This window comes from Lentzea xerophila, from assembly GCF_051094245.1.
Taxonomy (GTDB): Bacteria; Actinomycetota; Actinomycetes; order Mycobacteriales; family Pseudonocardiaceae; genus Lentzea; species Lentzea xerophila.
Window position 1 is genome coordinate 2,112,360 of sequence record NZ_CP194934.1, and the last position, 54,716, is coordinate 2,167,075.

The 54,716-nt window shown below is 68.9% G+C and carries 60 protein-coding genes (1 of these 60 only partly in view); 34 read left to right on the forward strand and 26 right to left on the reverse strand.

Features of this window, described 5'->3' with window-relative positions; genetic code table 11:
- Window positions 1-403, forward strand: the final stretch of a protein-coding gene (gene treZ, locus ACRSBM_RS10425; protein WP_434442435.1) for a malto-oligosyltrehalose trehalohydrolase. It extends 1,280 nt beyond the left edge of the window; 403 of the gene's 1,683 nt are visible here — the last part of the coding sequence; the start codon falls outside the window, past its left edge; the stop codon is at window positions 401-403.
- Here the strand turns inward: treZ and ACRSBM_RS10430 are convergent.
- Window positions 322-666 carry an ANTAR domain-containing protein gene (locus tag ACRSBM_RS10430; protein WP_434442438.1) on the reverse strand — a complete coding sequence of 115 codons (345 nt, stop codon included), beginning with the start codon at window positions 664-666 and terminating at the stop codon, window positions 322-324. The genes treZ and ACRSBM_RS10430 overlap by 82 nt on opposite strands.
- Window positions 667-885: 219 nt before the next feature.
- Between ACRSBM_RS10430 and ACRSBM_RS10435 the strand changes: the two genes are divergently transcribed.
- The 4 genes from ACRSBM_RS10435 to ACRSBM_RS10450 all read left to right on the forward strand — a co-directional run bounded on the left by ACRSBM_RS10435 (window position 886) and on the right by ACRSBM_RS10450 (window position 2,985).
- A complete protein-coding gene (locus ACRSBM_RS10435) occupies window positions 886-1,065 on the forward strand; it encodes a CsbD family protein (protein WP_434442441.1) in 180 nt (59 codons plus the stop codon).
- Complete coding sequence (locus tag ACRSBM_RS10440) at window positions 1,043-1,666, forward strand: UdgX family uracil-DNA binding protein (protein WP_434442444.1); 624 nt, start codon at window positions 1,043-1,045, stop codon at window positions 1,664-1,666. The genes ACRSBM_RS10435 and ACRSBM_RS10440 overlap by 23 nt, the downstream gene beginning before the upstream one ends.
- Window positions 1,667-2,065: 399 nt before the next feature.
- Window positions 2,066-2,323 (forward strand): helix-turn-helix domain-containing protein, encoded by a 258-nt coding sequence (locus tag ACRSBM_RS10445; RefSeq protein ID WP_089955152.1) that lies wholly within the window; start codon window positions 2,066-2,068, stop codon window positions 2,321-2,323.
- 134 nt (window positions 2,324-2,457) lie between these two features.
- On the forward strand, window positions 2,458-2,985 hold the full coding sequence (locus ACRSBM_RS10450) for a hypothetical protein (RefSeq protein WP_434442447.1): 528 nt from the start codon (window positions 2,458-2,460) through the stop codon (window positions 2,983-2,985).
- On the opposite strand, the gene ACRSBM_RS10455 is transcribed toward ACRSBM_RS10450, so the two are convergent.
- The 5 genes from ACRSBM_RS10455 to gabT form a co-directional block, all read right to left on the reverse strand.
- Entirely contained in the window at window positions 2,966-4,294 is a 1,329-nt protein-coding gene (locus tag ACRSBM_RS10455) for an amino acid permease (RefSeq protein ID WP_434442450.1), read from the reverse strand. The two genes, ACRSBM_RS10450 and ACRSBM_RS10455, sit on opposite strands and share 20 nt — an antisense overlap.
- Window positions 4,295-4,926: 632 nt before the next feature.
- A complete protein-coding gene (locus ACRSBM_RS10460) occupies window positions 4,927-5,427 on the reverse strand; it encodes a CAP family protein (protein WP_434442453.1) in 501 nt (166 codons plus the stop codon).
- Window positions 5,428-5,892: 465 nt separating this feature from the next.
- Window positions 5,893-6,855 (reverse strand): LacI family DNA-binding transcriptional regulator, encoded by a 963-nt coding sequence (locus ACRSBM_RS10465; RefSeq protein ID WP_434442455.1) that lies wholly within the window; start codon window positions 6,853-6,855, stop codon window positions 5,893-5,895.
- A 55-nt stretch (window positions 6,856-6,910) separates the two neighbouring features.
- On the reverse strand, window positions 6,911-8,323 hold the full coding sequence (locus ACRSBM_RS10470) for an aldehyde dehydrogenase family protein (RefSeq protein ID WP_434442458.1): 1,413 nt from the start codon (window positions 8,321-8,323) through the stop codon (window positions 6,911-6,913).
- Window positions 8,218-9,501, reverse strand: coding sequence for a 4-aminobutyrate--2-oxoglutarate transaminase (gabT, locus tag ACRSBM_RS10475; protein ID WP_434442460.1), 1,284 nt, complete (start codon window positions 9,499-9,501; stop codon window positions 8,218-8,220). The genes ACRSBM_RS10470 and gabT overlap by 106 nt, the downstream gene beginning before the upstream one ends.
- Window positions 9,502-9,583: 82 nt before the next feature.
- Between gabT and ACRSBM_RS10480 the strand changes: the two genes are divergently transcribed.
- Complete coding sequence (locus ACRSBM_RS10480; protein ID WP_434442462.1) at window positions 9,584-10,855, forward strand: PucR family transcriptional regulator; 1,272 nt, start codon at window positions 9,584-9,586, stop codon at window positions 10,853-10,855.
- Here the strand turns inward: ACRSBM_RS10480 and ACRSBM_RS10485 are convergent.
- Together ACRSBM_RS10485 and ACRSBM_RS10490 are read right to left on the reverse strand one after the other, a co-directional pair.
- On the reverse strand, window positions 10,829-11,674 hold the full coding sequence (locus ACRSBM_RS10485; protein WP_434442463.1) for an intradiol ring-cleavage dioxygenase: 846 nt from the start codon (window positions 11,672-11,674) through the stop codon (window positions 10,829-10,831). The genes ACRSBM_RS10480 and ACRSBM_RS10485 overlap by 27 nt on opposite strands.
- 103 nt (window positions 11,675-11,777) lie before the next feature.
- Window positions 11,778-12,104 carry a helix-turn-helix transcriptional regulator gene (locus ACRSBM_RS10490; RefSeq protein WP_434442464.1) on the reverse strand — a complete coding sequence of 109 codons (327 nt, stop codon included), beginning with the start codon at window positions 12,102-12,104 and terminating at the stop codon, window positions 11,778-11,780.
- A gap of 254 nt (window positions 12,105-12,358) precedes the next feature.
- Between ACRSBM_RS10490 and ACRSBM_RS10495 the strand changes: the two genes are divergently transcribed.
- The 4 genes from ACRSBM_RS10495 (at window position 12,359) to ACRSBM_RS10510 (ending at window position 16,096) form a co-directional block, all read left to right on the forward strand.
- Window positions 12,359-12,766 carry a nuclear transport factor 2 family protein gene (locus tag ACRSBM_RS10495; protein ID WP_434442466.1) on the forward strand — a complete coding sequence of 136 codons (408 nt, stop codon included), beginning with the start codon at window positions 12,359-12,361 and terminating at the stop codon, window positions 12,764-12,766.
- Entirely contained in the window at window positions 12,766-13,383 is a 618-nt protein-coding gene (locus ACRSBM_RS10500) for a ScbR family autoregulator-binding transcription factor (protein WP_434442467.1), read from the forward strand. Before ACRSBM_RS10495 ends, ACRSBM_RS10500 begins: the two co-directional genes overlap by 1 nt.
- A gap of 97 nt (window positions 13,384-13,480) precedes the next feature.
- Entirely contained in the window at window positions 13,481-14,719 is a 1,239-nt protein-coding gene (locus tag ACRSBM_RS10505) for an ATP-grasp domain-containing protein (RefSeq protein ID WP_434442469.1), read from the forward strand.
- A 69-nt stretch (window positions 14,720-14,788) separates the two neighbouring features.
- Entirely contained in the window at window positions 14,789-16,096 is a 1,308-nt protein-coding gene (locus tag ACRSBM_RS10510) for a serine/threonine-protein kinase (protein WP_434442470.1), read from the forward strand.
- Window positions 16,097-16,188: 92 nt separating this feature from the next.
- Here the strand turns inward: ACRSBM_RS10510 and ACRSBM_RS10515 are convergent, their stop codons facing one another.
- The 3 genes from ACRSBM_RS10515 to ACRSBM_RS10525 form a co-directional block, all read right to left on the reverse strand.
- Complete coding sequence (locus ACRSBM_RS10515) at window positions 16,189-16,854, reverse strand: HAD family hydrolase (protein WP_434442472.1); 666 nt, start codon at window positions 16,852-16,854, stop codon at window positions 16,189-16,191.
- 22 nt (window positions 16,855-16,876) lie between these two features.
- Window positions 16,877-18,166, reverse strand: a complete 1,290-nt coding sequence (locus ACRSBM_RS10520) for a wax ester/triacylglycerol synthase domain-containing protein (protein WP_434442474.1) — start codon at window positions 18,164-18,166, stop codon at window positions 16,877-16,879.
- Window positions 18,167-18,227: 61 nt separating this feature from the next.
- A complete protein-coding gene (locus ACRSBM_RS10525) occupies window positions 18,228-19,124 on the reverse strand; it encodes an anti-sigma factor RsbA family regulatory protein (RefSeq protein WP_434442476.1) in 897 nt (298 codons plus the stop codon).
- A 228-nt stretch (window positions 19,125-19,352) separates the two neighbouring features.
- Between ACRSBM_RS10525 and ACRSBM_RS10530 the strand changes: the two genes are divergently transcribed.
- The gene (locus ACRSBM_RS10530) at window positions 19,353-20,090 is read left to right on the forward strand and encodes an alpha/beta fold hydrolase (protein ID WP_434442477.1); all 738 of its coding nucleotides are present in this window, start codon (window positions 19,353-19,355) and stop codon (window positions 20,088-20,090) included.
- 31 nt (window positions 20,091-20,121) lie between these two features.
- Here the strand turns inward: ACRSBM_RS10530 and ACRSBM_RS10535 are convergent, their stop codons facing one another.
- A complete protein-coding gene (locus tag ACRSBM_RS10535) occupies window positions 20,122-20,661 on the reverse strand; it encodes an MOSC domain-containing protein (RefSeq protein ID WP_434442478.1) in 540 nt (179 codons plus the stop codon).
- Between the two features lie 264 nt (window positions 20,662-20,925).
- Here ACRSBM_RS10535 and ACRSBM_RS10540 point away from each other — a divergent pair, with 264 nt between their 5' ends.
- From ACRSBM_RS10540 to ACRSBM_RS10580, 9 genes are all read left to right on the forward strand, one after another.
- On the forward strand, window positions 20,926-21,921 hold the full coding sequence (locus ACRSBM_RS10540; protein ID WP_434442480.1) for a LacI family DNA-binding transcriptional regulator: 996 nt from the start codon (window positions 20,926-20,928) through the stop codon (window positions 21,919-21,921).
- A gap of 108 nt (window positions 21,922-22,029) precedes the next feature.
- Window positions 22,030-23,673 carry an ABC transporter substrate-binding protein gene (locus ACRSBM_RS10545; protein ID WP_434442483.1) on the forward strand — a complete coding sequence of 548 codons (1,644 nt, stop codon included), beginning with the start codon at window positions 22,030-22,032 and terminating at the stop codon, window positions 23,671-23,673.
- On the forward strand, window positions 23,674-24,579 hold the full coding sequence (locus tag ACRSBM_RS10550) for an ABC transporter ATP-binding protein (RefSeq protein WP_434442485.1): 906 nt from the start codon (window positions 23,674-23,676) through the stop codon (window positions 24,577-24,579).
- A complete protein-coding gene (locus ACRSBM_RS10555; RefSeq protein ID WP_434442487.1) occupies window positions 24,576-25,556 on the forward strand; it encodes an ABC transporter permease in 981 nt (326 codons plus the stop codon). Before ACRSBM_RS10550 ends, ACRSBM_RS10555 begins: the two co-directional genes overlap by 4 nt.
- Before the next feature lie 7 nt (window positions 25,557-25,563).
- Window positions 25,564-26,382: an ABC transporter permease gene (locus ACRSBM_RS10560; RefSeq protein WP_434442489.1), complete on the forward strand. Its 819-nt coding sequence runs from the start codon at window positions 25,564-25,566 to the stop codon at window positions 26,380-26,382.
- Window positions 26,379-27,335, forward strand: coding sequence for an ABC transporter ATP-binding protein (locus ACRSBM_RS10565; protein ID WP_434442491.1), 957 nt, complete (start codon window positions 26,379-26,381; stop codon window positions 27,333-27,335). The genes ACRSBM_RS10560 and ACRSBM_RS10565 overlap by 4 nt, the downstream gene beginning before the upstream one ends.
- Window positions 27,328-28,662, forward strand: a complete 1,335-nt coding sequence (locus ACRSBM_RS10570; RefSeq protein ID WP_434442493.1) for a GH1 family beta-glucosidase — start codon at window positions 27,328-27,330, stop codon at window positions 28,660-28,662. Before ACRSBM_RS10565 ends, ACRSBM_RS10570 begins: the two co-directional genes overlap by 8 nt.
- 213 nt (window positions 28,663-28,875) lie before the next feature.
- A complete protein-coding gene (locus ACRSBM_RS10575; protein WP_434442494.1) occupies window positions 28,876-30,126 on the forward strand; it encodes a lysine N(6)-hydroxylase/L-ornithine N(5)-oxygenase family protein in 1,251 nt (416 codons plus the stop codon).
- Between the two features lie 20 nt (window positions 30,127-30,146).
- On the forward strand, window positions 30,147-30,344 hold the full coding sequence (locus tag ACRSBM_RS10580; RefSeq protein ID WP_434442495.1) for an MbtH family protein: 198 nt from the start codon (window positions 30,147-30,149) through the stop codon (window positions 30,342-30,344).
- Window positions 30,345-30,360: 16 nt separating this feature from the next.
- On the opposite strand, the gene ACRSBM_RS10585 is transcribed toward ACRSBM_RS10580, so the two are convergent.
- Window positions 30,361-31,179 (reverse strand): hypothetical protein, encoded by an 819-nt coding sequence (locus ACRSBM_RS10585; protein WP_434442497.1) that lies wholly within the window; start codon window positions 31,177-31,179, stop codon window positions 30,361-30,363.
- 65 nt (window positions 31,180-31,244) lie between these two features.
- On the opposite strand from ACRSBM_RS10585, the gene ACRSBM_RS10590 reads away from it, so the two are divergent.
- From ACRSBM_RS10590 to ACRSBM_RS10600, 3 genes are read left to right on the forward strand one after another with little or no spacing between them, the layout of a single operon-like run.
- Window positions 31,245-31,613: a GntR family transcriptional regulator gene (locus ACRSBM_RS10590; protein ID WP_434442498.1), complete on the forward strand. Its 369-nt coding sequence runs from the start codon at window positions 31,245-31,247 to the stop codon at window positions 31,611-31,613.
- The gene (locus ACRSBM_RS10595; RefSeq protein ID WP_434442499.1) at window positions 31,613-32,488 is read left to right on the forward strand and encodes an ATP-binding cassette domain-containing protein; all 876 of its coding nucleotides are present in this window, start codon (window positions 31,613-31,615) and stop codon (window positions 32,486-32,488) included. Before ACRSBM_RS10590 ends, ACRSBM_RS10595 begins: the two co-directional genes overlap by 1 nt.
- On the forward strand, window positions 32,485-33,144 hold the full coding sequence (locus ACRSBM_RS10600; protein WP_434442501.1) for a hypothetical protein: 660 nt from the start codon (window positions 32,485-32,487) through the stop codon (window positions 33,142-33,144). The genes ACRSBM_RS10595 and ACRSBM_RS10600 overlap by 4 nt, the downstream gene beginning before the upstream one ends.
- 37 nt (window positions 33,145-33,181) lie before the next feature.
- Here ACRSBM_RS10600 and ACRSBM_RS10605 read toward each other — a convergent pair whose 3' ends face one another.
- The 3 genes from ACRSBM_RS10605 to ACRSBM_RS10615 all read right to left on the reverse strand — a co-directional run bounded on the left by ACRSBM_RS10605 (window position 33,182) and on the right by ACRSBM_RS10615 (window position 36,608).
- The gene (locus ACRSBM_RS10605; RefSeq protein WP_434442502.1) at window positions 33,182-33,673 is read right to left on the reverse strand and encodes a hypothetical protein; all 492 of its coding nucleotides are present in this window, start codon (window positions 33,671-33,673) and stop codon (window positions 33,182-33,184) included.
- The gene (locus ACRSBM_RS10610) at window positions 33,646-34,482 is read right to left on the reverse strand and encodes a DUF1996 domain-containing protein (RefSeq protein ID WP_434442504.1); all 837 of its coding nucleotides are present in this window, start codon (window positions 34,480-34,482) and stop codon (window positions 33,646-33,648) included. The genes ACRSBM_RS10605 and ACRSBM_RS10610 overlap by 28 nt, the downstream gene beginning before the upstream one ends.
- A gap of 200 nt (window positions 34,483-34,682) precedes the next feature.
- Window positions 34,683-36,608 (reverse strand): endo-beta-N-acetylglucosaminidase, encoded by a 1,926-nt coding sequence (locus ACRSBM_RS10615; RefSeq protein WP_434442506.1) that lies wholly within the window; start codon window positions 36,606-36,608, stop codon window positions 34,683-34,685.
- A gap of 241 nt (window positions 36,609-36,849) precedes the next feature.
- On the opposite strand from ACRSBM_RS10615, the gene ACRSBM_RS10620 reads away from it, so the two are divergent.
- The gene (locus tag ACRSBM_RS10620; protein ID WP_434442508.1) at window positions 36,850-37,689 is read left to right on the forward strand and encodes a dienelactone hydrolase family protein; all 840 of its coding nucleotides are present in this window, start codon (window positions 36,850-36,852) and stop codon (window positions 37,687-37,689) included.
- A gap of 52 nt (window positions 37,690-37,741) precedes the next feature.
- Here ACRSBM_RS10620 and ACRSBM_RS10625 read toward each other — a convergent pair whose 3' ends face one another.
- The 3 genes from ACRSBM_RS10625 to ACRSBM_RS10635 form a co-directional block, all read right to left on the reverse strand.
- Window positions 37,742-40,237, reverse strand: coding sequence for an ABC transporter permease (locus tag ACRSBM_RS10625; protein ID WP_434442509.1), 2,496 nt, complete (start codon window positions 40,235-40,237; stop codon window positions 37,742-37,744).
- A 16-nt stretch (window positions 40,238-40,253) separates the two neighbouring features.
- Window positions 40,254-41,045, reverse strand: a complete 792-nt coding sequence (locus ACRSBM_RS10630) for an ABC transporter ATP-binding protein (protein ID WP_434442512.1) — start codon at window positions 41,043-41,045, stop codon at window positions 40,254-40,256.
- A gap of 247 nt (window positions 41,046-41,292) precedes the next feature.
- On the reverse strand, window positions 41,293-42,279 hold the full coding sequence (locus tag ACRSBM_RS10635; protein WP_434442514.1) for an LLM class flavin-dependent oxidoreductase: 987 nt from the start codon (window positions 42,277-42,279) through the stop codon (window positions 41,293-41,295).
- A 30-nt stretch (window positions 42,280-42,309) separates the two neighbouring features.
- Here ACRSBM_RS10635 and ACRSBM_RS10640 point away from each other — a divergent pair, with 30 nt between their 5' ends.
- From ACRSBM_RS10640 to ACRSBM_RS10660, 5 genes are all read left to right on the forward strand, one after another.
- The gene (locus tag ACRSBM_RS10640; protein ID WP_434442516.1) at window positions 42,310-42,579 is read left to right on the forward strand and encodes a GNAT family N-acetyltransferase; all 270 of its coding nucleotides are present in this window, start codon (window positions 42,310-42,312) and stop codon (window positions 42,577-42,579) included.
- A gap of 47 nt (window positions 42,580-42,626) precedes the next feature.
- Window positions 42,627-43,616 carry an MBL fold metallo-hydrolase gene (locus ACRSBM_RS10645; RefSeq protein WP_434442517.1) on the forward strand — a complete coding sequence of 330 codons (990 nt, stop codon included), beginning with the start codon at window positions 42,627-42,629 and terminating at the stop codon, window positions 43,614-43,616.
- Entirely contained in the window at window positions 43,613-44,338 is a 726-nt protein-coding gene (locus ACRSBM_RS10650) for a lysophospholipid acyltransferase family protein (RefSeq protein WP_434442519.1), read from the forward strand. Before ACRSBM_RS10645 ends, ACRSBM_RS10650 begins: the two co-directional genes overlap by 4 nt.
- On the forward strand, window positions 44,335-44,484 hold the full coding sequence (locus ACRSBM_RS10655; protein WP_434442521.1) for a hypothetical protein: 150 nt from the start codon (window positions 44,335-44,337) through the stop codon (window positions 44,482-44,484). Before ACRSBM_RS10650 ends, ACRSBM_RS10655 begins: the two co-directional genes overlap by 4 nt.
- Before the next feature lie 61 nt (window positions 44,485-44,545).
- Window positions 44,546-44,986, forward strand: a complete 441-nt coding sequence (locus ACRSBM_RS10660; RefSeq protein ID WP_434442523.1) for a ClpX C4-type zinc finger protein — start codon at window positions 44,546-44,548, stop codon at window positions 44,984-44,986.
- Window positions 44,987-45,028: 42 nt separating this feature from the next.
- Here the strand turns inward: ACRSBM_RS10660 and ACRSBM_RS10665 are convergent, their stop codons facing one another.
- From ACRSBM_RS10665 to ACRSBM_RS10675, 3 genes are read right to left on the reverse strand one after another with little or no spacing between them, the layout of a single operon-like run.
- Window positions 45,029-45,469 (reverse strand): response regulator, encoded by a 441-nt coding sequence (locus ACRSBM_RS10665; protein WP_434442525.1) that lies wholly within the window; start codon window positions 45,467-45,469, stop codon window positions 45,029-45,031.
- Window positions 45,462-46,982, reverse strand: a complete 1,521-nt coding sequence (locus tag ACRSBM_RS10670; RefSeq protein ID WP_434442527.1) for a sensor histidine kinase — start codon at window positions 46,980-46,982, stop codon at window positions 45,462-45,464. The genes ACRSBM_RS10665 and ACRSBM_RS10670 overlap by 8 nt, the downstream gene beginning before the upstream one ends.
- Complete coding sequence (locus ACRSBM_RS10675; protein ID WP_434442530.1) at window positions 46,979-48,124, reverse strand: PP2C family protein-serine/threonine phosphatase; 1,146 nt, start codon at window positions 48,122-48,124, stop codon at window positions 46,979-46,981. The genes ACRSBM_RS10670 and ACRSBM_RS10675 overlap by 4 nt, the downstream gene beginning before the upstream one ends.
- Window positions 48,125-48,189: 65 nt before the next feature.
- On the opposite strand from ACRSBM_RS10675, the gene ACRSBM_RS10680 reads away from it, so the two are divergent.
- Window positions 48,190-48,675 (forward strand): GNAT family N-acetyltransferase, encoded by a 486-nt coding sequence (locus tag ACRSBM_RS10680; protein ID WP_434453048.1) that lies wholly within the window; start codon window positions 48,190-48,192, stop codon window positions 48,673-48,675.
- Here ACRSBM_RS10680 and ACRSBM_RS10685 read toward each other — a convergent pair.
- From ACRSBM_RS10685 to ACRSBM_RS10700, 4 genes are read right to left on the reverse strand one after another with little or no spacing between them, the layout of a single operon-like run.
- Window positions 48,610-49,080 carry a YkvA family protein gene (locus ACRSBM_RS10685; RefSeq protein WP_434442532.1) on the reverse strand — a complete coding sequence of 157 codons (471 nt, stop codon included), beginning with the start codon at window positions 49,078-49,080 and terminating at the stop codon, window positions 48,610-48,612. The two genes, ACRSBM_RS10680 and ACRSBM_RS10685, sit on opposite strands and share 66 nt — an antisense overlap.
- On the reverse strand, window positions 49,081-49,524 hold the full coding sequence (locus tag ACRSBM_RS10690) for a hypothetical protein (protein WP_434442533.1): 444 nt from the start codon (window positions 49,522-49,524) through the stop codon (window positions 49,081-49,083). It abuts the gene before it with no gap.
- A 47-nt stretch (window positions 49,525-49,571) separates the two neighbouring features.
- Window positions 49,572-50,309: an anti-sigma factor family protein gene (locus tag ACRSBM_RS10695; RefSeq protein WP_434442535.1), complete on the reverse strand. Its 738-nt coding sequence runs from the start codon at window positions 50,307-50,309 to the stop codon at window positions 49,572-49,574.
- Complete coding sequence (locus tag ACRSBM_RS10700; protein ID WP_030468711.1) at window positions 50,306-50,875, reverse strand: sigma-70 family RNA polymerase sigma factor; 570 nt, start codon at window positions 50,873-50,875, stop codon at window positions 50,306-50,308. Before ACRSBM_RS10700 ends, ACRSBM_RS10695 begins: the two co-directional genes overlap by 4 nt.
- Before the next feature lie 114 nt (window positions 50,876-50,989).
- Between ACRSBM_RS10700 and ACRSBM_RS10705 the strand changes: the two genes are divergently transcribed.
- From ACRSBM_RS10705 to ACRSBM_RS10720, 4 genes are all read left to right on the forward strand, one after another.
- Window positions 50,990-51,574 carry a hypothetical protein gene (locus ACRSBM_RS10705; protein WP_434442537.1) on the forward strand — a complete coding sequence of 195 codons (585 nt, stop codon included), beginning with the start codon at window positions 50,990-50,992 and terminating at the stop codon, window positions 51,572-51,574.
- Window positions 51,575-51,642: 68 nt separating this feature from the next.
- A complete protein-coding gene (locus ACRSBM_RS10710; protein ID WP_434442539.1) occupies window positions 51,643-52,353 on the forward strand; it encodes a DUF4142 domain-containing protein in 711 nt (236 codons plus the stop codon).
- A gap of 161 nt (window positions 52,354-52,514) precedes the next feature.
- Window positions 52,515-53,345: a 4Fe-4S domain-containing protein gene (locus ACRSBM_RS10715; RefSeq protein ID WP_434442541.1), complete on the forward strand. Its 831-nt coding sequence runs from the start codon at window positions 52,515-52,517 to the stop codon at window positions 53,343-53,345.
- Window positions 53,342-54,712, forward strand: a complete 1,371-nt coding sequence (locus tag ACRSBM_RS10720; protein WP_434442542.1) for an NAD(P)/FAD-dependent oxidoreductase — start codon at window positions 53,342-53,344, stop codon at window positions 54,710-54,712. Before ACRSBM_RS10715 ends, ACRSBM_RS10720 begins: the two co-directional genes overlap by 4 nt.
- Window positions 54,713-54,716: the final 4 nt, after the last annotated feature.

Consider the following 54,716-nt stretch of genomic DNA (forward strand, 5'->3'; position numbering starts at 1 on the left):
CCCGCAGCTCGCGGAGGCCGTCCGGACGGGCCGGCGCCGTGAGTTCTCACGGCACGGGTGGGGTGAGTCGGACGTACCGGACCCGATGTCGCCGCGGACCGTGGAGAACTCGCGGCTGCGCTGGGACGAGGTCCGTGAAGGCGACCACGAGGTCGTGCTGGAGACCTATCGCGCGCTGATCGCGTTGCGCCGCTCCCGCCCGGAGCTGGCCGATCCGCGGTTGGACAGGTTCGTCGTGGAACAGGACGGGGAGTGCTTGGTGCTGCACCGCGGGGAGACCCGCGTGGTGGTGAACCTCAGCACGACCCCCGTCCCGCTACCTCAGGGAGAAGTGCTGCTGACCTCCTCGGCGAACCCGTCGTCGCTCTCACCGGAGTCGTTCGCGGTCGTCGCGTCGACGTGATCCCACAGCATCTGGTCGGCCAGGTCGACGGGCCGTCCGAGGTGCGCCTGCACGAACGCGGTGACCAACCGGTCAGCGGCGACGTGCAGCTTGATGTTGTGGTGCTGGGATATGTGCACCAGCAGCTGGAAGGCCTGCTGGGGTGTGCAGGGTTTGCGTGCGGCGATCAGGCCTGTGGCCTGCCCGATGACAGTCCGAGACACCAGAGCTTTGCGCAGCCCCGACACCTCGGCCTCGAGGGCGGTGATTCTCGCGGACGACACCGCCGGCTCCTTTCGCCTCGTCATGGTCACAGCGGCATGCCGGTGCGACGACGGTGCTCTGGGAGGTCACTTGCGAAGGGCGGGCACACCCAGAGCAAGCCGTCACATCGGCTTGCGGCTGGGTTCTCAACCGCGAGTGATCACCTTATCAACTGTTTCGGTCGGTGCTCGCCGGGTAACCAGTCGACGTAGCCGACCGCTAACGAAGGAGCCTGATCCATGGGTGCCGACGACAAGTTCGCCAACAAGGCTGAAGAGCTCCAGGGCCGCGCCAAGGAAGCTGTCGGGGACGCCACGGACAACGAGCAGTGGCAGGCCGAGGGCCGCGCGGAGCGCGCCAAGGGCTCCCTGAAGCAGGCGGGCGAGAAGGTCAAGGATGCCTTCCGCTCGGACAAGTAAGACCGCCGGCGCCGCCCAGTTCGTCCCTTCGGGGAAGGACTGGGCGGCGCTGCGTTCGGCCGCCGAGGGCTGCCGCGGTTGCGACCTGTTCCGCGACGCGTCACAGACCGTGTTCGGCGAGGGCCCGGTGCCGGCGCGGCTGATGATGGTCGGCGAGTGCCCGGGAGATCGTGAGGACACCGAGGGCCACGTGTTCGTCGGACCCGCGGGCCGGTTGCTGGACAAGGCGTTGGCGGCCGCGGAGATCGACCGCTCGAAGACGTACCTGACGAACGCGGTGAAGCACTTCAGGTTCACTGAGCGCGGGAAGCGCCGGATCCACCAGACACCGCGGCGGGGCGAGGTCGTGGCGTGCTTCCCGTGGTTGCAGGAGGAGATCCGCGTGGTGAAGCCCCGGTTGGTGGTCGTGCTGGGGTCGGTGGCGGCCAAGGCGGTGCTGGGGCCGTCGTTCAAGCTGACCGAGCACCGCGGCGAGGTGCTGGAGCACGAGGGACTGCGGGTCGGGGTGACGGTGCACCCGTCGGCGGTGGTGCGGGCGGAGAACTACCGCGAGGCGTTCGACGAGCTCGTCGCCGACCTGGTGGCCGTGCGGAAGTCCTGAGGTGGTTCGGTGGTCCCGGTGCACGTGCGGAGGCTGCGGGGGCGGGGCGCCGGCCTGGTGACTGAGCGGAAGCGGGTCGCCGATCTAGTGCGTGTGCGGAGGTCCTGAAGCAGGGCGCACGTGCGAGGTCCTGAGACGGGACAACCCCCGGACGACTCCTGCGCTAGCAGGCCGAGCGGGACCAGCGCTCGAAGTCCGGGGGCCGGGTGGCTGCCTGGGTTTACGACTAGGCGTCACCAAAGGCGGTCCTAGCGGACAGCCACCTCACGAGTCCTGTAGCTATACAACTTTGGACCACCTCCTCTCTTGTGTACGACGAACCTATGTCGCGATCGGCAGACGTCGCAACGGAGTTTTCGAGGCCTCCCGGCTTGCCTGATTCGCGTAGAATCCGCAGGCATGGTGCGCATCCCACTGACGTCGCTGGAACGGGAGCGCGGCAGGCGGCTCGGTCAGTTGCTGCGGGACGCCCGCGGCGACGAGAGCATGGTCGAGATCGCGGCCCGCGCCGGGCTGTCCGCCGAGACCGTGCGCAAGATCGAGACGGGGCGCGCTCCGACGCCGTCGTTCTTCACCATCGCCGCGCTCGCGGGCGCGCTCGGCATCTCGCTCGACACGATCAACGAGGTGCTGGCACCGCAGAGCCGTTCTGCTTGATTTCCCACCATTGTGGTGTTTTGCCCGAACGATCGGGCCGGTTCTACCCGGTGGTCGTGCGGGTAAACCTTTGACTTCATTTCCCGCACATGTTCCGGTGGAGCGACGAGACTCTTCTGGCAACAGGGGAAATGATGAAGTTCATTTCAGCGGTACTCGCCACGTTCCTGGCGTTCGCGCTCGTCGGTGGGCCCACGGCAGCCGCGGTGCCGGTCGAGCAGGTCAGCAGGGGTGAGCTGCTGCTGCGAGCGGCGTCGTGGCTGACGGCCGACAACGGCGGCCGCGTGCCGTACAGCATGGAGAAGTACTGGACGGACGGCTATCGGCAGGACTGCTCGGGATTTGTCTCGATGGCCGCGAAACTGGGCGCCGTCGATCCTCGGGGCGGGCCGAACACCGAAGCACTCGTCACCGGCAGCTACACGACCCCGGTGGAGATCGCCGACCTGCTGCCGGGTGATCTGTTCATCGACTCGGTCGACCAGCCGGGCCCGGACTTCCGGCACGTCGTGATCTTCGAGAGGTGGACGAAGGCCGACCGCTCGGAGTACCTGGCCTACGAGCAGCGCGGCAGCTTCGGCACCGACCACCGCGCGCTCACGTACGGACTTGAGCCGAACAGCGAGTACAAGCCCTTCCGGCTCAGGAACGTCGTCGGCTGAGGCTTCGCCGGCGCAGGGCGGACCTGCCTGCCGCCACCGCCGCGATCGCGGCGACGAGCACTCCCGTGGACAGGATCTGGCCGCGGGCCTGCTCGTCGCTGAGCATCAGACCGATGACCGCGACGATTCCCGCCAGCGCCAGCCACGACAGGTAGGGGTAGCCCCACATGGGGACCGCCGGGTCGGCGATGGTGCGGCGCAGGCGGATCTGGGAGACGGCGATGAACCCCCAGACGACCAGGAGCGCGGAGCCGACGGCGTTGAGCAGCAGGAGGAACACCGTGTCCGGCCACAGGTAGTTGAGCAGCACGGAGAAGAACCCGAACGCCGTGGAGGCGAGCACCGCGTTGCGGGGGACGCCGTTCTTCTTGCTCAGCAACGCTTTCGGTGCCTCGCCGCGCTCGGCGAGTGAGCTGAGCATGCGCGCGGCGCCGTACAGGGTGGCGTTGATCGCGCTCAGCAGTGCCACGAAGATGACGACGTTCATGATCTGCCCGGCCGCCGGGATGCCGAGCTCGTCGAGCACCGCGACGTACGGGCTGGCGCCTACCTCGGAGTCGTTCCACGGCAACAGGGTCACGACCACGGCCATCGAGCCGAGGTAGAAGACGAGCAGCCGGGTCATGGAGGTGCGGACGGCCTTCTTGATGGCGTGCCGGGGGTTCTCCGCGTCGGCCGCGGCGATCGTGACGACCTCCAGCCCGCCGAACGCGAACACCACCGCCATGAACCCGGCGACGACGCCACCCCAGCCGTGGGGGAGGAAGTCGGTCAGGTTGCTCGTGCCGGGGGAGCCGACGGTGGGCAGCAGGCCCGCGACGGCCGCCACGCCGAGCGCGAGGAAGACCACGATCGCGGCGACCTTGAGGCCCGCGAACCAGAACTCGAACTCGCCGAAGTTGCGGACGTTCGCCAGGTTCACCGCGGTGAGCGCGGACATGAAGACGAGCACCCAGGCCCACTGCGGCACCGCGGGGACCCACGTCGACGCGATCTTGGCCGCACCGGTCGCCTCGACCGCGAGCACCACGCCGACCGCCGCCCAGTAGGTCCAGCCGACCGTGAAACCGGCCCACGGGCCGATGGCCTTTTCCGCGTGCACGGAGAACGCGCCGCCGCTCGGGTGTTCCGCCGCCATTTCCCCGAGCATGCGCATGACGAGCAGCGCCAGAATTCCGGCGAGGGCGAACGAGATGAGCACGGCCGGGCCGGCCAGCGCGATGCCCGCGCCTGTGCCGACGAACAGACCGGCGCCGATGACACCGCCCAGCGCGATCATGGTGACATGGCGTTCCTGCAGGTGGGTCACGCTCTCCAGCCCCGTTCGAGTGTGCCGATGGCGGCCCGATAGTGAGTTCATGGCGGCGGAGAGTCAAATCGTGTGATCGGAGTTACACCGTACTGATCCAAGTGAGGGTGAGATCGATGAACTCGCCTAAGGGAGCTTCACCTCAGGGAGTGTTGCCGTCTGGCGTTCTGCCGCGGTTCGACACGTTCTCCGGTGCGCTCGAGCGTTACTCGGAGTGGGGATGGCTTGTCCTGCGCTCGGAGAACCGGTTGCTGCTGACCACCGATCACCAGGTTTCCGCCGTGGAGATGGCGGCGGGAATTGGTGAGGAGGTGCGGCGCTACCTGTCCGTGCGGATGCTTGCCGGACCTGTGGTGGTGTTGCCCGGGGGTGCTGGGCGGTGGCTCATCCTCACCGAGTCCGCGGATGAGGCTTCTCAGGTGAACCTGATCCGGTTGCGGGCTCGGGGAGCGCTTACGCATCGGTTGGGGACGTTGGTGCCGTTGCCTCCCTCCCGGATCGATCGTGGCGTTGTCGGGTGGCGGGGAGAGCGGCCGGAGGGACGGCCGTGCCTGCCTCCGTTCTCTGCCGTGGTGGCGGCTTTGCGAGCGGTTACGGAGACTGCTGGGCTGCGGTGACGGCCGGGCGTGCGATCAGCCGGCGAGTGGCGGGCGGACGTTCGTGGTGAAGTGGTTCAGCGTGTTGCCTCGTTCGGCGAAGTTGACCACCACGTAGGTGCCGTTGCTGCCCTGCTTGAGGCCCACGCCCACGCGCGTGGAGAACTTCCAGACCATTGCGGTGAAGTGCAGGACGCTGAGGTCGACGGTGGTCGGCGTCATCTCTTTGGCGTAGTCGTAGCCGTGCGACTCGTCGTACCACATTTCCAGCGCTTTGGTGACCACCGTGTCCATTGCTCGGGTGCGGCTGCCGGTCTGGTAGAGGTTCTCGCCGTAGACGTTGTCGGGGCGGTGTTCGAAATCGTCTTTCTCGTGGAGATGATCCGCCCATTCCTGGGCGGTCCGAGTCACTTCGGAATCGAGGGAGAGCGGGAGTACGCCGTGCTTCGCACGGTAGGCGTTGATGAGTTCGACGGCCTTGGCGACGGGGTCGGCGGCCAGTGCGGGAGTCGCCGGGGCCAGGAGGGCTGCGGCCACGGCGATCACGGTGAGCATCGAGCGCGTGACATTCTTGTCCCCCAGATGGTGTAGCTGGGGCAACACTTGTCGGTGAAGTTGGCGTCTTGATACGCAGTGCGTAGCCGTAGGATCACTGGTGAGTGTGACTGGGATCACGGGCGAAGTGAGTGAGTGGAAGATCGCCGCGACCTCGTTGGGTCACTGGCGACTTAGCCCGGATGCGGTGCAAATTCACTCCACAGGACGCCGGCGAGGCTCTACCTTTGTGATGTCGACCACTACGGGAGGAGCCTGACATGGACCGCCACGACATTCTCGCCGACGAGGATGGTCACGTTCGCGGATACGACTAGAGCGCACTCGACCGGTTGCGCGCGGGAGTGTCCCGAAGTGACTTTCCCGCGGCTGGAGTGGCCGGTGTGTTCGTCGTGACGAGGAATGTTCTCGGGCGTGGAAGCCGGACGCCGGGATTCGTGCCGGGCGTCAGGCCGTCATCGGGCGGTTGCCGGTGCTTGCGCGGACCACCAGGTTCGTCGGAAGTTCCCGTTGCTCGGCGGGCTCGCCGTCGAGCAGACCGGCGAGCAGGTCCACGGCCACCTGGCCGGCCTCTTCGGTGGGCATGTGGACGGTCGTCAGCGCGGGCGAGCACATCGCCGCGTAGAGGATGTCGTCGAAGCCCGTCACGCTGATCTGGTGCGGCACCTTGATGTCGCGCGCCGCGAGGTGGCTCAGCACGCCAAGGGCCATCAGATCGTTGTACGCGATGAACGCCGTCGCGCCGGTCTTCAGGGCTTGTTCGGCGGCCGCCTGGCCGCCGCCGAAGTTCGGGTCGAACGAGCCGAGCAGGCGCGCGCGGCCCGCCAGGCCCGTCAACCTCCGGTGGTGGGACCACGCCGCGGCAGGGCCGCCGAGGTAGACGTAGTCCTGATGGCCCAGCGACTCCAGGTGGGAGACGACCTGGTCCATGCCCGAGGCGCTGTCCATCAGCACCGAGGAGACGCCCGGCACGATCCGGTTGATCAGGACCAGCGGGGTCAGGGCCGACAGGCCGGCGATCTGCTCGTCGGACAGCAGTGACGCGCACAGGACCACGCCGTCGACCTGTCCCGCCATCGTGCGGACCAGCTCGGCCTCCGTGCCGGGATCGTCCCTGCTGTCGCAGAAGAACACCGAGGTGCCCGCCTCACCCGCCCTCGTCTGCACTCCGCGCAGGACGGCGGGGAAGAAGGGGTTCCCGAGGTCAGGCACCACGATGCCGAGGTTGCCGGTGCGGCCGGTGATCAGGCTGCGCGCGGCCCGGTTCGGCTGGTAGCCGAGCCCGGCGACGATGTCCAGGACCCGTTGCCGGGTGGCCTCCTTCACCAGGCCCGGCGCGCTCAGCGCGCGCGAGACCGTCGAGACGGAGACCTGAGCCTGGCGAGCGACATCCCTGATGGTGACGGCCACCGGTGCATCATCGCAGTCAAGGTCAAGAACGCCCCGCCGCGCCGATGGGTTCTGGCTATAGCTCCAGGCCCGTCAGGACGAGCACGCGTGGTTCGGTGAGGTCCTCCATGGCGGCGCGCAGGCCCTCGCGGCCGATGCCGGACTCCTTCACGCCGCCGTACGGCATCTGGTCCGCTCGGTAGCTCGGCACGTCGCCGACGATCACGCCGCCCACCTGGAGTCGTTGCGCGGCACGGAAAGCGAGCCGGACGTCGGTGGTGAACAGGCCCGCCTGCAGGCCGTACCGGGACGCGTTGACGCGGTCGAAGGCCTCCTCGACGCTGCCGACCCTGGTCAGCGTGACGACCGGGCCGAAGACCTCCTCGGCGTTGACCTTCGAGTCCTCCGGCACGTCCGTCAGCACGGTGGGGGAGTAGGTGCGGCCGTTTCGGGTGCCGCCGGTCAGGACCGTGGCCCTGGCCTCCCGGACCCAGGCCTCGACGCGGTCGGCGGCGGCGTCGTTGATCAGCGGGCCGACGTCGCCGGTCACGTCCAGTTCGGTCACGTGCCGCACAACGGCTTCCGACACGGCGTCGTAGACGTCGGTGTGCACGTAGACGCGCTGCACCGAGATGCACGACTGACCGGCCTGGTACATCGCGAACGTGGCGATGCGCTGCGCAGCGAACTCGACGTCCTGCCAGTCCGGGGCGACGATCGCGGCCGCGTTGCCGCCGAGCTCCAGCGTCACGTGCTTGTGCGGCACCCGTTCCTTGATGCCCCAGCCGACCGGGCCGGAACCGGTGAACGACACGACCGGCAGGCGCGGGTCCTCGACCAGCGCGGCGGTGTCCTCATTGGACAGGTGCAGGACGGACCAAGCGCCGTCGGGAAGGTCGGTCTCGGCGAGCAGTTCGCCGAGCAGGAACGCGACCTTCGGCGTGGCGGGCGCGGGCTTCAGCACGATCGGCGCCCCGACTGCCAGTGCGGGTGCCACCTTGTGCGCCACCAGGTTCAGCGGGAAGTTGAACGGCGCGATGCCGAGCACCGGCCCGCGCGGTACCCGGCGGACCAGGGCGAGGCGGCCCTCGGCGGACGGGTCGGTGTCGAGGCGCTGCAACTCGCCGGAGAACCGGCGGGCCTCCTCCGCGGCCCAGCGGAACGTGGAGATCGCGCGGGTCACCTCGACGCGCGCCCACTTCAGCGGCTTGCCCGAGTCGTCGTTGATGGCCTGCGCGAACTCCTCGGCGCGTTCGGCCAGGCGCCGCGACACGTGGTCCAATGCGGACGCACGGCGGTGCGCGGGCAGCGCGGCGAGTTCGGGCGCGACGGCGGCGGCCTCGGCGACGGCGATCTCGACGTCTTCGGGGGTGTGGAAGGCGATCATGCGAGCAGGGCTCCTTCGAGCACGTCGAGTCCTTCGGCGAGCAGGTCGTCCGGGATGACCAGTGGGGGCAGCAGGCGGATCACGTTGCCGTAGGTGCCGCACGTCAGCACGACGACACCCTGGTCGTGGCACGCCTTCGCGACGCGCGCGGCGACGTCGGGGGTGCGTTCGGTGAACTCGACGGCGAGCATCGCGCCACGGCCGCGGACGTCCGCGATGACGTCGGTCTTGCCGGCCACGGCCTTGAGCCGCCCGAGCACGGTCTCCTCGATGCGGCGCGCGGCGGCGTTGAGGTCGCGCTCGCGCATGGTGCGGATGGTGCCCAACGCGGCGGCGCACGCCACCGGGTTGCCGCCGTAGGTGCCGCCGAGGCCGCCGACGTGCACGGCGTCCATGATCTCGGCGCGACCCGTCACGGCGGCCAGCGGCAGGCCGCCCGCGATGCCCTTGGCCGTGGTGATCAGGTCCGGCACCACGGACTCGTGGTCAAGCGCGAACCACGACCCGGTGCGGCAGAAGCCGGTCTGGATCTCGTCGGCGATGAAGAGCACGCCGTGTTCACGGCACCACTCGGCGAGCGCGGGCAGGAAGCCTCGCGCCGGTTCGACGAACCCGCCTTCACCCTGGATCGGCTCGATCACGACGGCGGCCGTGTTGTCCGCGCCGACCTGCTTCTCGATGGCGGCGACGGCCCTGCGCGCGGCTTCCGGACCGGTCAGGCCGTCGTGCAACGGGTAGGACGCCGGCACGCGGTACACCTCAGGCGCGAACGGGCCGAACTTGTGCTTGTACGGCATGTTCTTGGCGGTCAACGCCATCGTGAGGTTCGTGCGGCCGTGGTAGCCGTGGTCGAACACCACGACGGCCTGCCTGCCGGTGACGTGCCGGGCGATCTTGACCGCGTTCTCCACGGCCTCGGCACCGGAGTTGAACAGCACCGACCGCTTCTCGTGCGTGCCGGGCGTCAGCGCGTTGAGCTCCTCGCAGACTTCCAGGTAGCTCTCGTACGGCGTGACCATGAAGCAGGTGTGGCTGAACCTGTCGATCTGCGCGTGCACCGCCTCGGCCACGGCGGGCGCGGGGTTGCCGGCGTTCGTGACGGCGATGCCCGAGCCGAGGTCGATGAGCTGGTTGCCGTCGACGTCGATCAGCAGGCCGTCGTCGGCGCTGTCGACGTAGACGGGCAGCGTGGAGCCGACTCCGGCGGCGACGGCGTCCCTGCGCCGCGCCTGGAGCTCCAGCGACTTGGGACCGGGGATCGCGGTGCGTAGACGGGTCATGGTGTTCAGCATGGCCCTGGTCAGCGAGCTGCGCAGTGGGTGAAATGGCGATCTGCGACGTTGAGGTTGTACAAAGTGGCACATGCCCATCTCGTTGCGGGAGCTGGCCGCGAAGCTGGCGTTGCCGGTGCTGGCGGGAGACGTGTCGAAGCCGGTCGGCTGGGTGCATGGCACGGAGCTCGCGGACCCCACACCGTTCCTGGAGGGCGGTGAGCTCCTGCTGACCACGGGTCTCACCGAGGTGGGGAACGGCTACGTCGAACGGCTCGTGCGAGCCGGGGTGGTCGGGCTCGGTTTCGGCACGGGCCTCGGGCACGACACCGTTCCCGCTGCCCTGGTCGCCGCCGCCGGGCGCACCGGGCTGGGCCTCGTCGAGGTGCCGCGGGAGGTGCCGTTCATCGCGATCAGCAAGGCGGTGTCGAAGGCCCTCGCCGCGGACGAGTACGCCGCGCTGACCAGGACCAGCGAGGCGCAGCGCGCACTCACGAGAGCCGCGGTGCGGACCGGGGTGACGGGCGTGGTGCGCAGGCTCGGCCAGTGGGTCGACGGCTGGGTCGTGCTGCTCGACGCCGCGGGCCACGCCGTGCACGCGCACCACTCGCGCCTCGTCCCGGACCTCACCGCCGAGGTGGCGAGGCTGAAGACCGCGGGCGGACTCGCCAGCGCCGCGTTCTCCACGGCCGGCTGCCACGTGTTCCTGCAGGCGCTGGGCAGCCGGGCCAGGGGAGTGCTCGCGGTCGGCACCGGCGGTCCGCTCGACGCCGCCGACCTGAGCATCGTCAATACGGCCGCCTCGCTGCTGACCCTGGCGCTCGCCCGGAACGACGCCGTCGACGCGGCCCGGCGCGAGCTGCGGTCGGGCCAGTTCCGCCTGCTGCTGGCGGGACTCCCGGTCGACGGTCTGCCCGAACGGTTCCGGGTCCACCTCGCGGACCTTCCGCCCGACGACGGCTTCTGGGCCGAGCACGACGGTGACATCGTGGTGCTGGCGCGGGAATACGAGGGCTTCGCATCGTCCGAAGTGGACATTCGGGAGGTCGCGCGGGGCTACCGGGAAGCCAGGCAGGCGCGCAAAGCGGGGATCCGGAGGTTCGAGGACCTCGCCGGACACCTCGAGGTGCCGGACGGGTTCGCGGAGGCGTTGCTCCGACCGCTCGACACTGAGACCCGGGAGACGCTCCGGGCCTGGCTGGCGCACCACGGCGCGTGGGATCCGGCGGCGACGGAGCTGGGTGTGCACCGGCACACGCTGCGCAACCGGGTGCGCAGGGCCGAGCAGGCCCTCGGCCGGTCGCTGGACTCGCCCGGCCTGCGCGCGGAGCTGTGGCTAGCCCTCCACCGCGAAGGTCAGTGAGGCGGTGTAACCGGAGCCGGCGTCGCCCGACATCGTCGCCATCTGCTGGTCGACGCCGTCGCGGAAGACCGTGTCCTGCTGCAACGACGTCCGCGACATGTTCCGCACGCTCTGCGTGTACCCGGTGGTGCCGTAGACCTCCTTGCACGTCATCTCGGGCAACGCGAGCTGCGAGGTCGTGATCTTGTTACCGGCCTTGGTCGCCTCGGCGAGGCTGGGGTAGACCTCGAAGTGGATGTGCGGCCAGCGGCCCGAGTACGCGCCGGGGAAGACGCTGACGAACCTGAGTTTCCCGGACGCGTCGGCCTCCTGGACGCCGCGCAGGAAGTTCTCGTCCTTCACGCGGTCCGAGTACATCGAGTAGTCGCCGTTGATGTCGCAGTGCCACAGGTAGACGGCGGCGCCCTGGTAGGCGTCGCCGCCGGGCCTCTGGACGGTCAGCTCGATGGTCAGCCGCACGCCCTCGGCGGTGCGGGCCGACGATCCGAAGCTGGACCGGATGTCCGAGCGCACGATGCCGCTCTGGGTGAGGGCGTTCGGGCCGTTGGAACCGTCGCCGGGGTACGGGCCGGCGGTCTCCTCGGGGATCGCCTCCAGCGGCGAGCCGTCCGCCGCCGAGGTCGTGGTGGTGGGGTCCGCGGCGGGCGTGCTCGACGGAGCGCAGGCCACGAGTGTGAGGCCTGCGCCGCCGAGCAGCGTCAACGCCCGCCTGCGCCCGATGAGCGTGGCGAGGTCGTACTGGAGGCCGCGGTCGTGGTTGTCCGTCAGGGCACCAGGCTGCGGCCGTTTCCTGTGAGGCGCCTGTGGAGGAGCTGTCACTCCGCTGGCAGCCTCGGCGCGCGAGGGGATTTCAGTGAATTCCTGGTGGCGGCGGTCTGCCGGAAAAGGGTGCCTGCTGATTGTTCACCTTCACCGGAAATCCTCAACCAACTGTGCCGACGGTGTGGGGCCGGTCTTCCGTTCGCGCCCTGCGACTGGCCCGTTCGACGACCGCGGCCCGGTCGACCTCGGCGTGCGGCACATCGAGCGCCGCGCTGATCCAGGCACGCCAGTAGGGGCCGGGAATGCGTTTTCCGCGTTCCCACCTCGACACTTCTTCGCGGGTGATGCTGTCGTTTTGTGAGATCTCGCACAACAGGTCCGCGAGTGCGCGCTGGGTGAGGCCGTGTTCTCGCCTTGCCTGGGGGATCAACGCCGTGATCGGCGGGGTGTCCAGGTGCTCTCCGGCTGGATGGGCTGCCTTGAGCACGATTCTGCTCCGTTTCCATGAGATGACGGGGTGTGGCTTCCAGCCTGCCTCAAACTCCGGATGTTCGTGCCGTGCATTGCGGTGATACCGACGGTCGTTGAACGTTCAGCTACCCACCGAATCGCTTGATCGGATGTTCGGACGAAAATCAGCTGGTCCAATGGGGCGCGCGTGCTCACTTTGCGAGCGTTTCGCTACGGTGATCAGACCGGTCTCGTTGCCGCAGCAATGACCGGGTTGAGAAGGTGAGGGAAATGTTCTCGACGGTCGAAGTGGTGCAGGTGTTCCTGGCGCGCCTGGCGGCGCAGGACGCACCGGGGATAGCTCGGCTGTGCGCGCCGACCGTGGAATGGGAGGCGCCCGACCCGGCCGGCGCCCGGTGGACGCACGGCGCGCGGACCCGCCGCGAGGTCGAGTCCCAGTTCCTGACGTTGTTCGCCACGTTCGACCTGGATCAGCTCTCGGTGCGCCAGGTCGTCGTCGACGGAGGGGACGCGGCGGTGATCGGCTCGTCGCGCTGGCGGGTCCGGGCCACCAGTGAACCGGTGGAGACCCGCTTCAGCGCGGTGCTCTCGGTGCACCTGGGGGAGATCGAGCAGTACTGGCAGCTGACGGACACCCTGGCCGCGGCCGTGGGAACCGGCGTCGCGCGGATCGGGTGATGAACTCCCAACGCGAGAGATCGGTGCACACACGGGCGAAACTGCTGAAGGCCGCCGCCGAGGTGTTCGACCGCGACGGCTTCGCACGATCCAGTCTCACGGCCGTGTGTGCGCGTGCCGACGTGTCGAAAGGCGCGTTGTATTGCCACTTCCGCTCGAAGGAAGCACTTGGCGTCGCCATCATCGAGGAGCAGTCGCTGCTGTGGCACCGGTTGCGCGACGAGGTGCTCGCCGTCGAACCGTCGCCGGTGCAGGCGCTGATCGCGATGTCGTTCGAGTTCGTCAGCCGGCTCGAGAACGACCTCACCGTGCGGGTGAGCGCGAAGTTGTTGCGGGAGGCCGTGTTCTTCGACGTGGCGGCGGCCGCGCAGGTGATCGGCTGGGTGACCGTGGTGCGGGAGCTGCTGTCGCTGGCGCGCGAACGCGGTGAGCTGCGCCCCGAGGTGAACGTGCGGCACGCGGCCGAGCAGATCGTCGCGGAGCTGCTCGGGCTGCAGTTCGTGGCGCAGGCGCTGAGCGGCGGCACCGACCTGCGCGTGCGGCTGGGCCGGGTCTGGCGGGCCACCTCCGGCTGTCTGGTGACCGCTGCCGTCCGGGAGCGGCTGAAGTTCGAGTGACGGTCGTCTCGACCCAATCGAGACAGGAATGCCCGCTCACACCCCGGCTGTTGGCCTCCTGCATCCGGCAGGTGTCTTGACTACCAGGAGGACAGCGGTGTCCGGTCGCAGCATTGTCGTGGTGGATCCGTTCGCGGCGGGCAAGGGCATCGCACCCGCGTTCGCGGCCCGCGGCGTCGAGGCGATCGCGGTGCTGACGTCCCCGATACCGCCGCCCAGCCGGCTCGCGAGAGTGTGGAACCCGGACGACTACCACGAGATGCACACGCTCGGGGACCTGGACGAGCTGGCCGCGAAGCTGGCGGTGCGCGATCCGATCGCCGTCGTCGCGGGCAGCGCGACCGGCGTCGAGGCCGCCGAGACGTTGTCCGAGCTGGTCGTGCCGGGCCGGTCGAACGCACTGACGCTCTCGTCCGCGCGCCGCGACAGGTGGCAGCGGGACGTGGCGTTGCGCATCGCCGAGGTGCCGCACCTGCGTCAGACCAGCTCCGAGTCACCCGACGAGGTGGCGGCGTGGCTGCGGCGCGAGGGCCTCGAGAGCTCGCCGATCGTGTTGCGGCCGCAGGACAGCAGGGATACCGACGACGTGTTCGTCGCGATGCCCGGCGAGGACTGGCGCACCAGCTTCAACCGGATCCTCGTCGTCAACAGGACGACCTTCCGCAACGACAAGGTGCTCGTGCGGGAACTCGCGGCAGGCACGGAGTACGAGGTCGACACCTACTCGGTCGACGGCGAGCACGGACTCGCGGCGGTCTGGCGTTGTGCCAGGACAGGCCGCGGGGACGGGCTCGGCATCGTCCGGTCGAACACGCTCGTCTCCCCGTCCGAACCCGTCGTCGACGTGCTCTTCGACCACGTGCGCCAGGTGCTCGACGCGACCGGCGTGCGCAACGGTCCCGCGCACGCCGAGGTGATGATCACCGCGGCCGGCCCTCGCCTGGTCGAGATCGGCGCGCGGCTGGCCGGCGCCGAGCAGCAGGAACTGACGTTGCTCGGCACGGGGGAGAACCAGATCACCCGGATGGTGCGCCAGCACGCGGACGGCTCGAAGGCGGTCGGCCGGTACGTGCGGCACCAGCACGTGAAGTCGGTGTACCTGGCGTCGCCCGCGGCCGGCGAGCTCGGAAACTCCGTGCGCCTGGACGAGCTGGCCGCACTTCTGCCGAGCTACCACAGCGGCACGCTGCCGTACCGCGAAGGCTCGATCGTGCCGCGTACCGACGACCTGAGGACGTCGTTGGGTTCTGTGGTGCTGGCGACGACCGACGTCGGGCAGCTGGACCGGGACGAGGCACTGATCCGGGAGATCGAAACCGGGCTGATCGTAGTTTGATCTTTCCGATCCCTGGGTAGCCGGGCATCCTGTCGACCGGTTAGGTTGCTGCGCGAGGAGCGGAGGCCCATGAGCGAGCGCTGGGACGGTGACCTGACGGGAGCGGTGGTCGACGACCGCTTCGTACTGGGTTCCCTGCTCGGTTCCGGCGGCATGGCCGAGGTCTACCGGGCGTACGACCGCTCGACGACGTCGTCGGTCGCGGTCAAGATCTTCACCGGTCCCGGCCTGCCCGACGACGAACTGCGGTTGCAACGCGAGGCGACGATGCTGTCGTCACTGGAGTGCGCCGGCATCATCCCGGTGTACGCCTCCGGAACCGTGTCGCGCCGCCCGTACTTCGTGATGCGCGAGATCACCGGCGGCACACTGCGCCAGCGGATGCGCGAGCCGATGCCACCCCGGTTCGTGGCGCGCATCGGCGGCCAGATCGCCGCCGTGCTGGACCACGTGCACGGGCTGGGCGTCGTGCACCGCGACATCAAGCCGTCGAACATCCTCCTCGACGACGAGGAGAAGCAGGCCTACCTCGCGGACTTCGGCCTCGCTCTGGTGGCCGACGTGACGCGGGTGACGACCTCCGGCATCCTGGTCGGCACCGCCGGTTACCTGTCGCCGGAGCAGGTCCGCGGCTCCGACGTCGGATCCGCCGCGGACGTCTACTCGCTCGGCCTGGTGCTGCTGGAGTGCCTGACCGGGCGGACCGAGTACCCCGGCGGCGACGCCGAGGCCGCGCTGGCCCGGCTGACCCGGCCGCCGCGGATTCCCGGCGACCTGCCGCTGGCCTGGGTGTCGCTGTTGTCCGCGATGACGGACATGGACCCTGCGCGCCGGCCTACTGCTGCGCAGTGCTCACGGTCGTTGACCGCGGCTTACGAGGCGAGCCGTGGGTTACCGGCGTTGCTGCCGGATGCGCCTGTTGCTCCTGTTCCGGGTGCGTCTGCCGCTGATGCGTCTGCCGCGGCCGCGGTGCCCCGGCCGCGGCGGGGCAAGCGCGTGGCGATCACGGCGGCCGCGGCGGTGGCGGTCACGGCGGTGGCCGTGGCGGTGGCCAACTTCAGTGGCGGCACCGAGGCCCCGGCGGCGGACCAGCCGGGGACGCCGGACCCGCACACCCACGTGGTCACGGTGACGCCTTCGACGGTGACGGTGGTGCACAAGCCGGACAGCTCTGGTGTGGGCGTGCCGGACGGGTCGGCCGCGCCGGGTGCGCCCCAGCCCGGGGGCGTTGTGCCGGGGCCGGAGACTTCGACCGGTGGGTCGACCTCTACGGTCAACAGCGTCGTGCCCACCCAGGAGACGACCAAGGCCAGCAGGGAGAGGGAACACGGGAAGCCTTCGGACGTGCCCACCCCGTCGAAGGTTCCTCGGCCGTAGGGACGCACCGCACACGCCGTAGGAACGCACCACACACACGGCGCCGACCGGGTACCCCCAATTTCAATTCTACGGAGCAGGTCCGACAACGCTCAGGCGTTCGGCCCCCTGACCTCCCCGAACGGCAGGTCGGACAGCTCCGCCCGCAGCGTGTCGAGGTCCGGGTACACCGCCGAAGCCCCGCGGTCGATGAGCTCGTCCTCGCTGACCCCGCCCGTCAGCAGCCCGATCGACGGCAGCCCCGCGCGGCCGGCGGCCTCGCAGTCCCACACCGAGTCGCCGATGACGACCGCGCGCGAGCTCTTCACCTTGCGCAGCGCCACCTCGATCAGGTCGGGCGCCGGCTTGCTGTCCTCGACGTCGTCGGACGACGTCCACTCGATGTCACCGGGGTCGACCAGCTTGAGGTAGTGCTCGACGTGCTTGCGCTTGCCCGAGCTGGCGAGCACCACGGACAGCCCGAGGTCGGTGGCGGCCCGGACCAGGCGGTGCGCGCCCTCCAACGGCTGGATCTCGTCCAGCACCTCGTCGAAGCAGCGCTCCCAGGCCTCGCGCACCTCGTCTCCGTGGTCCTGCTCGACCTTGTCGCCCGCCACGGCGGCCACCAGCTTGTCGCCGCCCATGCCGATGGCGCGGTGCACGCGCCAGCCGGGCACGGTGACGTTGATGCCGCGGAACGCGCGCAGCCACGCCACCGTGTGGTGGTAGTTGGTGTCGACCAGGGTGCCGTCCACGTCGAGGACCAGGGTGTTGCTCATGAAACCAGGTTTGCCCGAGGTCCTACCTCGGCAAACCCACCAGCTCGCGGGTGTCCTGGAGGGACGCCAGCTCGCGGCGCAGGACACTGTCGAGCCACTGCGCGTCCGACATCCACGACTGGTTGGTGTTGAGGCAGACGTGCACGGACGACCGGTAGACCGACAGTGCGATGCCCACCGCGTGGCCTGGTGCGACCGGGGCGACCGGGTACATCTCGCACAGGCCGGCGCCGTCGAGCGACAGCGGCACGGACGGCAGCGGGACCGACGTGACCAGCGTGTCGAACAGCAGGGGAGCGCAGCGGCCCATCACCGGCGCGGCCAGGCGGTGCACCAGGGGCGGGACCTTGTCGGCGAGTAGCGGCAACGCTCCGGCGCCCCGGCCGGGGCCCGTCGCCTTCGCGGACTCCATCTGCTCGCGGATGTTCCGCAGGCGGTCGGCCGGGTTCGGCGAGCCGACCGGCAGTGCCACCAGGAAGCCGGAGATCTGGTTGCCCGAGGCGCCGTCGCCGGAACGTGAGCGCTGGTTAACCGGGATGAGCGCCCGGACCACGGACTCCGGTCCGGCGCTGCCGTGCGCGGAAAGCCAGTGCCGCAACGCACCTGTGACGAGCGCGAGCAACACGTCGTTCACCGTGCCGCCGTGCGCGCGCCGGATTCGGTGCACCTCCGCGAGATCCAAGCGCGACATCACCACGCGGCGTGGCCGGGTGGACGAGGTGAGCACCGGCGAGTTCAGCGTCGGCGGCCGGGTGCTCATCAGCACCGAGGAGGCGATGTCGAGGGTGTCCCTGATCCCGCGCAACGACGGGAGGAGCGACTTCGAGGACTGCTCGGGAGCGTCCGGAATGGACAGCCGCGAGGCGTCGAAGAGCTGGAGTCCCAGGCCCACGGCCTTCATGCCGTCGCACAACGAGTGGTGCAGCTTCGCGACGACGGCGAACCTGCCGCCCGCGAGGCCGGTGATGACGTGCAGCTCCCACGGAGGGCGCGCGAGGTCGAGCGACTGCGCCATGAGGTGCGACACCAGGGTGGCGAACCGGTCCCGGCCGCGCACGTGGTGGGTGAAGACGTGGTCTTCAGGCGCGAAACCGGGGTCCTCCACCCATCGGGCACCGCCCAGCAACGAGGTCCGCGCGCGCTGGCGCAGGCGTGGGATCTCATGCGCGCGTTCGCAGAGCACGGCGGCGATGCGGGCCGGATGCACCGGAGTGGACGGTGCGAAGGTCGCGACCGCGCCGAGGTGCAACGGATTGCTGTCGCCCTCCATCGCGAGGAAGGCGATGTCGAGGGGGGAGAGGTGGTCTGTCATAGGTGTGCCAGGAAAACAGGTCCGCGTGTCGGGCGCATTGCGATGAGATGGCGGTGACTCCCTACGGCCCCAAGTACACTCGAACGGTGGTACCGCTGTGACTCGTGTGGGTGCGAACCAGGTCACACAGCAGGTTCACCATCACGATCCCGAAGCCGGACAGGCCGGTGAACGAGGGCGGGAACCCCGCGCCGGCGTCGCTCACCTCGCACACCGCGGTGTCACCCTCGCGCCACATCCGCAGCACCCCGCGCCCGGATGCGTGCAGGATGCTGTTCGTCGCGAGCTCGTTCACCGCGAGCACCAGGTCCTCGACCTGCTCGCGGCGCAGCCAGTGCGCGTACGCCGACACGAGCTTGCGCATGTGCGCGAGCGTGCCGACGGTGAACGCGTACTCCTCGGCGCACGAGGGCGGCGGCGGTAACGGCTCGTTGTAGATGTCGGCGAGGCCTGCCGGGCCGGTGTACCACTCGCTGACGACGCGGTTGTTCCCGTCGATCACCACCGGATGCGTGCGCTTGGCGTCCTCCAGCACGTGCGCGGGCAGCGCGCCCGCGTCGTACGGGCAGAGAATGACGCCCTGCCTGCCCTCGAACGCCGTGTTGATCAACGCCTCGTGCTGCACGCACGCCGGGTATTCCAGTTCGGTGCGGCCGGGCCAGATCGGTTGACCGACCATCCGGAAGCGGCCCTGCGTGCTCGCGCAGAACGCCATGAGCACACCGGGGATGATCCGGCCGGGGTTGCGGCCCGCCTCCGTCATGTCGATGAAGTGGACCTGGTCCGCCGCGCCGCCGAGACGTTCGCGCAGCGGGCCGATGCTCGCCTCCGGCACCGCCACCAGCACCGGCTCGCCCTTCTCGACGCCGTCCGCCACGAATCTGGCCGTACCGGTGAGGAAGTCCTCCTCGTCCCGGTAGAACAGGGCTTCGTGCGCGAACGGAGCAGCGGAGTTCATCGGCGTCCCGGTGGGGTCGGTGGCAACGGCAAGCCACCATTCTGCTACCCGTAACACTGTTTCGGCGGCGGCCAGGTCGGTGGTTGTCTGCCAGCCACGAATGCCATGAGGCGATGGGAGAGGCGTCACGCTTCCGGCGGAATGCCGTCCGATGTGGATTCGGCGTGCGAACGCGGAAAAGCCCAGGCAGACTCGCTCGTTGTCGGGGTCTCACCAGGAGGTGACGCCGTGCTCGCGCACCACCCGTTGACCGGACCGGAGGACGCGCCGGTGCTGGTGCTCGGCAACGCGCTCGGCACGACCATCGAACTGTGGCGCGAGTTCGGGCTGCCCTTCCGCCTGCTGCGCTTCGACCACCGCGGCCACGGCGCCAGCGCGGCCGTCGCGGGCCCGTGCACGATCGAGGACCTGGCCCGGGACGTCGTGGAACTGTTGGACCACTTGGAACTGCGCCAGGTGTACTACTGCGGCGTGTCCCTCGGTGGCATGGTCGGCATGTGGCTAGCCGCGCACACCGATCGGATCTCACGGCTGGCGCTGCTGTGCACGACCGCGTGGTACCCGGACAAGTCGGTGTGGGACGAGCGGATCGAGGTGCTGCGCGCGTACGGCATGGAGCCCCTGGCGGACTCGATCGTCTCGCGGTGGTTCACGCCGGCGTTCTCACCGGCTGTCGTCGCGCACTTCCGGTCGGAGCTGCTGAAGGTCGACGTTCCCTCGTACATCGCCTGCGCCGAGGCGATCCGCGACCTGGACCTGCGCCGGGACCTGGCGAAGATCGGCGCTCCGACCGTCGTGATCGCCGCGGCGCAGGACCACGCGACACCGCCCGAGTTCGCCCGGCACATCGCGGAGGACCTGCCGGACTCCGAGCTCTACGTCGTCGGGGACGCGGCGCACCTGGCGGTGGTCGAGGCGCCGCGGACGATCTCGGTGATCCTCGACGACCACTTCGGCAACGGGTAGCGCCGTCCTCGCCACGCGTGAACGGCTCGCCCTAGACCTTCTCGAGCGGCCGGTGCCGCTCCGGCGGCAGCTCCACCCGGATCTCGTCGCCGGGCCGCACGACACCGCCGACGAGCACCACGGACATGATCCCCGCGCGCCGGACCAGTTCGCCGTCCGGTCCCTTGCTCACGACCTCCCTGAGCAGGCCGGTCGAGAACCTGTCGATCTGCACGCACGGGTTGCGCAGGCCGGTCACCTCGACCACGGCCTCGGGGCCCAGGCGCAGCAGCGTGCCCGTGGGGAGACCGAGCAGGTCGATGCCCTGCGTGGTGACGTTCTCGCCGATCTCGCCGGGGCCGATGGAGAAGCCCTTGTCCCGCAGTTCGTCGAAGAGTTCGGAGTGCATCAGGTGCACCTGGCGCAGGTTCGGCTGGGTCGGGTCCTGTGCGACCCGCGACCGGTGCTTCACCGTGACGCCCTGGTGGACGTCGCCCTCGACACCGAGCCCGGCGAGCAGCGTGATGCTCGGTCGCACGGGCTTGGTGAACGTGTACTGCTCGCTGCGGCTGACCGCTGTCACAACCCCCATGAACCCGATTGTGCACGATCATTCGAGACGCTGCGGATAGTCCGTTCGGAGCAACGGGAGGCGGAAGCGCGCAATCGATCAAGGCTCATGGCTCGCGTCGATCCACTGTGTCCTACCTGCGGCGATCGGCCGGATCGTGGAAACGCTCTCACGAACTTCCGGCAAGAGTCTTGACGAACGCTCACGCCAGGCTGTTGACTCCGTCACACCTCGTCGGAACCGGTACCGAAACCGGTTTCAGGAGGCGGCGGAAGGAAGTTCGGCATGCGTGTCACGATCGCAGAGGTCGCCCAACGCGCCCAGGTGTCCAAAGCGACCGTGTCACGTGTGCTGAACGGCAAGCCGGACGTCGACGCCTCCACGGCGCAGCGGGTTCGCAAGGTGATCGACGAGATCGGGTACGTGCCCAGCGCTCGTGCGGTCGGTCTGGCGCGGGGTCGTACCCGCACGGTCGCCATGCTCGCGCCGTCGCTCACGTGGCCGTGGATGGGTGAGGTCCTGCAGGGCATCGTCGACACGCTCGAGGCCGACGGGTACGGGCTGCTGCTCTACACGCTGAACCGCGGTCCCGAGTCGCTCAACCAGTTCGCGAACCACGTGTCCGCCAACGCTTTCGACGGGCTGCTGGTGGTCGAGCCGCCGGACGCCCTGCACTACATCTCCACGCTCTACCGGGCGGGCCTGCCGGTCGTCATGATCGACGACCGCGGCTCGCATCCGGAGTTCCCGTCGGTGACGACGACGAACCGGCAGGGAGGCGCGGAGGTCGCGAGGCACCTCGTCGCGGCGGGCCGCCGCAGGTTCGCCGTCGTCACCGGACCACCGCACTTCGGGTGCACTCAGGCGAGGCTGGACGGGTTCCGGCTCGCTTTGGCGGAAGCGGGCCTGACGCTGCACCCGGACCTCGTGGTCGACGGCGACTTCACCACGGAAGGCGGTGAGGTCGCCGTCGACAAGCTCGTCGCGAGTGGCATCCCGTTCGACGCCGTGTTCGCGCAGAACGACCTTTCGGCGGTCGGTGTGCTGCGGGCGCTGCGCGAAGCCGGCCGCGTCGTCCCCGACGACGTGTCCGTGGTCGGCTTCGACGACGTCCCGGTCGCGGGACACACCGAACCCCGGCTGACCACGATCCGCCAGCCGTTGCAGGAGATGGGCGCCGCCGCCGCGCGGATGCTGCTCTCCACGCTCGAGGGTCAGCCGATGCCCGATCACCCGCTGGTGCTGCCCACCTCGTTGATCGTGCGCGAATCCGCGCCCTGACCCGACCCACCACAACTGAACGAACCGGCCGGGCCGCACGCGGTCCGGCTAGTTCGCCGTACGCATGAGAGAGCGCTCTCATGCGCCGTCGTATCGGGAGACTCCCCCATGCGCAGAACAGTCATCGTCGCGCTGGCACTGGCGCTCGCGGCGACCGGTTGCTCCTCCGGTGGTGCCACCAAGGCTTCCGGAGTGCTGACCGTGGGCATGCCCAACGGGCCGCTGACCGAGAACCACAACCCGTTCCTGCCCACGTCGGCGGCGGGTTCGCTCGGCTACCGCTACCAGATCTACGAGCCGCTCGCGTTCGTGAACAACACGCGCCCGGCCCAGGATCCCGTGCCGTGGCTCGCGACGAAGTGGGACTGGAGCGACAACTACAAGAAGGTCATCTTCACGATCCGGGAGAACGTGAAGTGGTCCGACGGCAAGCCGCTCACGGCCGCTGACGTCGCCTTCTCGTACGAGATCCTCAAGAAGTGGCCGGCGCTCAACAACCGCGACTCGCTCAAGGTGGAGACCGCGACGGCGACGCCGGACGGCAAGGTCGAGGTCACGTTCGCGAGCCCGCAGTTCGTGAACCGCAACAAGGTCATCAGCGCGATGGTCGTGCCCCAGCACGTCTGGAGCACCGTGCCGGACCCGACGACGTACACGAACCCCAACCCCGTCGGCACGGGTCCGTACCAGCTGAAGTCGTTCACCTCCCAGACGGTGACGATCGCGCGCCGCGCCGAGTACTGGCAGGAACTGCCCAAGGTTCCGGAGATCCAGTACACCTCGTACAACGACAACACGGCGCAGACCACCGCGCTGGCGTCGGGTGCGAGCCAGTGGTCCTACGTCTTCATCCCGGACTACCAGAAGCTTTACGTCGACAAGGACCCGGCGAACCACAAGCTCTGGTTCCCCGCGGGTCTCGGCATCCACGGCCTGTGGCTGAACACGACCGTCGCGCCGTTCGACAACCCCGTGCTGCGTTCGGCGATGAGCGACGTGATCGACCGCGAGGCGATCTTCGTGCGCGGTGAGGCCCGCCTGTTCCCGAAGCTCGAGTCGCCCACCGGCATGCCGTTGCCCGCCGGTGAGTCGTTCCTCGCGCCGGAGTACAAGGACGCGCGGTTCAAGATCGACGTCGACAAGGCCAAGCAGAAGCTGACGGCGGCCGGCTTCACGCTGGAGGGCGACGTGCTCAAGGCACCGGGCGGCAAGCCGGTCACGATCGAGCTCACGAACCCGTCCGGCTGGTCGGACTACCTGACGGTGCTCGACATCATCAAGAGCGACCTGAAGAAGATCGGCATCGAGGCCACCGTGCGCACGCAGACCGCGGACGCGTGGACCACCGACTTCGCGAACGGCGCGTTCCAGGGCTCGCTGCGCTGGACCAACACCGGTGCGACGCCGTACGAGATGTACCAGAACATCATGGACGCGGCGGAGATCAAGCCGATCGGGCAGACCGCGGCGGTGAACTTCGGCCGCTACAACAACCCCGAGGCCACCGCCGCGCTGGCGGAGTACGCGAACGCCGCCGACGACGCGACGCGGGCGAAGAGTCTCGCGGTGCTGCAGAAGATCATGGTGGAGCAGGTGCCGATGATCCCGACCTCCGCCGGTCCGATCGGCGCGGAGTACAGCACGAAGCACTGGGTCGGCTGGCCGACCGAGGAGGACCCGTACGGTCCGCCGCAGGCCACCCTGCCGAACGCGCTGCAGATCGTCATGAAGCTGAAGCCCGCGGGATCGTAGATGAACGAGGTTGCGCTGGAAGCGAAAGATCTGGTCAAGACCTACAAGCGCGTGCGCGCGGTGCAGGACGTCTCCCTCGTCCTGCGCCGCGGGCGCGTGACCGCCCTCGTCGGCGAGTCGGGATCGGGCAAGTCGACGGTGGCGAAGCTGCTGGCGCGGCTGGTCGAGCCCACCTCGGGCGAGATCCTGCTCGACGGCGAGAAGGTGCGCAGGGTCCGGGAGTACCGGCGCAAGGTCCAGATGGTGTTCCAGGACCCGTTCGCCTCGCTCAACCCGATCCACACGATCCGCTACCACCTGACCCGGCCGCTGAAGATCCACAAGCGGCCGGAGACGGTGGAGGAGTTGCTGCTGCGGGTGAACCTGCCCGCCGACTTCGCCTCGCGGTACCCGCACGAGCTGTCGGGTGGCCAGCGGCAGCGCGTGGCGATCGCGCGGGCGCTCGCGGCCAGCCCCGAGGTGCTGCTCGCCGACGAACCGGTGTCCATGTTGGACGTCTCCATCCGGCTCGGCGTGCTGAACCTGTTGCTGGACCTGAAGGAACGGCTCAAGCTCGCGGTCCTCTACATCACGCACGACATCGCGTCGGCGCGCTACTTCGCGGACGAGACGTTCGTGATGTACGGCGGGCAGATCGTCGAGGGCGGCGAGAGCGAGTCCGTGACGCAGCGGCCGGCCCACCCGTACACGCAGCTGCTGATCGAGTCCGCGCCCGACCCGGAACGGTCGGTGGCCGCGCTGGACGCCCCGGTGGAGGAGACCGCCGCGGTCTCGACCGGCTGTCCGTTCGCGCCGCGCTGCCCGAAGGCGCAGCAGCGGTGCTGGACCGAGGCACCGCCGCGCACCGAGGTCGACTCCCACGGCCACTGGGCGGCGTGCTGGCTGTACGTGGAGGCGGCCGCATGACGTTCCTGCTGCGCCGTGCCGCCTTCTACCTCGTGACGTTGTGGGCGGCGATCACGGCGAACTTCCTGCTGCCGCGCCTGCTTCCGGGCGACCCGGTGCAGGCGATGATCACCAAGCTCGGCGGACGGCTGAACAGCGACGCGATGGCGTCGCTGTACATCCTCTTCGGACTGGACGACGACAAGTCCATCTGGGAGCAGTACGTCGACTACTGGGGCTCGCTCGTGCGGGGCGATCTGGGGCTGTCGTTCACGTTCTTCCCGACGCCGGTCGCCGACGTGCTCTCGCAGTCGCTGCCGTGGACGCTCGGCCTGGTCGGTGTCACCACGGTCATCGCGTTCCTGCTCGGCACCCTGCTGGGCGTCTACGCGGGGTGGAAGCGCGGGTCGTGGATGGACAACCTCATCCCGATGACGACGTTCCTGTCGTCGATCCCGTACTTCTGGCTCGGGCTGATCGCGATCTCGCTGTTCTCCGTGACGTGGCCGCTGTTCCCGGCGTCCGGCGGGTACGCACCGGGCCTCGTGCCGGAGTTCTCCGGCGAGTTCATCGGCAGCGTGCTGGAGCACGCCGTGCTGCCCGGCGTCACGATCGTCGTGAGCTCGGTGGCCGGCTGGATCCTGGGCATGCGCAACATGATGGTGACCGTCACGGCGGAGGACTACGTGCTCGTCGCACGGGCCAAGGGACTCACGCAGAAGCGGATCATGTTCGCCTACGCCGCGCGCAACGCCGTGCTGCCGTCGATCTCCGGTTTCGCGCTGTCGCTGGGTTTCATCGTCGGCGGCGCGCTCCTGGTCGAGATGGTGTTCTCCTATCCGGGGCTCGGTTACGTGCTGTTCCAGGGCATCGGCGCGAAGGACTACCCGTTGATGCAGGGAGTGTTCCTGGTGATCACACTGGCGGTGCTGGTGGCGAACCTGCTCGCGGACATCGGCTACCTGCTGCTGGACCCGCGCACGCGGCGGGAGGGCTGATTCCGCGATGAACTTCAAGACGAAACTGGGCCTGGGAATCCTGGCCTTCTTCACGCTGATCGCGGTGATCGGCGAGTGGATCGCGCCGTACGACCCGTCCGGGATGAGCGACGACCTGCTGTCGCCTCCGTCGGCCGCGCACTGGTTCGGCACGACCATGACCGGCCAGGACATCTTCTCCCAGGTGCTCGTCGGCACCAGGGGAGTGATGGTCGTCGGGCTGGTCTGCGGTGTACTCGCGACCTTCCTTTCCATTCTGGTCGGGGTGACCGCCGGGTTCCTCGGCGGCGCGGCCGACGAGGCGTTGTCCATGCTGTCCAACGTCTTCCTGGTGATCCCGGCGCTGCCGCTGATCATCATCGTGGCCTCGATGCTGCCCTCGGCGGACACCGTGCTGATCGCCGCGGTGATCAGCCTGACCGCGTGGGCGTGGGGTGCCCGGATCCTCCGCGCGCAGACGATGTCGTTGCGGCGCAGAGACTTCGTGGAGGCCGCGCGGGCGTCCGGCGAGTCGACCTGGCGCATCATCGTGTTCGAGGTGCTGCCGAACCTGCTGGCGGTGATCGCCTCCGGCTTCGTCGGCACGGTGATCTTCGCGGTCATGCTGCAGATCACGCTGTCGTTCGTCGGCGTCATCTCGCTGTCGACCTGGAACTGGGGAACGATCCTGTTCTGGGCGCAGAGCAACCAGGCGCTCGGTCTGGGCGCGTGGTGGTGGTTCGTCCCCGCCGGCCTGTGCATCGCGTTGCTGGGCACGGCGCTGGCGCTGATCAACTTCGGGATCGACGAGTACGCGAATCCCCGGCTGCGGAAGGTGCGCGCATGAGCCCGGTGCTGGAGATCCGCGATCTCTCGGTGGACTACGGCTCGCTGCGGGCGGTGCACGACGTCTCGCTGACGCTGAACGCGGGCGAGGTGCTCGGGCTGGCGGGGGAGAGCGGCAGCGGCAAGTCCACTCTGGCCTATGCCGCGACCCGGCTGCTGCAACCGCCGGGCCGGGTGCCGTCCGGCGAGGTGCTGTTCAAGGGCAGGGACCTGCTGTCGTTGAGCGACAAGCAGTTGCAGGTGCTGCGCTGGAGCGAGATCGCGATCGTGTTCCAGGGCGCGATGAACGCACTCAACCCGGTGATCTCGGTCGGCACGCAGATCGACGACGTGCTGCGCACCCACCGCCCGGGGATGAAGCGCCCGGAGCGGACCGCTCGCGGCCGCGAGCTGCTGTCGCTGGTGGGCATCCCGGCCGACCGGCTGTCGTCGTACCCGCACCAGCTCTCCGGCGGCATGCGGCAGCGCGTGATGATCGCGATGGCGCTCGCGCTCGAACCCGAGATCGTCATCATGGACGAGCCGACCACCGCACTGGACGTGGTGGTGCAGCGGCAGATCCTCGGCCAGATGATGAGGCTGCGCGAGACGCTCGGCTTCTCGGTCATCTTCATCACCCACGACATCTCGCTGCTGGTCGAGTTCTCCGACCGCATCGCGATCATGTACGGCGGGCGCGTGGTGGAGGAGGCTCCGGCCGCGGAGATCTACCGCGCCGCCAAGCACCCGTACAGCCAGGGCCTGCTGTCGTCGTTCCCGGCGTTGCGCGGCCCGCGCCGGGAGCTGAAGGGCATCCCCGGTTCACCGCCGGACCTGCGTTCGATGCCGCCGGGCTGTCCGTTCCACCCGCGGTGTCCTTCCGCGATGGACGTCTGCGGCGAACGGATGCCGGCGCTCGAGTTGCTCGAGGAGAGCCGTCGCGTGGCGTGCTGGCTGGAGGGCGTGCGTGTCTGACGTGACCGCGGGTTTGCCGGCTGACTTCTTCTGGGGCGTCGCGACGTCGGCGTACCAGATCGAGGGCGCCTACGACGAGGACGGCAGGACTCTGTCCATTTGGGACACGTTCGTCCGCCGTCCCGGTGCCGTCGCCAACGGCGAGAACGGTGACGTCGCCTGCGACCACTACCACCGGATGCCCTCCGACGTGGCGATGATCGCGGGCTTGGGCGTGGACAAGTACCGCTTCTCCGTGTCGTGGCCGCGCATCCAGCCCGGCGGCCGTGGGCCGGTGAACCCCAAGGGCGTCGACTTCTACTCCCGGCTCGTCGACGAACTGCTGGACCAGGGCGTCGACCCGTGGCTGACGCTCTACCACTGGGACCTGCCGCAGGAACTGGAGGACGCCGGCGGCTGGCCGCACCGCGACACCGCCTACCGGTTCGCGGAGTTCGCGGGCCTGGTGCACGACGCGCTGGGCGACCGCGTGCCGGCGTGGACGACGCTGAACGAGCCGTGGTGCTCGGCCATGCTCGGCTACGACACCGGCCGGCACGCGCCGGGCCGCACGAACTTCGCCGAGGCCATGCGCGCCACCCACCACCTGCTCCTGGCGCACGGGCTGGCGGCGCAGGAGCTCCGGACCCGCGGCGTGGCGTCGCTGGGCATCACGCTGAACATGGGCACCCACACGGCCGCCTCGGACGACCCTCGTGACGTGGACGCGGCCCGCCGCGCCGACGGCCTCGGCACCCGGATCTACATGGACCCGTTGGTGCACGGGCGTTATCCGCAGGACGTGCTCGCCGACATCGCCGCGCGCGGTGCGGAACTCCCGGTCCGCCCCGGCGACCTGGAGGTCATCTCCACGCCGCTGGACGTCTTCGGCGTCAACTACTACACCTCCCACGCCCACCGGGCGACCGGCGACCCGGCCGGGTCCGAGGTGGTGCCGCAGGGCCGGCCGGTCACCGCGATGGGCTGGGAGATCGTCCCGGAGGGCTTCACCTCGTTGCTGGTGCGCCTGCACCAGGACTACGGCGTGCCGATGGTGATCACCGAGAACGGCGCGGCCTTCGACGACCTCGACGTCGAGGACGGCCACGTCGCCGACACCGACCGCGTCGAGTACCTGAAGTCGCACATCGCGGCCGTGGCGGCCGCGGTGCGGGCGGGCGCGGACGTGCGCGGGTACCTCGCGTGGTCGTTGATGGACAACTTCGAGTGGGGCTACGGCTACGCCAAGCGCTTCGGCATCGTCCGGGTGGACTACGAGACCCAGGAGCGCACGCTGAAGCAGAGCGCGCGGTGGTACCGGGACCTGATCATGCGATCTCGGACGTAATACCTGGTCCGGCCCGGTCGTCGTGGAATCCCTGCGCCTCCACGGCGGCCGGGCCGGTTCCACTTCCAGGCTCGATCCCGGTGGAGTCGCACTCGCGTACGACCGTTCTCCCGGTCCAGCGGCGTAGATCACGTCCGAATGCACTAGCTAAGGCATGCCTTAGTTAAGTTAGGGTTACTTTACGCCCCCAGGGAGTGCCAGGAGAGGATCGCGATGGAACCGGTGTTAGACCTGGCCGGAATCGGCTTCGGGCCGTCCAACCTCGCTCTCGCGATCGCCGTGGAGGAACACGAGCTACCCGTCCGGGCCCGCTTCTTCGAGAGGCAGCCGCGGTTCGGCTGGCACCGGGGGATGCTGCTCGAGGACGCCACGATGCAGGTGTCGTTCCTGAAAGACCTGGTCACCCTGCGGAACCCCACGAGCTCGTTCAGCTTCCTGTGCTACCTGCGCGACCGCGGGCGGTTGATCGACTTCGTCAACCACAAGAACCTCTTCCCGCTGCGCAAGGAGTTCCACGACTACTTCGAGTGGGCTGCGGAACGGGTCGCGCACCACGTGTCCTACGGCGCCGAGGTCTCGCAGGTGCGGGCCGTCGGCGACGGCTTCGAGCTCACCGCCGGCGAGCGGCGGGTCACGGCCCGCAACCTGGTGCTCGCGACCGGGCTCGAGGCCAACCTGCCGGACGGCATCTCCACCTCCGACCGGATCTGGCACAACAAGGACCTGCTCACCCGCGTCGACGGCCTGACCGATCCGCGCCAGGTGGTCGTGGTCGGTGCCGGGCAGAGCGCGGCGGAGGCGGTGGCGTTCTTCCACGACCGGTTCCCCGAGGCCGAGGTGCACGGCGTCTTCGCGCGCTACGGCTACAGCCCCGCCGACGACAGCTCGTTCGCGAACCGGATCTTCGACCCCGCCGCGGTGGACGACTTCTACGCCGCGCCGGAAGAGGTCAAGCGCAGGCTGATGAGCTACCACGCCAACACGAACTACGGCGTGGTCGACGGCGACCTCATCGAGGAGCTGTACCGGCGGGTGTACCGGGAGAAGGTCGTCGGCCGGCAGAGGTTGTTGCTGCACAACACCTCCAAGCTCACCGACGTGACCGCGGACGGCAAGTGCGTGGTCACCTCGCTCGCCGACGGCGGGCGGCTGCCGATCGACGCCGACGTGATCGTCTACGCGACCGGGTACCGGCCGGCGAACCCGGTGCGTCTGCTGGGCGACCTCGCTGGTCACTGCGAGCGCGACGAGTTGGGCCGGCTGAAGGTGACCCGCGACTACCGCGTCGTCACGGACGACGGCCTGCGCGGCGGCATCTACCTGCAGGGCGGCACCGAACACACGCACGGCATCACGTCGTCGTTGCTCTCGAACACGGCCGTGCGCGTCGGCGAGATCCTCGACTCGGTTCTGCGGCGCGTTGCGCAGCAGCACGCGGAACCGAAGCTCCAGGCAGTCAAGTAGTTCATGAGGAAGGATCTGTCATGACCAACCCGTTCGAGGACCCGCAGGGCCGATTCTTCGTGCTGGTCAACGAAGAGCAGCAGCACTCGCTGTGGCCGGTGTTCGCGGAGGTGCCCGCCGGGTGGACCAAGGTCTTCGGCGAGGAGAGCCGCGAGGCGTGCCTGGCCTACGTCGAGGAGAACTGGACGGACCTGCGCCCGGCGTCCATCCGCGTCTGACGGCGGGCGCCGCAGGTCAGGCGGGCACCTTGACGCGGTAGTAGTGCGCCAGCACGACGGTGCCGGACACCGCGGCGACCGCGCTGGTGACGAGGCCGGCCTGGGTCAGTCCGCTCATGCCGGTGCCCTCGCCGAGCAGTTTGATGCCGATCCACGCCGCGACGATCGGGTTCACGACGGTCTGCCCGGCCACGACGAGATCGGGCGGCCCGGCGGCGTACCCGAGCTGGATGAACCACGCCCCGGTCAGGAAGGCGACGACCAACCCGGCGAGTGACACCCACTCCACCACCGGAAGCGCGGTCGTGACGGCCCTGACCAGCACGGCCACCAGCCCATAGGCGATCCCGGCGCCCACGGCGAGCGCCAGTGCCCGCACGGCGCCCGCGGTGAAGGTCGCCGCGACGACGCACACCAGCACGCCCGCGACCACGAGCTGTCCGGCCTGCAGCGCCACCTTGGGCGGCACCTCGGTCGGCACCGCCGCGCCCGCGGTGATCGTCACGAAGACCACGATCCCGGCCGTCGCCACCAGTACCGCGACCGCCAGCAGCCCGGACAGCCGCCGTGCCCGCGCCACCGCGATGATCGGGATGGCGAGCGCGTTCAACGGGGCGACCACCGACACCGGGGCCAGCGCCAGCGCGACGACCTGCAGGACCGCGCACGCGAACAGCACCAGGAACCCCTGGACCCAGCGGCGGGACGACACCAGCCGGTGCGCCGAGGTCAGTTTGAGGTCGGGTGTCTCCCGGACGCCGGCGTGCTGCCACATCGCGCCGAGCGCGCTGCACCCGGCCGCGAGTACCGCGCACAGAATCGCGATCCCGACCACAGGGGCAATGCTACCCGGCTGCTGCTATGGTTCGTTACATGAGTAACGAACCGAAGAAGTAAGCCATGTTCGACGACAGGAGCCCGATCTACCGGCAGATCGCCGACCGGATCAAGGCGGACGTGCTCAGCGGTGCGTTGAAGGCGGACGAGCAGGTCATGTCGACCAACCAGTACGCCGCCTACTACCGGATCAACCCGGCGACCGCCGCGAAGGCCTTTCAGCAGCTCGTGGACGAGCAGGTGCTCTACAAGAAAAGGGGGATCGGGATGTTCGTGAGCATGGGGGCTCGCGACATGCTGCGGGCACAGGGGAGGGAGACCTTCTTCGGCGAGGTCGTGGATCCGATGGTCGCGGAGGCGCGCGCCATCGGCATCCCGCTCGCCGACGTCATCCGCCGCATCGAGCAGCACGAGAAGAACGGGGGCGTGTGATGCGCGTTGAGGTGCAGGGCCTGACGGTGCGCTACGGCGACGTCACGGCGATCGACGACATGAGTTTCTCGTTGTCCGGCAACAAGATCTACGGTCTGCTCGGCCGCAACGGCTCGGGCAAGACCAGCCTGATGTCGGCGCTGGCCGGGTACCGCAGGCCTTCAGGAACCGTTCAGCTGGACGGCGCGCCGGTCTTCGAGAACGCGGCCGCGACGCGTCAGGTCTGCCTGGTGCGGCACAGCGCCGACGCCGCGGACAAGGGCGAGAAGGTCGTGCACGTCCTCGAGTACGCCGCGGCATGGCGCGAGACCTGGGACAACGCGTACGCGCAGGAGCTGGCCGACCTCTTCAAGATCCCGCCGGGGACCAAGGTCGGCGAACTGTCGCTGGGCCAGCGGTCCGCGCTCGGCGTGGTGATCGGACTCGCCAGCCGCTCGCCGCTGACGATGCTCGACGAGTCGCACCTCGGCATGGACACGCCGACCAGGTACGCGTTCTACGACGCGTTGCTCAACGACTTCATGGAGCACCCGCGCACGATCATCATCTCCACGCACCTCATCGAGGAGCTCTCCTCGTTGCTGGAGGAGGTCCTGATCATCGACGGCGGCCGGCTGGTGCTGCAGGAGGAGGCGGACGTGCTGCGCTCGCGCGGCACCGAGGTCACCGGGAACGCCGCCGACGTCGACGAGTTCACCGCGGCCCTGACCGTGCTCAGCGAGAAGTCACTGGGACGCACCAAAGCGGCGATGGTCTACGGCACGCTGGACGACGACCAGCTGATCCACGCCCGCCGGCTCGGCCTGGAGCTCGGCCCGATCGCGTTGCAGGACCTCTTCGTCCACCTCACCGAACCGGTCGGAGGCAAGCGGTGAAGATCTTCCGTCACCTCACGGTGTCGCTAGTCGCGTTCTGCGTGATAGTCGCGGCCGCCGTCTTCGCGTTCGTCCTCGTGGTCACGTTCGTGGTCTCGGCCTTCCGCGGCGTCGAGATCAGCGGGTGGAACGTCGTCACGTCCCAGGTCGCGCGCTGGTTCCTGTTCGGGGTCGGCGTCTACGTGATCCACAACCTGCTGCCGGTCGCCGTCGCGCACGGCCGCACCCGCCGCGAGTTCCTGCTGGCAGCGTTCGGTTTCTCGGTCGTGCTGGCGTTCGTGATGGCCGTGATCGGATCGCTGGGGTTCGTCGTCGAGGGCGGGATCTACTCGCTCATGGACTGGAGGGCGGACGAGCACGGGTCGCCGGTCGCGTACTTCCTGATGTTCCTGGTGTGGTGCGCCGTGGGCATGTTCTGCGTGGCGGCGTTCGACAGGTTCAGCCTGGGCGGCATCTTCTCGGTGCCGATCGGCCTGGTCCTGGTCGTCGTCACGACCGTGGGCATCCCGGGGTCGGGGAACCTGCCGTTCATCCGCGACATCCCGGTGCTGCTCGGTTCCGGCTGGCACCTGGTGTCGGTGGTGGCGTTCCTGGTCGCGCTCGCCGGGACGTGGGCGGTCGCGCGGGACATGCCGATTCGTCCGCGGGCGATGTGAGCCGGCCGCTGTCGCGTACCACCGGTGCCGTGGTGGATCAGTTGGTGCCGGCCGCCAGTTCCGCCGTGCGGTGGCGTTCCATCAGCTCGACCACCTCGGCGGTGGGCGGGTGGGAGATCGCCGTCCGGGCCGAGCGAACGACCTCCAGCGACTCGGTGAGATGCGCGTGCACGAACTGCCGCAACGCGTCCGTGCTGGTCGAGGCGAGCTGGATCTCGGCGTCCGTCGGCATGCCCGGCATGTCGTGCCCGGCGTGGTTGTTCACGTACGGCGCGTCGAGCAACGCCCGTAGTGCGGCCAGCTCGGCGTTCCTGTTGTCCTTCAGCTCGGTCTTGTCGGTCAGCGCGAGCAGCTTGAGCGCCTGCTCGTCGGTGGCGATCGCCAGTTCGACGAACGCACGTTCCGTCGCGCCGTAGCCGTGCTGGCCGGACGGCTGAGGTGGTGGCGGTGCGGGTGGAGCCTGCTGGCAGGCCGCGACAAGGCCTGCCAGCAGGAGAACTGTCAGCTGTGGTTGCCGGCGTGGTCGCACTTGATCACCACGTTGATGCAGTTGCGGACGCGGCGCTCCATCTCGGCGCGCGGCCACACGTTGAAGAAGTCGCCGTGCATCGTCTGCCCTGTGCCCGAGGACAACCGGAGGCCGGCCGTGGTGCCGTTGACCGGGTACCGCAGCACCATGCGCAGCTTCGGCACCGCGACGGGGTGGCTCGACGGGCAGCCGCCCGCGACCGGGTAGGACATGTGGGACTTGTGGTCGGCCGAGTCGAGGTTGCGGCCGTCCCAGCACTGCGGGAAGTCCAGGTAGGTCTCGAGCATCGTGCCGGCCGGGCACTGCACGAAGTTCTTCGACGGGTTGACGTGCCCGGCGTGCAGGCAGGACCAGCGCGCGATGCTGTCGGCGTCACCCGTGGCCTTCGCGTTGCCCGCCACGATCTTCAGCCCGTACGGCGTGGGCTGGATCGCCGCTGGGTTGTTCACGCCCTCACCGAGGTAGTAGAAGGTGACCCCGGTCGGGGCGATCGCGGTGTTGTTCCGGTACAGCGTCGGCACCCAGTACGACGAGATGTCCGAGACCGGGTTGCAGTTCCCCGTCGCGCCTTCCAGGGACTGCTGGGTCGAGCGGGCGTTCGTCGAGTGGTTGCCGAAGAAGTCGTGCGAGTGGGAGGCGCCGGCCAGGTTCGGCAGGACGATCGGGTCGTCCGGCAGGCGGTGGCTGATCGGGCACTCCGCGAGGAACTCGGCTACGCGTACCGGTTCTCCTTGGGCGGCAACCGGAATGCTCAGCGCGCCGGCGGCCAGTGCCAGGATGGTTGCGAGGTGGAACAAGGGCTTCCTCATTGAAGCATTCCTCTCCGCAGCAGGATTGGGAGAGCGCTCTCACGCTTATTGAGCATGACGCAGGTCGCGAACAGGCGTCAACCGCAAGAAACGTTCAGAGTTCCCGGTTTTCTTGACACCGCCTGGCTGCCGCCGTGAGTCTGCCGTCGTAGAGAGCGCTCTCTCCCGCTGTTGCCCCGTTCCGGTTCCGCAGAACTACGTCAGAGGGTAGAGGTGATCGAGACGCGAGCGGGCGGTGAGACGTCGAACGCCTCGCTGACCGCCTCCACCTCGATCCGCGCGGTCTCCCCGTCGGTCAGCGGGATCGCCGGCACGAAGTACGCGTCATTCGTCGTGCCACCGAGGAAGATCCGCTCGGACCCGGTCTGCTTGTAGACCCGGAACTGCCTCACCCCACCGGGCGGGCGAGTCCAGGTGAGCCGTGCCGACACCGTGGTGGCGTCCGTGCGACTGACCTGCTCGACCTGGACGTTCGCCGGCGCCACGGGTGCGGTCATGACCGGGTTCGTGACGCCGATCCGGCCGACCAGCGCCGTGAACGCGGCGCCGGGCAGCACGCGCAGCGAGATCTCGGTGAGCGTCTCACCGGAGTGCTCGCCCAGCGGGAAGACGCTGCGCCGCCACGCCCCGCTGACCCCGCCGAGGTCCAGCACGCGCTCCGTCGCGCCGAACCGCAGGACGGCCTGCAACCGCGACGGACCGGTGCCGGTGCGGTGCACGATCTCGAACTGGCTCGCGCCGGTGATCCGCAACGACGTGGCGAACAGCCGGACGTCGCCCGCGGCCTGGGCAGTGCCGGTGATCTTCAGCGCGGTGCCGCCGTCGTACGGGTCGTCCCAGTCGAGCGACGGCGTGACCTTCGTGCCGGTGCCGGTGACGCTCCACCGCCATGTCGGCAGGACGTCCTGCAGCGACAGGTTGTTCCAGGCCTGCGCCGACCGGACGGTGCCGCCGACCGCGAACTTGCGGCCGTGGCCGGTGTTGAAGTTCGTGACGAACGGCAGCGAGGTGATCGGCGTCAGCTCGGTGACGTAGTGGGCGATGCCCTTCCAGTTCGCCGTCGTCGTGGTGTCCGACGGGTCGCCGTTCGGGCCGACCCAGAACCTGTTGTCCCGGGCGTAGAAGTCGGCGGGGCTCGTCGACGACTTGAACGTCCACTCCGGACGGTAGAAGCCGAGCGAGGTCACGTGTGGCTCGTTCTCGGGGAAGATCGAGGCCCAGCCGACGCTCGTGTTGTAGCCGCCTGACTCGACGTCCACTCCGGACGCCAGGTCGTACGGGCTGCGCCCCATCTGCCGGGCGAGCGCGGCCGAGTTCGCGAGACCCTGCGTGCTCCACCAGAAGTTCAGGAACATCTCGTCGGACTGCTCGAAGAACATCCGGTTGCGCGCGGTCAGGGCGTTCTGCCAGCTGACGCTGCCGGTGTCGGTCATCGCGTCGTACCAGATGACCCGCAGTCCGCTCTTGCGCAGATAGATGATGAAGTCGCGCATGTCGGTCGCGAGCTGGGCGTTGCCGCCGGCGGTCTCCTGGTTGAGGAACCAGCCGTCGAACCCGTGGTGCCGCGCGACCTGGATCATCTTGTCCGCCACCGGGAACCTGTCGCCCTCGCGGCGCACGAAGTCGCGGACCCACTGGATCTGGCCGCCGTACGCGGTGGGCGGGAGGAAGACGTTGCCGATCACGCGCACGCCGTTGCGGTGCGCGGCGTCGGTGACGGTCGGGTTCGGTGCGAGGATCAGGCCCTCGGAGGCCGAGCCGCCCCAGAACACCAGTTCGTCGATGTACTGCCAGTAGTTGGTGGCGTAGTAGTTCATGTCGAGCGAGCCCTGCGCCGGATTGTTGCTCGTCGGCGCGTACGCCACCAACGCCTGCACGCGCGCCTCGGCGGGGCGGGCGTGCGCGTTGGCCGGTCGAGCGGGGACGACGCGTTTCGCGAGCGGCACGGTGCTGCGGTTGTACTTCGCGTCCCGGTCCGTCGACGGATCCCAGTCGAGGATCGTCGCCGGGTGCCAGTACGACGCGAAGGGTTGGGCGGCTTCGGCCGCGGACGCGGGAGTCTCGGACAGCAGACCGGTGAGAGCCGCTGTCGAGCTCAGGACGAGGAACTGTCTCCGGGTGGGCACCTGATCACCCTCGTGCTCCATCTGATTCGCCGCATACCGCCGCAGTGGTGACGGAACAGGACGACAACGTCCCGGTCTGCTGCACTGGGTAACCGTGGCGAACTCGATGACGTCCAGCCGAACGGCGGCGAAATGTCCCGGTAACCATCCGAGTGGCCGAACCCGCCCGGGGCTACCGGGCGGTAGCCTCAGGCTCGCCGTCGCTTTTGGTTCCCCTGCAACCAATTGAGGTGTCTTCGTCGTGCGCATCAAAGCTGTGCTTGCGGCGCTGGTCCTGGCGCTGATCCCGGCCACCGCCCCCGCCGTCGCCGCCGCGGCGGCCAACCCCTACGAACGCGGCCCGGCACCCACGGCCGCATCGGTCGAGGCCTCCCGCGGCACGTTCGCCGTCACGTCCGCCGCCGTCGCCCGCCAGTCGAACTTCGGCGGCGGCACGGTCTACACGCCCACCAGCGACCTCACGTTCGGCGCGGTCGCCATCTCACCCGGCTTCACCTCGACTCAGTCCTCCGTCGCCCACTTCGGGCCGCGGCTCGCGTCCAACGGGTTCGTGGTGATCACCATCAACACCCTGTCCGGCTTCGACGACCCGGACAGCCGCGGCCGCCAGCTGCTCGCGGCGCTGGACTACGTCGTCCGCACCAACCCCCGCGTCGACGCCTCGCGCCTCGCCGTGATGGGTCACTCCATGGGTGGCGGCGGAGCGCTGCGCGCCGCCGCGACGCGTCCGGCCCTGCAGGCCTCGATCCCGATGGCGGGCTGGCACACCACCAAGAACTGGTCGGCGGTCCAGGTGCCGACCATGGTGCTCGGCGGGCAGAACGACCCCACCGCCCCCAACTCGCAGCACTCGACGCCGTTCTACAACTCGATCACGGCCGCGCCGGACAAGGCGTTCCTGGAACTGCGCGGCGGCGACCACTCGGCTCCGCGCAGCGACAACGTGACGGTGCGTAAGTACACGCTGTCGTGGCTCAAGCGGTTCGTGGACGACGACCTGCGCTACGACCAGTTCCTGTGCCCGGCCCCGGCGCCGAACACGCTCATCTCGGCGTACCGGGACACCTGTCCGCACGCATGAGAAAAGGTGCTGTGCCGGCCAGCGACGGCCCGGCACAGCACCTTCCGGACACTCACTCGTAGGCGATCGCGTCCAGCACGTTCAGCCGGGCCGCCCGGATCGCGGGCAGGATCGCGGCGACCACGCCGACGACCGCGGCCACCACCAGGTACTGGGCCATCGTGACCCACGGCAGCCCGAGCTCCGAGATGCCCTGCTCCTTGAGCGCCTGCACGGTCGCGACGCCCAGCGCGAGACCGACCGCGAGGCCGAGCACCGCGCCGAACACCGAGATCACCACCGACTCGACGGTGATCATCCGCATCACCTGCGACCGCCGCATGCCGATGGCCCGCAGCAGGCCCAGCTCGCGGGTCCGCTCGATCACCGACAGCGCCAGGGTGTTGATGACGCCGAGCACCGCGATCAGGATCGCCAGTGCCAGCAGGATCTGGATCATCAGCAGGACCGTGTCGAACTGCGAGGTCATCTGCTGCACGAACCTGCTGCGGTCCTGCACGGTGATCTCCGGGTTGTCCGCGAACAGCGGCTCGACGCGCTTCTGCACGTCCGCCACGTTCGTTCCCGGTGTCACCTGGACGAACGCCTGGCCGATCTGGTCGGACCGGAAGCTGCCGGCCGCGGACTCGGGCAGCATCACCGCGCCCTGGAGCACCTGCGTCGTGGCCCAGACGAACCCGACCGTGTACGTGCGGGGCTCGCCCTTGGCCAGCTGCAGCGTCACCGTGCTGCCGACCGACCAGCCCTTCTCGGTGGCCATTTCCTCGGCCACCGCGAACTGGTCGTCCCGCAGCGGCGCGATGTCACCGGACTTCGGCTTGAGGGCGAACATCTCCTTGAGCGCGGGCACGTCGGTGACGGCGATCGCGAACATCTGGCTCTCGCCCTGCAGCACGCCGTCGGAGGCCCAGCCGACCGCCGAGCTCACGCCGTCGGTGTTCTCGACCTTCGTCAGCACGTCCCGCTGGAACGTCGCGCCCTCGCCCTCCATCTGGCCCTCGCCGGAGATGATCAGGTCGGTCTGCAGCTGACCGGCGGCCAGCTTCTCGATCGAGGCGGTCGCCGACGTCAGCACCACGCTCACGCCGGTGATCAGCGAGATGCCGACCATCAGCGCGGCCGCGGTGATCGCGGTCCGGCGCGGGTTGCGCGCGGAGTTGCGGCGGCCCAGCAGACCCGGCATCGACCACGACAGCAGGCGGCCGATCAGCGACACCATCGGCTTGGACAGCATCGGCGTCAGCAGGGCGACACCGACGAACGCCACGAGGATGCCGCCGAAGATCAACGGCAGCGAGGCCTGGTTGAAGCCGAACCCCAGGGCCGTACCGCCCGCGGCGACCACGAGAGCGCCGGTGACCGTGATCTTCGTCAGCGGCCGGTCCGGCGTCGCCGCCTCGCGCATCGCCGCGACCGGCGCGATCCGCGACGCCCGCAGCGCCGGCATGACCGCCGCGACCATGGTCACGACGATGCCGACCGCGAACGACGAGATGACCGCCGACAGGGGCACCCCGATGGACGCGAGCTGGAGGCTCGCACCGCTGAACGAGCTGAAGATGTTCGCCAGCAGCACACCGACGCCGACACCCGCCCCGAGCCCGACGATCGACGCGATCAGGCCGATCACGAACGCCTCCAGCACCACGGACCCGATGACCTGGCCGCGGGAGGCGCCCATCGACCGCAGCAGCGCGAGCTCACGGGTGCGCTGGGCGACGATGATGGAGAACGTGTTGAGGATGATGAAGATGCCGACGAACAACGCGATGCCGGCGAACCCGAGCAGCACGTAGTTGAAGAACGTCAGGCCCTCGTTGATCTGGTCGGCCTGCTCCTTCGCGAGCGTCGCGCCGGTCTTCACGTCGTAGGCGGAGCCGAGCTTCGCCGCGACGGAGTCGCGCAGCGCGTCGTCCGACCGACCGTCCGCCGCCGTCACCGTGACCGACGAGAACGCGTCCTTCTTGCCCAGCAACAACTGCTGGGCGACCGGCTCGGTGAACGCCACCGACAGCTCGCCGGCCAGCGACTCCCGGCCGCCCGGGTACTCGTAGACGCCGGTGATCTTGAAGGTCTTCTTCGGCTCCAGCGTGAGCAGCGAGATGTCGTCGCCCACCTGGAAGCCGCCGGTCGACGCGAGGTAGGCGCCGACGATGACCTCGTTGTCGGCGGCAGGGGCCCTGCCCTCCCGGATCTTCTCCTGGCCGGTGCCCGTCCAGTTGCTTCCGAACCGCGGCGCGCCGGACGTGGTGATGACCTTGCCGTTCTTGCCGATCGGCCGCGCGGAACCCTGCACCTCGCCGACCGCCGAGGCCACTCCCGGCACCGACTTCACGTCGGCGATCGCCTGGGGCGTCAGCGGCTCCGGTTGCTTGCCCTCCTCCGCCTTCGGTGACACCGAAACGTCCACATTGGCGTAAGCAGACGAGAACATGTCGGTGAACGACCGCTGAAGCGTGTCGGTCAGAACGAACGATCCGGACACGAACATGACGCCCAGCACGACGGAGAGCGCGGACAGCACGAGCCGGAGCTTGCGTGACAGCAAGCTCTTGATGGTTGCTTTAAACATGCGGCACCGCGACCGAGTCGAGGTGCTTCATCGTGTCGAGGACCTCCTCGGCCGACGGCGACAACAGCTCACGGACGATGTTGCCGTCCTTGAGGAAGATGACGCGGTCGGCGTAGGAAGCGGCGTTCGGGTCGTGCGTGACCATCACGATCGTCTGCCCGAACTCACGGGCGGACCGCTGCAGGAACCCGAGCACCTCGGCACCGGACTGCGAGTCCAGGTTGCCGGTCGGCTCGTCCGCGAACACGACGTCCGGCCGGGACACCAGCGCACGGGCACACGCCACGCGCTGCTGCTGACCACCCGAGAGCTGGGTGGGCCGGTGGGTGAGCCGGTCCCGCAGACCCACCGTGTCGACGACGACGTCGAACCACTCCCTGTCGATCTTCTTGCCGCCGATCGAGAGCGGCAGCGTGATGTTCTCCTCCGCCGTCAGCGTCGGCAGCAGGTTGAACTGCTGGAAGATGAAGCCGACCTTGTCCCGCCGCAACTCGGTGAGACCGCGGTCCTTCAACCCGGTGACCTTGGTGTCACCCACCCACACCTCGCCCCGCGTGACGTCGTCGAGGCCCGCGATGCAGTGCATCAGAGTCGACTTGCCGGACCCCGACGGGCCCATGATCGCAGTGAACCTGGACCTCTCCAGGTCGACGCTCACCCCGGCGAGCGCGGTCACGGCGGCGTCGCCGGACCCGTATGACTTCCACACGTCGACGGCTCTCGCCGCGACTCCATCGGACGCGCTCACAGTCTGTTCCTCCTGAAGGTGTCTTGTGCGCACCATCTTCGGCTACGCGGGCACCCTGGAGGGTCAGGTTCTCCACTGAGATGAACCCTGAGATCAACCCTGGAATCCGTCCCACATAGCCGATTCTGAGAGAACTCTCAGCTCGCGCCGCGTAGTGGGGATCCCGCGGAGGAACGCTGTTTCGCTGCTGCCGCAGTGCATTCAGCCTGTGGAAGACCGCGCCACCGACTCCATCAGTCCTCAATGGATTCTAGTGTGCATGGGCTTTGTGGCTGCGCAAGCGTTAGCCGAGCTTCGGCAGTACCTCCGCACCGAACAGGCGGATCGTCTCGATGACCGATTCGTGTGGCATGCCCCCAATGTCCACCATCACGAGATGCGTGTCGATGGACAGCTCCCGCGCCAACTCGTTGAGCCGTTGAGCCACCTCGTCCGGAGTGCCGCACACCGCGGCGCCGTCCATGATCGAGTCGACGTCGATGTCGCCGTCCCCGCGCCACGGGTCCGCGAACCGCGCGTACTCGGCCAGGTGCGGCCGCCACCGTTCGCGAGCGTCCTCCCGTGCCACGAACACATGGCTCGGCACACCGACGCGCCCGGCGGGGAAGCGCTCGCGGTAGCGCCGCACGACCTCCGCGTAGATCGACGGATCCCGCAGCGTCGACGGCAGCATCAGCGGCATCTCCAGTTCGGCGCCCAGGTCCGCCGACACCGCCGACCCCGACCCGATCCAGACCACCGGCCGCGGCGTCTGCACGGGCCGCGGAGTCGTGGTCACCTCGCTCAGCCGGCCGCGGAACCGGCCGTCCCAGCTGACCGACGGCTCCTCCAACAGCTTGAGCAGCAACCGCAGGTGCTCCTCGAACCGTGGCCGCAACTCGCCCGGCTCGACCCTGAACGCCGCGTCGGTCTGCTGGTCGACACCGCGCGCCACGATCAGCTCGGCCCGCCCGTCCGACAGCACGTCCAGCGTCGCCAGCGACTCGGCCACCAGCACCGGGTCGCGGTGGGCGAGCAGTGTCACGCCGGTCGAGAGCTTCAGGGTGGACGTGCGCGCCGCCACCGCCGCCAGCAGCAGTTCGGGCGCGGACACGATGTAGCGGGTGAAGTGGTGCTCGCCGATCGCGACGCCGGTGAACCCCGCCTCCTCCGCCACCACCGCCTGCTCGACCATCGCCCGCAGCCGGTCGGCCTGCGGCACCTCCTGGCCCGTGCACGGGTTGGGCAGGTGGTCACCCAGGATCAGCAGGTAGACGTCCATGACCGTCATTTTCCATCCGTCCGGTGCAAGATGGTTGACATGGTCACCAACAACGAGGCCGAGAGCCGCTACGAGATCCACGTCGACGGCGCGCTCGCCGGGTTTCTGGACTACCGGACCATCGGAGACGTCGTCGCTCTCGTGCACACCGAGGTGGATGAGGCGTACGCCGGACAAGGCCTCGGCGCCCAGCTCGCGAAGTTCGCGCTCGACGACGCACGGGCGCGTGAGGTAAAGGTGTCACCACTCTGCCCGTTCGTGGCGAAGTACATCGACAAGCACCCGGAATACCGTGTTACCGTCCGGTAGATAGTTGCAGGCGCTAACAACATCGCGACACGACGAGGTGGGCGAACGTGTGGAGTGAACCGGGCGCGTTCGAGGTGGCACCAGGTGTGCACCGCATTCCGCTGCCGCTGCCGAACGACGGCCTGCGCGCGGTCAACGTCTACGCGATCGAGGACGGCGACGGCCTCGTCATGGTCGACTCGGGCTGGGCGCTCGACGAGGCCCGCGACCTGCTCGAAACCGCGCTCGGCACGTTGGGCAAGGATTTCGGGGACATCCACAGGTTCCTCGTCACGCACGTCCACCGTGACCACTTCACGATGGCGGTGTCGTTGCGCCGCCTGTTCGGCGGCCGCATCGCGCTCGGCCTCGGCGAGCAGCCGTCGTTGCGGCACCTCATGCACGGCCAGGACGACCAGCACGTCACCGACCTGCGCAAATGGGGTGCGAGCGAGCTGGCGGAGACGTGGATCAAGATCATGCACCACGTCGACCGCGGCGAGGCGCTGCGCGACTACGAGGAGCCGGACGAGTGGCTCGTCCGCGGCACCGTCGACCTCGAACACCGCAAGCTGGAGGTCATCCCGACCCCGGGGCACACTCGCGGCCACGTCGTGTTCGTCGACCACACCGCCAAGGTGCTGTTCTCCGGCGACCACGTGCTCCCGCACATCACGCCGTCGATCGGCTTCGAGCCGTTGCGTCCCGAGCTGCCGCTGGGCGACTACATGACATCACTGCGGCTCACCCGCGAACTGCCGGACCTCAGGCTGTTGCCCGCGCACGGCCCCGTGACCGACAGCTCGCACGCGCGCGTCGACGAACTGCTCGGCCACCACGAGCAGCGCCTGGAGGAGATCCTCAAGGCCGTGGCGGGCTCCGCGTTCGAGACCGCGCGCAAGATCGGCTGGACCCGCCGCCAGCGCCGCTTCGACGATCTCGACATGTTCAACCAGGTGCTGGCCATCGGCGAGACGGCCGCCCACCTCGACGTTCTGGTCGAACGTGGCGAATTGACCAGAACTGAGAACGCCGGCGTGCTCGAATACCAGCCGTGACCCCGCTTGAGCTGGCCGCCTGGACCTGGAAGATGCCCCGCAGGGGCCGAGGATTCTGGTTCTCGCTGGCGATCGACGTGCTGTGGCCTGTCGTCGTGCTGTTCATCCGGCTGAGGGTGCGCGGCAAACAGCACGTGCCGGGCCACGGCGGCGTGATCCTCGCGTTCAACCACCTGTCGAACGCGGACGCGGTCGCGGCCGTGGTGTTCGCGCTGATGTCGAACCGGGTGCCGCGCGTGCTCGCCAAGGCCTCCCTGTGGCGCCTGCCGGTCGTCGGCTGGGTCATGCGTTCGGGTGGCCACATCCCGGTCGAACGCGGCACCGTGAAGGCGTCCCAGGCCCTGTTGCCCGCCGTGGAGGCGCTGCGCGAGGGGAAGTGCGTGATGGCGTTCCCGGAGGGCACCTTCACCGACGACCCCGGCAACTGGCCGATGAAGGGCAAGTCCGGCGTCGCGCGGATGGCCCTCGAAGCCCGCGTGCCCGTGGTGCCGGTCGCCGAGTGGGGCACGCAGGACCTCCTGCCCAGGGGTTCGATCCTGCCGAGGCTGTTGCCGCGCAAGCGCGTCGAGGTCGTGGCGGGCGCCCCGGTCGACCTGTCCGACCTCTACGACCGCGAGCTCACCGCCCCGGTGCTGGCCGAGGCCACCGCACGGATCATGGACGCCATCACGGCCATGTTGTCGGGCATACGTTCCGCTCAGGCGGGTAGCCAGAGCGCATGAGTACGCAAGAGGAAGTCGTTTTACCGAAGCAGGTCCGTCCCGGTGGGACGGGCATGTGGGCCCCGGTCGTCCCGGACCCGCGTGAGTCGCAGCAGTGGGTCGTCCAGGCGGACGACGACCCGGCGATCGTGCGTAGCGTCGACTGAGTGTCTAGTTGACCTGGACGGTGTCTATACAACCTAGACGTGTCTAGCTAACATAGACGGCATGACTCTGGACGAGGAACTGCTGGCGGCGGCGCGCAGGGCGGGCACCGCCTCGGCCGCCGCACAAGATCAGGCCGACATCGCCAAGGCCGTCTACCACCATGCTGTGCTGCGGTTGCACCGCGCCGGCGGGTCGATGCGCGAGATCGCGGAGGCCCTCACGATGAGCCACCAGCGCGTGCACCAGATCGTGGAGCAGTCCAAGCGGACCGAGCGCTGCTGGTTCTGCGAGCGTGCCGCCGGTGAGGTCGGCAAGATGATGGCCGGACCCGCCGCGCTGATCTGCGACCTCTGCGTCGCCGAGGCCCAGGTGGCCGAGGTCGGCGACTGCTCGTTCTGCAGCGAGACCAAGCCGGTCCACCAGGGCGCCGAGGCGCGGATCTGCCGGTCGTGCCTGGACTTCAGCGCCGCGGTGATCAAGGGGGCGGCTTCGCTGCGGTGACCCGATCCGGCGCCTGGCCCGTTGCCGAGTGAGCGCCGGACGCTAGCGGGGCAGCTTCACCACGGTGACGAAGAAGTCGTCGATCTGACGGACGACCTCGATGAACCTGTCGAAGTCCACCGGCTTGGTGACGTAGGCGTTGGCGTAGAGGCTGTAGCTGCGCAGGATGTCCTCCTCGGCCTCCGAGGTCGTCAGCACCACCACGGGGATCGACCGCAGCTCGGCGTCAGCCTTGATCTCGCTGAGCACCTCGCGGCCGTCCTTACGGGGGAGGTTCAGGTCCAGCAGGATCAGCCCCGGCCGCGGCGCGTTCTCGTACTGGCCCTCGCGGCGCAGGAACTCCAGCGCCTCCACACCGTCCTTCACCACATGCAACGTGTTGCGGATCTTGTGGTGCTCGAACGCCTCCTGGGTCATCAGGGCGTCGCCGGGGTCGTCCTCGACGAGCAGGACGTCGATCACGGTCATCGGTGACTCAGACATGTACTTCCTCAGGTTGTGCGACGAGTTCGGGAATCACGGGCAGGGTGAACTCGAAACAGGTGCCGGAGTCCACATCCGTCTTCAGCCAGATCGTGCCGCCGTGGTACTCGACGATCTTCCGGCACATCGCCAGTCCGATGCCCGTGCCCGGATAGGCGTCCTTCGGGTGCAGGCGCTGGAAGATGATGAAGATCCGGTCAGCGTACTCCGGCTCGATCCCGATGCCGTTGTCACACACCGTGAACTTCCACAGCTCGTCGTCCTGCTCGACGCCGATCCTGACGACCGGCTGCTCCGCGCCCTTGAACTTCAGCGCGTTGCTGATCAGGTTCTGGAACACGGCGCTGAGCAGGGACGCCTCACCTCGCACGGAGGGGAGCTCGGCGACCTCCACGCGGGCGCCGGTCTCCTCGATGCGCTCGGAGTAGCTGTCCTGCGCCTGGCGCACGATCTCGTTCAGGTCGACGACGGTCTGCTCGCGGCTCAGCCGGCCCACGCGGGAGAACGCGAGCAGGTCGTTGATCAGCCCCTGCATGCGCTTCGCGCCGTCCGTGGCGAACTCGATGTACTGGTCGGCGCGCTCGTCGAGCTGGCCGCCGTAGCGGCGTTGCAGCAGCTGGCAGAACGACGCGACCTTGCGCAGCGGTTCCTGCAGGTCGTGCGAGGCGACGTAGGCGAACTGCTCCAGCTCGGAGTTGGAGCGCTGCAGCTCGGTCTTCGCCTCGTCGAGCGTCGCGAGCTCCTGCACGATCCGGCGGCGCATGGCGTTCACGTCCTCGCCGAGCATGACGATCTCGCGCGGGCCGTCCGCGTCGATCTCGTGCTCGAAGTCGCCGGACGCGACCTGCCGGGTGTGGTCGGCGAGGTTCGCCAGTGGCGCGATCAGCAGGCGGTACAGCAGCAGCGACAGCCCGCAGATCACCGCGACCAGCAGCACGCCCATGCCGATGACCAGCCACAGCACCACGGCCGCCGCGTGGTCGAGCTCCTCACGTCCCTGCCTCGCGAGGTCGGCGATGTCGGTCTGCAGCGCCGCCACCTCGGTGCGGAGCTGGCCGAAGATCGCCTGACCGCGGTCGATGTCCACCGAGGAGGAGAGGGCGGGGCCGGAGAGCCGGATGCCGGCGATCGTGGGTTCCGCGTACTGGCCGCGCCACTGCCGCGCGAGGTCCTCGATGCGGCTCACCCTGCCGCCGATGTCGCCGACGAGGTCGCGCACGCTCTCCGCGGCCTCCACCTCGGCGGTGCGCCCCTCCAGGTAGGGCTTGAGGAACTCGTCCTCACCGGTGAGGACGAACCCGCGCAGACCGGTCTCCTCGTCCAGCAGCGCGCGGTTCAGGTCCTTCGCGTGGCGCCCGGCGGGTTCGATCTGGTCCACCGACCGCGCCCGTGTGCCGTCGAGCGCGTCCAGCGCGATCACCGTGGACGAGATCACCACGGCGGTCATGACGAGCAGGACGATCACGATCGCGGCCAGCAACCGGCTCGCCGGCAGCTTGTGCGGCAGGTTCACTTTCCGTCCTTCAGCAGCAGAATGGCCACGTCGTCGTCGAGTGCCCCGCCGTTGAGCTCCGTCACCTCCGCGATGACCGAGTCCATCCAGTTCGGGCCGTTCCGCAGATGTCTGGCGAGGATCTCGCACAGGCGTTCGACACCGAGCCGGTCGACGTCGTCGGGTACCCGGCCCTCGATCAACCCGTCCGTGTAGCAGGCGAGCGACCAGCCGGAAGGCAGTGGGACGTCCACACCGGTCCACCCGTAGTCGGGCAGCACGCCGAGCGGGACGCCGATCTTCGACTGCGGCAGGTCCATGATCTGCCGGCCGACCATCAGCAACGGCTCGGGGTGCCCGGCGAGGAAGTAGCGCGCCGATCGCCGGTCCGGCGCCACCGTGACCATGCAGGCCGTGGTGAAGATGCCGTCGCCGTGCCGTTCCGCGACCAGCACCTGGTCCAGCGTCCGCAGCACCTTCTCGGCCGGTTCGCCGGCCAGCACCAGCGCGCGCCACGCGATCCGCAGGCAGACGCCCAGCGCGGCCTCGTCCGGGCCGTGGCCGCAGACGTCGCCGATGATCGCGTGCACCGTGCCGTCCGGCAGGCCGACCGCGTCGTAGAAGTCGCCGCCGAGCAGCATGCGCTGGCCGCCGGGCTGGTAGCGGACGTCGAGCCCGACGTCCGAGTTCTGCAGCAGCGGGGGAGGCAGCAGGCCGCGTTCCAGGCGGGACCGTTCCGCGGCGAGCAGCTCGGCCTCGCGGAGCTTGCGCTGGGCGTCCTCGGCGCGGCGGCGTTCGACCGCGTACCGGACACCGCGCAGCAGCAGTTCGCCGTCGACCTGGCCCTTGACCAGGTAGTCCTCGGCTCCGGCCGCGACCGCGTCGATGCCCTCGCGCTCGTCGTCGAGGCCGGTCAGCACCAGGATCGCGGGCGCGTGGGGCCTGGCGAGCAACCGGTGCAGGCCGTGCAGCCCCTGGGAGTCGGGCAGGCCGAGGTCGAGCAGCACGCACTCGGCGTCGGCGAGCATGCGCTCCGCCTCCGCGAGCGAACCGGCTCGCGACAGCACGAAGGGCGCGCTCGCTTCCTCGAGCAGCGCCTCGACGAGCACGGCGTCGCCATCGTCGTCCTCGACCAGGAGGACGCGCACGGTCTTTGTTCGCATCGAGTCGGACTTTAACGTTATTGGGCTGCGAGGTCCTCATCCGACCTACCAGGATGACGGGCGTGTTGATCCGTCTCGCCCAACCAGCCGAACTGCCGTGCCTCCAGCAGATCGAAATCGCGTCCGGGGAACCCTTCCGCGACGCCGGAATGCCCGAGATAGCCGACGACGCCCCGATGTCCCTCGAGGACCTCGCGAAACACGAGGTCTGGGTTGCCATCGGCGCCCAGGGCGTGCCCGTGGCGTTCATCGCGGCCGGGGACGTCGACGGCGCGACGCACGTCCACCAGGTCTGCGTGCACCCCTCGCACGCCCGCCAGGGGATCGGCGCGGCGCTGATCGAGCACGTCACCCGCTCCGGGCGCGCGGTGACGCTGACGACGTTCCGCGACGTGCCCTGGAACGCGCCGTACTACGAGCGCCTGGGGTTTCGCGCCGTGACGGAGGCTTCGCCCGGCCTGGCCGGGATCATGCGCGAGGAGGCCTCACGGGGCCTCGATCCCGCGACCAGGGTCGCGATGGTCCTTCTCCCAGCGCAGGTACGAGCCTGAGGCGATGGACAGGCTGCTGAGCAGCCACACGAGGACACCCGCGTCGTCGGTCACCCCGATCACCGGCAGGAACTCCGGCAGGACGTCGATCGGCGACACGAGGTAGACCAGCGACACCACCCACAGCAGCACCTGGCTGCGCGGCAGGTCCGGATAGCCGCCGCCGCGCCACGCCTTCCACAGCCGCGGCAACGCCTTGGCGCGCTGGATCGGGTTCCCGACCGGGCCGGGACCCCGCTGCGCGCGCTTGCGGCGGTTGCGCAGGACGCCCAGCCCCGCGAACAGCAGGCCGGTCGGGATCATCACCCAGCCGACGACGGCGGGGCTGAGGCCGCCCAGCGGGGCGTCGCGCAGCAACAGGATCAGCAGACCGGACAGGGTGGTGAGCGATCCGAAGACAACCATCTAGCTCGGCTCCTGGAACAGCATCGTGGGCGCCGGTTTCGCCGGCTGCTTCTGTTGCGGTTCTGGCTGTTTGAGATCGATGACGGGTTCGGGTTCCTCGGCGGGAACCTCCTTCGCCACCGGCTTGCGCGCGGCCTTCACCGGCGCCACGAAGGGCTGGTCCAACGCGGCGCGCGCCTTGGAGATCCAGACCTTCTGCATGGCCTCGTCCTTGCTGCCGGTCGCGGTCGCCGCGAGTCCTGAGAGGACACCGCGGATGCGCGGGACCAGCGCTGGATGACGCCGGATCGCCTGCCACACCGCGTGATCACCCGGTAGCCGGGCGGACACGAGCCGCGTGACCTGCGCACGCAGCTCCTCTGTGGACAGATCGAGCCAGCGCTCGACCGCTGACGGGCCTATCGCCACGTAGAAGCCTTCCCCGAAAACGACAACTGCCCCCACAGGATCTCACGGATCCGGCGGGGGCAGTGGCCTGGTGTCGTGAAACGTCAGGACGCGACCACTTCGAGCAGCGTCTTGCCGTTCTCGTCGACGATCCGGAACGTCGCGATCTCGTGCCAGCGCATGGCCACGTTGGCCTGCAGCTTGATGGTCTTCGAGTCGCCCGCCACGGGTTCGGGCGCGTACCAGGACGTGACCTGCGCGACGCGGCCCGCGCGGCCCACGGCGACGAGCGACCCCCTGCCGGGGCCGGTCATGCCGCTGACCTCGATGTCCATCGCGGTGCCCGACGGCTCGTCGGAGGCGGTGATCTTCGTGAAGACACCGCTGTTGGGGTCCTGCTGCTTGACTTCCATCGACGCGTCGTTGCGGTTGTTCGCCACCGGCGTCTGCGACGTCGAGGTGGTGTTCTTGGGAGCGGCCTGGTTCGAGGAGTCGTTGCCGCCCACGACCAGCGTCGTGACGACGGCCGTCACCGCCACGATGCCGGCGGCGGCGGCCGCGACACCCTGGGCGACGAACCACCGTCTGCGCTTCCTGCGCGCCGCGACGGCGTCGAGCATGACGCGCACCGACTTGCCGTCGGGGCGTTCCGGAGCTGTTCCGCGCAGCATCCCGCCCGCGTCGGCCTCGTCGATGAGGTCCGGCACCACCGCGAAGTCGCGCAGGTCAAGAGCACACCGCCGACATTCGGTCAGGTGGTTCTCGAACGCCTCCACCTCCTCGGCATCGAGGATGCCGAGCACGTAGGCGGCGACGTCGAGGTGATCTGGTGCCGTTGTCACCGCGTCTCTCCCCGATCGTGCAACGCACGCCGCAACGCACGGAGCGCGTAGTACACCCTCGACTTGACCGTTCCCGGTGGCACACCGAGTGCCGCCGCGGCCTCACCGACGGTGCGATCCCGCAGATATGTTTCGAGAATAGCCTCCCTGTGTTCCTCGGAGAGACCGTTCATCGCCTCCGCGACGACGATCGCCGCGAGGGTGCGATCCTCTTCACCGCCGGAGGGCGACTCGTCCGAAGGGGTCAGTTCGAACTCCTGCGGACGGACGCTTCTCTTACGTCTGTCGTCAATGACCAACCGCCTTGCCACCGTGAACAACCACGACCGCAAGAGCACGGGGTCACGCTCGAGTTTCTCGGCGTTGCGCCATGCCCTGACCAGGGTTTCCTGCACGATGTCCTCGGCCCACTGACGATCATGGCCCGTCAACCTCATGCAGTGTCCCAGCAGGGCGCTGCCGAATTCCTCGTACAGCCGGCGGATCAACTCTTCCTCGAGAGATCCCGGTCTTGGTGATTGTTCGTCTAACTCACGTTGACGTCTATGCCGCGCCACGGGGGACATCCTTGCCCTATCAGCCGTCTCAAGTCGAGAGGCAAATATTCCTCACGAAGTTCGTGAACCGTGGCCGGATCGTGTCCGTACTCCTCGGTACCCAAGCCGAGAAAGGACCTGCCGATGCGACGTGGTCAGGCCATCACCGCCCTCGCGGCACTGGCTGTCAGCCTCACGGCGTGCGGTAGCACCCAAACCCCTCCCGGAGGGGTCGCAACGGGCGGCTTGCAGGCCGAACCCGCTGATCTGGGCGATACGAACATGTACTTCATCGCGAACACCGACCAGATGGGGTGGTTCGTCACCGACGCCGACGGGCTGCCGCTCTACCGCTACGACAAGGACGTGCCGAAGCCGTCCAAGTCCAACTGCGAGGGCGAGTGCGCGAAGGCGTGGAAGCCGGTGCTCGCGGACAAGGCGCCGATGGCGACCGGGGTCGATCCGATCTCCATGGGCGTCCTGACCAGGCCGGACGGCACCAAGCAGCTCACCATCGCCGGGTGGCCGCAGTACACCTACGCCGAGGACCGGACCGCGGGTGACATGAAAGGCCAGGGAAAGGGTGGAGTGTGGTTCGTCACCGCCCCGAACGGCGCCAAGATCACCGGCGGAAAAGCACAGAACAACAGCAGAAGCAGCACAACGCCGAGCACGTCCTCCGGTTCGGGCAACCGCCAGGCGCCCCCTCCGGGCACCCCCGGTTACTGAGCCGGCCGCTCCGGCGAAATTCATTCATCCCCTATCGACTTCCACTGGACAACGAGGACATCAAGACGATGACCAGAGCCCTCGCCACCGTCTTGGCGATGTTGTTCCTCTTCGCCGGACTCACCCCCGCCGTTCAGGCACAGCCCGCGGACACCGGCGAAGTACAGGACACCCCGACGGGTCCGTTGACCGCGAACGACCGCGAACTGCTGGTGAAGGTTCGCCAGGCGGGCCTGTGGGAGATGCCGATGGGTGAGCTCACGGCCACCAAGGCGGCCAACGCCAGGGTCAAGCAGATCGGCAAGATGATCATGCTCGACCACATGATGCTGGACGCGGCGACGAAGAAGGCCGCGGCGCAGCTGGGCGTGTCCATCCCCGACGTGCCGAGCCCGGCGCAGCAGTCGTGGATGGAGGAGATCAACGCGCTCGAAGGAGACGCGTTCGACCAGGCATTCGTCGCCAGGCTCCGCGCCGCGCACGGACAGGTCTTCATGTTCATCGCGAAGGTGCGCTCGGGGACCCGCAACGACACGATCCGCCCGTTCGCGCAGGCCGGTATCGACGTGGTGATGAAGCACATGACGCTGCTGGAGAGCACTGGGATCGCGGGCGACTCGTCCTTCGCGGAACCCCAGCCCGCCGGCGGCATCATCAACGCCTCGCTGGCCTCCGGTGAGGGGCCGAACATGTGGGTGATCCTCACGGTCACCGCCGCGGGAGCCGTCCTCACGGTCCTCCTGCTCCGAGTACTCCGCCCGCGACGACCGGTGCGGTGATTCGCAAGACCCCGTTGCAACGACGGGAAACGGAGGTGGTGTCCCAAGGTCAGAGGCACTCCAACGCGGACCTGTTCCCACCCGCCCGGCCCTGATGTGTCCACTCCTGCACGACAGGACCGGGCGGGTTCCCGCGAGAAAGTTCTTTTCCGGAGGAAGAGTTGCTGTCCAGCCAGATTCCGCTCCTGGTGGCCCAGTCGGCCGACTTCGACTCGGGCGTGAAGAAGATGGCCCAGATCTCCGCCAGGCTGGCTTATGTCCTGATGTGCGCTACCTTGTCCTGGGGTGTGCTCATCGCGACCGGGTGGGCCGAGAAGCTCACCGGCCGTGAAGGACTGAAGAACGGGCACATGGTGCTCGCGTCACTGGCGATCGCGTTCGGCTGCATCCACGCGTTCGCCTTCTCACTGCTGCAGGGCGCCCCCCTGAGCATCATCAACCTGATCCTGCCGTTCGTCGACGGCGGCCTGTTCCGGCACGCGCTCGGCATCCTCGGCCTGGAGGTCATGCTCGCGATCGCCGTGTTCGCCTCGATGAGGCACAAAGTCTTCTACCGCAAGTGGTTGCGGTTCCATCAAACGGCGTACATCGCGGTGGCGATCACCGTGGTGCACTCCTGGTTCGGCGCCATCGCGAACGGCAACCTGTCCGTTCTCTGGCTGGCCGGCCTCACCGTGCTCGTCCCCACCGCGACCCTGGCACTGGCCCGGTTCCTGCCGCCCGACGTGCTGGTCCGCATCGGCATGCTCGACGCCGACCGCGGCCAGGAACCGGGCGTCGGCGAGGGCGACGCGATGGACGTCAGCGTCAACAACGAGAAATGCCACCGCTACGGCACCTGCCAGGCGGAGGCCCCGGACGTCTTCCAGCTGATCGAGGACAACCGCCTGACCTACAACCGCCGGCCGCCCGAGGAGCACTTCGCTCAGGCTCGGCAGGCAGCCCGCGCGTGCCCGATGCGCGCGATCGAGATCAGGGAGCGAGTGAAGTGAGCGAACGGATCGTGGTCGTCGGCGGCGGACTCGGAGGAGTCCGTTCCGCGGAACGGCTGCGGGAGATGGGGTTCGACGGGCAGATCACGATCCTGTCCGCCGAGCGGCACCTCCCGTACCACCGCCCGTGCCTGTCGAAGCAGATCATCACCGGCGAATGGACCCCGGACGACTCGCTGTTGTCGTTCTCCGGGGACCTCGACGCCGAGTGGCGGCTGAACTCCCCGGCCTTGCACCTGGACCCGAAGAAGCAGTCCGTCTGGGTGCCCGGCGGCGAGGAGATCAAGTACGACGGCCTGATCATCGCCACCGGCGTGGACGCCAGGGCGATGGGCGGGGCTCCGCGCCACGACCCGCGGGTGCACGTGCTGCGGACGCTGGACGACGCGGTCGCGATCCGCAGGAACATCCGCCAGTCGCAGGGCCTCGTCGCCGTCATCGGCGGCGGGTTCATCGGCTGCGAGCTCGCCTGTTCGGTCCGCCACATGGGCCGGGACGTGGCCCTGATCGTGCGCTCGCCCGCGTTGCTGGGCGGCGTCGTCGGTGACGACATCGGCAAGAAGATCACCGAGGCGCACGTCGAGCACGGCGTGCGCCTGGCCACCGGTGTCGGCATCAAGCACTGGGTGCGCCAGCCCGGCGGCATCGGGATCCACCTGTCGGACGGCCAGGTCTTCTTCGCCTCCTGCGTCGTGCTGGCCGTCGGCGCCTCACCGGCCGTCGACTGGCTGCGCGGCTCCGGCCTCGACATCTCCGACGGCGTGCTGTGCGACACCACGAACCACGTGGTCGGCGCCGAGAACATCGTCGCCTGCGGTGACGTCGCCCGCTGGCCCAACATGCGCTTCAACGGCGTGGTGCGCCGCGTCGAGCACTGGCTCAACGCCGTCGAAGGAGGCCGCGCCGCCGCCGAGAACCTGCTGGTCGGCCGCAACCACGCCAAGCCCTACACACCGGTCCCGCGCTTCTGGACCGAGCAGTACGGCATGCGCGTCCAGGGCGCCGGCCTGCCGGTCCTGGGCACCGACACCACCGACGTGAACGGACTCACCGGCTTCATCGCAGGCGGCAAGCTCGTCGGCATCGTGGGCCTGGAATCGCCAGGCAAGATCATCACCGAGACCCCGGAGCTCTTCCGGCAGAACACGGTCGACCCGACCACCCCGGTGTGGACGCAACCGGAGCCCGCCGAGGCCCCGGAAGTGCTTCCCACCACCCAGATCCAGGCCCCCGAACCGGTCGCCGCCCGCGCATCATCCGTTCCCCCGTCCGTCTCGTCGTCGATGTCGCCGCCATTGCAGCGGCGGAGGCATTCGCGGTCGAGGCCGGAGATGGTGCGAGTGGGCGGAGGACGCGCGAGGCCCTAACCAG

What these genes read in the sequence shown, in the direction of transcription:
- ACRSBM_RS10435 (WP_434442441.1), top strand. Translation starts at nt 886, where the DNA reads ATGGGTGCCGACGACAAGTTCGCCAACAAGGCTGAAGAGCTCCAGGGC.
- ACRSBM_RS10440 (WP_434442444.1), top strand. Translation starts at nt 1,043, where the DNA reads ATGCCTTCCGCTCGGACAAGTAAGACCGCCGGCGCCGCCCAGTTCGTC.
- ACRSBM_RS10445 (WP_089955152.1), top strand. Translation starts at nt 2,066, where the DNA reads ATGGTGCGCATCCCACTGACGTCGCTGGAACGGGAGCGCGGCAGGCGG.
- ACRSBM_RS10450 (WP_434442447.1), top strand. Translation starts at nt 2,458, where the DNA reads ATGAAGTTCATTTCAGCGGTACTCGCCACGTTCCTGGCGTTCGCGCTC.
- gabT (WP_434442460.1), bottom strand. Translation starts at nt 9,501, where the DNA reads ATGACCCGTCTACGCACCGCGATCCCCGGTCCCAAGTCGCTGGAGCTC.
- ACRSBM_RS10480 (WP_434442462.1), top strand. Translation starts at nt 9,584, where the DNA reads ATGCCCATCTCGTTGCGGGAGCTGGCCGCGAAGCTGGCGTTGCCGGTG.
- ACRSBM_RS10495 (WP_434442466.1), top strand. Translation starts at nt 12,359, where the DNA reads ATGTTCTCGACGGTCGAAGTGGTGCAGGTGTTCCTGGCGCGCCTGGCG.
- ACRSBM_RS10500 (WP_434442467.1), top strand. Translation starts at nt 12,766, where the DNA reads ATGAACTCCCAACGCGAGAGATCGGTGCACACACGGGCGAAACTGCTG.
- ACRSBM_RS10510 (WP_434442470.1), top strand. Translation starts at nt 14,789, where the DNA reads ATGAGCGAGCGCTGGGACGGTGACCTGACGGGAGCGGTGGTCGACGAC.
- ACRSBM_RS10515 (WP_434442472.1), bottom strand. Translation starts at nt 16,854, where the DNA reads ATGAGCAACACCCTGGTCCTCGACGTGGACGGCACCCTGGTCGACACC.
- ACRSBM_RS10520 (WP_434442474.1), bottom strand. Translation starts at nt 18,166, where the DNA reads ATGACAGACCACCTCTCCCCCCTCGACATCGCCTTCCTCGCGATGGAG.
- ACRSBM_RS10525 (WP_434442476.1), bottom strand. Translation starts at nt 19,124, where the DNA reads ATGAACTCCGCTGCTCCGTTCGCGCACGAAGCCCTGTTCTACCGGGAC.
- ACRSBM_RS10535 (WP_434442478.1), bottom strand. Translation starts at nt 20,661, where the DNA reads ATGGGGGTTGTGACAGCGGTCAGCCGCAGCGAGCAGTACACGTTCACC.
- ACRSBM_RS10540 (WP_434442480.1), top strand. Translation starts at nt 20,926, where the DNA reads ATGCGTGTCACGATCGCAGAGGTCGCCCAACGCGCCCAGGTGTCCAAA.
- ACRSBM_RS10545 (WP_434442483.1), top strand. Translation starts at nt 22,030, where the DNA reads ATGCGCAGAACAGTCATCGTCGCGCTGGCACTGGCGCTCGCGGCGACC.
- ACRSBM_RS10550 (WP_434442485.1), top strand. Translation starts at nt 23,674, where the DNA reads ATGAACGAGGTTGCGCTGGAAGCGAAAGATCTGGTCAAGACCTACAAG.
- ACRSBM_RS10555 (WP_434442487.1), top strand. Translation starts at nt 24,576, where the DNA reads ATGACGTTCCTGCTGCGCCGTGCCGCCTTCTACCTCGTGACGTTGTGG.
- ACRSBM_RS10560 (WP_434442489.1), top strand. Translation starts at nt 25,564, where the DNA reads ATGAACTTCAAGACGAAACTGGGCCTGGGAATCCTGGCCTTCTTCACG.
- ACRSBM_RS10565 (WP_434442491.1), top strand. Translation starts at nt 26,379, where the DNA reads ATGAGCCCGGTGCTGGAGATCCGCGATCTCTCGGTGGACTACGGCTCG.
- ACRSBM_RS10575 (WP_434442494.1), top strand. Translation starts at nt 28,876, where the DNA reads ATGGAACCGGTGTTAGACCTGGCCGGAATCGGCTTCGGGCCGTCCAAC.
- ACRSBM_RS10580 (WP_434442495.1), top strand. Translation starts at nt 30,147, where the DNA reads ATGACCAACCCGTTCGAGGACCCGCAGGGCCGATTCTTCGTGCTGGTC.
- ACRSBM_RS10590 (WP_434442498.1), top strand. Translation starts at nt 31,245, where the DNA reads ATGTTCGACGACAGGAGCCCGATCTACCGGCAGATCGCCGACCGGATC.
- ACRSBM_RS10595 (WP_434442499.1), top strand. Translation starts at nt 31,613, where the DNA reads ATGCGCGTTGAGGTGCAGGGCCTGACGGTGCGCTACGGCGACGTCACG.
- ACRSBM_RS10610 (WP_434442504.1), bottom strand. Translation starts at nt 34,482, where the DNA reads ATGAGGAAGCCCTTGTTCCACCTCGCAACCATCCTGGCACTGGCCGCC.
- ACRSBM_RS10630 (WP_434442512.1), bottom strand. Translation starts at nt 41,045, where the DNA reads ATGGTGCGCACAAGACACCTTCAGGAGGAACAGACTGTGAGCGCGTCC.
- ACRSBM_RS10635 (WP_434442514.1), bottom strand. Translation starts at nt 42,279, where the DNA reads ATGACGGTCATGGACGTCTACCTGCTGATCCTGGGTGACCACCTGCCC.
- ACRSBM_RS10640 (WP_434442516.1), top strand. Translation starts at nt 42,310, where the DNA reads ATGGTCACCAACAACGAGGCCGAGAGCCGCTACGAGATCCACGTCGAC.
- ACRSBM_RS10655 (WP_434442521.1), top strand. Translation starts at nt 44,335, where the DNA reads ATGAGTACGCAAGAGGAAGTCGTTTTACCGAAGCAGGTCCGTCCCGGT.
- ACRSBM_RS10660 (WP_434442523.1), top strand. Translation starts at nt 44,546, where the DNA reads ATGACTCTGGACGAGGAACTGCTGGCGGCGGCGCGCAGGGCGGGCACC.
- ACRSBM_RS10665 (WP_434442525.1), bottom strand. Translation starts at nt 45,469, where the DNA reads ATGTCTGAGTCACCGATGACCGTGATCGACGTCCTGCTCGTCGAGGAC.
- ACRSBM_RS10675 (WP_434442530.1), bottom strand. Translation starts at nt 48,124, where the DNA reads ATGCGAACAAAGACCGTGCGCGTCCTCCTGGTCGAGGACGACGATGGC.
- ACRSBM_RS10685 (WP_434442532.1), bottom strand. Translation starts at nt 49,080, where the DNA reads ATGGTTGTCTTCGGATCGCTCACCACCCTGTCCGGTCTGCTGATCCTG.
- ACRSBM_RS10700 (WP_030468711.1), bottom strand. Translation starts at nt 50,875, where the DNA reads ATGTCCCCCGTGGCGCGGCATAGACGTCAACGTGAGTTAGACGAACAA.
- ACRSBM_RS10705 (WP_434442537.1), top strand. Translation starts at nt 50,990, where the DNA reads ATGCGACGTGGTCAGGCCATCACCGCCCTCGCGGCACTGGCTGTCAGC.
- ACRSBM_RS10710 (WP_434442539.1), top strand. Translation starts at nt 51,643, where the DNA reads ATGACCAGAGCCCTCGCCACCGTCTTGGCGATGTTGTTCCTCTTCGCC.